General features: G+C 62.8%; 48 protein-coding genes and 1 tRNA gene (1 of these 49 running past the window's edge). 30 read left to right on the top strand and 19 right to left on the bottom strand.

Going from position 1 to position 57,671, the window contains the following annotated elements:
• Positions 1–489 carry the final stretch of an aminodeoxychorismate synthase component I gene (locus AC0L3N_RS20955; protein ID WP_473549327.1) on the top strand. It extends 657 nt beyond the left edge of the window, so only the last 489 of its 1,146 coding nucleotides appear in the window; its start codon lies beyond the left edge, outside the window; it ends in the stop codon at positions 487–489.
• Positions 438–1,100, top strand: coding sequence for an aminotransferase class IV family protein (locus AC0L3N_RS20950; RefSeq protein WP_473549326.1), 663 nt, complete (start codon positions 438–440; stop codon positions 1,098–1,100). Before AC0L3N_RS20955 ends, AC0L3N_RS20950 begins: the two co-directional genes overlap by 52 nt.
• Before the next feature lie 135 nt (positions 1,101–1,235).
• Here AC0L3N_RS20950 and aztD read toward each other — a convergent pair whose 3' ends face one another.
• Positions 1,236–2,447 (bottom strand): zinc metallochaperone AztD, encoded by a 1,212-nt coding sequence (gene aztD / locus AC0L3N_RS20945; protein WP_473549325.1) that lies wholly within the window; start codon positions 2,445–2,447, stop codon positions 1,236–1,238.
• Between the two features lie 83 nt (positions 2,448–2,530).
• Positions 2,531–3,517 carry a zinc ABC transporter substrate-binding protein AztC gene (gene aztC / locus AC0L3N_RS20940; RefSeq protein WP_473549392.1) on the bottom strand — a complete coding sequence of 329 codons (987 nt, stop codon included), beginning with the start codon at positions 3,515–3,517 and terminating at the stop codon, positions 2,531–2,533.
• 317 nt (positions 3,518–3,834) lie between these two features.
• Between aztC and AC0L3N_RS20935 the strand changes: the two genes are divergently transcribed.
• The 7 genes from AC0L3N_RS20935 (at position 3,835) to AC0L3N_RS20905 (ending at position 12,117) form a co-directional block, all read left to right on the top strand.
• Positions 3,835–4,254: a Fur family transcriptional regulator gene (locus AC0L3N_RS20935; protein WP_473549324.1), complete on the top strand. Its 420-nt coding sequence runs from the start codon at positions 3,835–3,837 to the stop codon at positions 4,252–4,254.
• A gap of 630 nt (positions 4,255–4,884) precedes the next feature.
• On the top strand, positions 4,885–6,330 hold the full coding sequence (locus tag AC0L3N_RS20930; RefSeq protein ID WP_473549323.1) for a homospermidine synthase: 1,446 nt from the start codon (positions 4,885–4,887) through the stop codon (positions 6,328–6,330).
• Between the two features lie 198 nt (positions 6,331–6,528).
• On the top strand, positions 6,529–6,900 hold the full coding sequence (gene omp10 / locus AC0L3N_RS20925; protein WP_473549391.1) for an outer membrane lipoprotein Omp10: 372 nt from the start codon (positions 6,529–6,531) through the stop codon (positions 6,898–6,900).
• 177 nt (positions 6,901–7,077) lie between these two features.
• Positions 7,078–9,120 carry a 5'-nucleotidase C-terminal domain-containing protein gene (locus tag AC0L3N_RS20920; protein WP_473549322.1) on the top strand — a complete coding sequence of 681 codons (2,043 nt, stop codon included), beginning with the start codon at positions 7,078–7,080 and terminating at the stop codon, positions 9,118–9,120.
• Positions 9,121–9,369: 249 nt separating this feature from the next.
• Positions 9,370–10,440, top strand: a complete 1,071-nt coding sequence (hemH, locus tag AC0L3N_RS20915; RefSeq protein ID WP_473549321.1) for a ferrochelatase — start codon at positions 9,370–9,372, stop codon at positions 10,438–10,440.
• Positions 10,441–10,691: 251 nt separating this feature from the next.
• Positions 10,692–11,642, top strand: a complete 951-nt coding sequence (locus tag AC0L3N_RS20910; RefSeq protein WP_123149656.1) for an SPFH domain-containing protein — start codon at positions 10,692–10,694, stop codon at positions 11,640–11,642.
• A 10-nt stretch (positions 11,643–11,652) separates the two neighbouring features.
• Positions 11,653–12,117, top strand: a complete 465-nt coding sequence (locus tag AC0L3N_RS20905) for an NfeD family protein (RefSeq protein WP_123149657.1) — start codon at positions 11,653–11,655, stop codon at positions 12,115–12,117.
• An 86-nt stretch (positions 12,118–12,203) separates the two neighbouring features.
• Here AC0L3N_RS20905 and AC0L3N_RS20900 read toward each other — a convergent pair whose 3' ends face one another.
• Positions 12,204–12,383, bottom strand: a complete 180-nt coding sequence (locus AC0L3N_RS20900; RefSeq protein ID WP_254027029.1) for a hypothetical protein — start codon at positions 12,381–12,383, stop codon at positions 12,204–12,206.
• A gap of 36 nt (positions 12,384–12,419) precedes the next feature.
• Positions 12,420–13,421 (bottom strand): KpsF/GutQ family sugar-phosphate isomerase, encoded by a 1,002-nt coding sequence (locus AC0L3N_RS20895; RefSeq protein WP_473549320.1) that lies wholly within the window; start codon positions 13,419–13,421, stop codon positions 12,420–12,422.
• Between the two features lie 152 nt (positions 13,422–13,573).
• On the opposite strand from AC0L3N_RS20895, the gene AC0L3N_RS20890 reads away from it, so the two are divergent.
• The gene (locus tag AC0L3N_RS20890; protein ID WP_473549319.1) at positions 13,574–15,310 is read left to right on the top strand and encodes an outer membrane beta-barrel protein; all 1,737 of its coding nucleotides are present in this window, start codon (positions 13,574–13,576) and stop codon (positions 15,308–15,310) included.
• Between the two features lie 160 nt (positions 15,311–15,470).
• Here AC0L3N_RS20890 and galU read toward each other — a convergent pair whose 3' ends face one another.
• Complete coding sequence (gene galU, locus AC0L3N_RS20885) at positions 15,471–16,376, bottom strand: UTP--glucose-1-phosphate uridylyltransferase GalU (RefSeq protein ID WP_287211435.1); 906 nt, start codon at positions 16,374–16,376, stop codon at positions 15,471–15,473.
• A gap of 213 nt (positions 16,377–16,589) precedes the next feature.
• Between galU and AC0L3N_RS20880 the strand changes: the two genes are divergently transcribed.
• Entirely contained in the window at positions 16,590–17,816 is a 1,227-nt protein-coding gene (locus AC0L3N_RS20880; protein ID WP_473549318.1) for a lytic murein transglycosylase, read from the top strand.
• Positions 17,817–17,941: 125 nt separating this feature from the next.
• The gene (locus AC0L3N_RS20875; RefSeq protein ID WP_473549317.1) at positions 17,942–19,180 is read left to right on the top strand and encodes an SGNH/GDSL hydrolase family protein; all 1,239 of its coding nucleotides are present in this window, start codon (positions 17,942–17,944) and stop codon (positions 19,178–19,180) included.
• 220 nt (positions 19,181–19,400) lie between these two features.
• On the opposite strand, the gene AC0L3N_RS20870 is transcribed toward AC0L3N_RS20875, so the two are convergent.
• Positions 19,401–20,855, bottom strand: a complete 1,455-nt coding sequence (locus tag AC0L3N_RS20870; protein WP_473549316.1) for a glutamate synthase subunit beta — start codon at positions 20,853–20,855, stop codon at positions 19,401–19,403.
• 144 nt (positions 20,856–20,999) lie between these two features.
• Positions 21,000–25,736 (bottom strand): glutamate synthase large subunit, encoded by a 4,737-nt coding sequence (gene gltB, locus AC0L3N_RS20865; RefSeq protein WP_473549390.1) that lies wholly within the window; start codon positions 25,734–25,736, stop codon positions 21,000–21,002.
• A gap of 471 nt (positions 25,737–26,207) precedes the next feature.
• Between gltB and AC0L3N_RS20860 the strand changes: the two genes are divergently transcribed.
• Complete coding sequence (locus AC0L3N_RS20860; protein ID WP_473549315.1) at positions 26,208–27,260, top strand: threonine aldolase family protein; 1,053 nt, start codon at positions 26,208–26,210, stop codon at positions 27,258–27,260.
• 178 nt (positions 27,261–27,438) lie between these two features.
• Here AC0L3N_RS20860 and AC0L3N_RS20855 read toward each other — a convergent pair whose 3' ends face one another.
• Entirely contained in the window at positions 27,439–27,906 is a 468-nt protein-coding gene (locus AC0L3N_RS20855; protein ID WP_473549314.1) for an Hsp20 family protein, read from the bottom strand.
• A gap of 542 nt (positions 27,907–28,448) precedes the next feature.
• Here AC0L3N_RS20855 and AC0L3N_RS20850 point away from each other — a divergent pair.
• Entirely contained in the window at positions 28,449–29,423 is a 975-nt protein-coding gene (locus AC0L3N_RS20850; protein ID WP_473549313.1) for an alpha/beta fold hydrolase, read from the top strand.
• A gap of 96 nt (positions 29,424–29,519) precedes the next feature.
• On the opposite strand, the gene AC0L3N_RS20845 is transcribed toward AC0L3N_RS20850, so the two are convergent.
• From AC0L3N_RS20845 to AC0L3N_RS20835, 3 genes are all read right to left on the bottom strand, one after another.
• Positions 29,520–29,879, bottom strand: a complete 360-nt coding sequence (locus AC0L3N_RS20845; protein WP_473549312.1) for a DUF1579 domain-containing protein — start codon at positions 29,877–29,879, stop codon at positions 29,520–29,522.
• 271 nt (positions 29,880–30,150) lie between these two features.
• Positions 30,151–30,924: a histidinol-phosphatase gene (gene hisN, locus AC0L3N_RS20840; RefSeq protein ID WP_473549311.1), complete on the bottom strand. Its 774-nt coding sequence runs from the start codon at positions 30,922–30,924 to the stop codon at positions 30,151–30,153.
• A 374-nt stretch (positions 30,925–31,298) separates the two neighbouring features.
• Positions 31,299–32,255, bottom strand: coding sequence for an N-formylglutamate amidohydrolase (locus AC0L3N_RS20835; protein WP_473549310.1), 957 nt, complete (start codon positions 32,253–32,255; stop codon positions 31,299–31,301).
• A 147-nt stretch (positions 32,256–32,402) separates the two neighbouring features.
• Between AC0L3N_RS20835 and cpdR the strand changes: the two genes are divergently transcribed.
• Together cpdR and AC0L3N_RS20825 are read left to right on the top strand one after the other, a co-directional pair.
• Positions 32,403–32,765: a cell cycle two-component system response regulator CpdR gene (gene cpdR / locus AC0L3N_RS20830; RefSeq protein WP_006199474.1), complete on the top strand. Its 363-nt coding sequence runs from the start codon at positions 32,403–32,405 to the stop codon at positions 32,763–32,765.
• Between the two features lie 115 nt (positions 32,766–32,880).
• A tRNA-Val gene (locus AC0L3N_RS20825) sits at positions 32,881–32,955 on the top strand.
• 323 nt (positions 32,956–33,278) lie between these two features.
• Here the strand turns inward: AC0L3N_RS20825 and fcl are convergent.
• Both fcl and AC0L3N_RS20815 read right to left on the bottom strand, forming a co-directional pair.
• A complete protein-coding gene (gene fcl / locus AC0L3N_RS20820) occupies positions 33,279–34,241 on the bottom strand; it encodes a GDP-L-fucose synthase (RefSeq protein WP_473549309.1) in 963 nt (320 codons plus the stop codon).
• A gap of 142 nt (positions 34,242–34,383) precedes the next feature.
• Entirely contained in the window at positions 34,384–35,538 is a 1,155-nt protein-coding gene (locus tag AC0L3N_RS20815) for a dihydrodipicolinate synthase family protein (protein WP_473549308.1), read from the bottom strand.
• A 236-nt stretch (positions 35,539–35,774) separates the two neighbouring features.
• Between AC0L3N_RS20815 and AC0L3N_RS20810 the strand changes: the two genes are divergently transcribed.
• From AC0L3N_RS20810 to AC0L3N_RS20750, 13 genes are all read left to right on the top strand, one after another.
• Positions 35,775–36,818 (top strand): LacI family DNA-binding transcriptional regulator, encoded by a 1,044-nt coding sequence (locus AC0L3N_RS20810; RefSeq protein ID WP_123149668.1) that lies wholly within the window; start codon positions 35,775–35,777, stop codon positions 36,816–36,818.
• On the top strand, positions 36,815–37,831 hold the full coding sequence (locus tag AC0L3N_RS20805; protein ID WP_123149669.1) for a Gfo/Idh/MocA family protein: 1,017 nt from the start codon (positions 36,815–36,817) through the stop codon (positions 37,829–37,831). The genes AC0L3N_RS20810 and AC0L3N_RS20805 overlap by 4 nt, the downstream gene beginning before the upstream one ends.
• Entirely contained in the window at positions 37,828–39,429 is a 1,602-nt protein-coding gene (locus AC0L3N_RS20800; protein ID WP_123149670.1) for an acyl CoA:acetate/3-ketoacid CoA transferase, read from the top strand. Before AC0L3N_RS20805 ends, AC0L3N_RS20800 begins: the two co-directional genes overlap by 4 nt.
• Positions 39,422–40,198 (top strand): enoyl-CoA hydratase/isomerase family protein, encoded by a 777-nt coding sequence (locus AC0L3N_RS20795; RefSeq protein ID WP_473549307.1) that lies wholly within the window; start codon positions 39,422–39,424, stop codon positions 40,196–40,198. Before AC0L3N_RS20800 ends, AC0L3N_RS20795 begins: the two co-directional genes overlap by 8 nt.
• Positions 40,199–40,223: 25 nt before the next feature.
• Entirely contained in the window at positions 40,224–41,735 is a 1,512-nt protein-coding gene (locus AC0L3N_RS20790; RefSeq protein WP_123149671.1) for an aldehyde dehydrogenase family protein, read from the top strand.
• Positions 41,736–41,794: 59 nt separating this feature from the next.
• Positions 41,795–43,048: an ABC transporter substrate-binding protein gene (locus AC0L3N_RS20785; protein WP_091600411.1), complete on the top strand. Its 1,254-nt coding sequence runs from the start codon at positions 41,795–41,797 to the stop codon at positions 43,046–43,048.
• A gap of 164 nt (positions 43,049–43,212) precedes the next feature.
• On the top strand, positions 43,213–44,169 hold the full coding sequence (locus AC0L3N_RS20780; RefSeq protein ID WP_123149721.1) for a carbohydrate ABC transporter permease: 957 nt from the start codon (positions 43,213–43,215) through the stop codon (positions 44,167–44,169).
• Entirely contained in the window at positions 44,166–45,104 is a 939-nt protein-coding gene (locus AC0L3N_RS20775) for a carbohydrate ABC transporter permease (RefSeq protein WP_123149672.1), read from the top strand. The genes AC0L3N_RS20780 and AC0L3N_RS20775 overlap by 4 nt, the downstream gene beginning before the upstream one ends.
• A gap of 4 nt (positions 45,105–45,108) precedes the next feature.
• Entirely contained in the window at positions 45,109–46,224 is a 1,116-nt protein-coding gene (locus AC0L3N_RS20770) for an ABC transporter ATP-binding protein (RefSeq protein ID WP_123149673.1), read from the top strand.
• 5 nt (positions 46,225–46,229) lie between these two features.
• Entirely contained in the window at positions 46,230–47,744 is a 1,515-nt protein-coding gene (locus AC0L3N_RS20765; RefSeq protein WP_473549306.1) for an FAD-dependent oxidoreductase, read from the top strand.
• Positions 47,741–48,502: a 3-ketoacyl-ACP reductase gene (locus tag AC0L3N_RS20760; RefSeq protein ID WP_473549305.1), complete on the top strand. Its 762-nt coding sequence runs from the start codon at positions 47,741–47,743 to the stop codon at positions 48,500–48,502. Before AC0L3N_RS20765 ends, AC0L3N_RS20760 begins: the two co-directional genes overlap by 4 nt.
• 12 nt (positions 48,503–48,514) lie before the next feature.
• The gene (locus tag AC0L3N_RS20755; protein WP_473549304.1) at positions 48,515–50,143 is read left to right on the top strand and encodes a GMC family oxidoreductase; all 1,629 of its coding nucleotides are present in this window, start codon (positions 48,515–48,517) and stop codon (positions 50,141–50,143) included.
• Between the two features lie 10 nt (positions 50,144–50,153).
• Entirely contained in the window at positions 50,154–50,468 is a 315-nt protein-coding gene (locus tag AC0L3N_RS20750) for a Dabb family protein (protein ID WP_473549303.1), read from the top strand.
• A 1-nt stretch (position 50,469) separates the two neighbouring features.
• Here the strand turns inward: AC0L3N_RS20750 and AC0L3N_RS20745 are convergent, their stop codons facing one another.
• The 3 genes from AC0L3N_RS20745 to AC0L3N_RS20735 all read right to left on the bottom strand — a co-directional run bounded on the left by AC0L3N_RS20745 (position 50,470) and on the right by AC0L3N_RS20735 (position 53,961).
• Entirely contained in the window at positions 50,470–51,315 is an 846-nt protein-coding gene (locus tag AC0L3N_RS20745; RefSeq protein WP_473549302.1) for an EamA family transporter, read from the bottom strand.
• A gap of 7 nt (positions 51,316–51,322) precedes the next feature.
• The gene (locus AC0L3N_RS20740) at positions 51,323–52,237 is read right to left on the bottom strand and encodes an endonuclease/exonuclease/phosphatase family protein (RefSeq protein WP_473549301.1); all 915 of its coding nucleotides are present in this window, start codon (positions 52,235–52,237) and stop codon (positions 51,323–51,325) included.
• A 173-nt stretch (positions 52,238–52,410) separates the two neighbouring features.
• Positions 52,411–53,961, bottom strand: coding sequence for a cation:proton antiporter (locus AC0L3N_RS20735; RefSeq protein ID WP_123149680.1), 1,551 nt, complete (start codon positions 53,959–53,961; stop codon positions 52,411–52,413).
• A gap of 125 nt (positions 53,962–54,086) precedes the next feature.
• On the opposite strand from AC0L3N_RS20735, the gene AC0L3N_RS20730 reads away from it, so the two are divergent.
• Positions 54,087–54,713, top strand: coding sequence for a glutathione S-transferase family protein (locus AC0L3N_RS20730; RefSeq protein ID WP_123149681.1), 627 nt, complete (start codon positions 54,087–54,089; stop codon positions 54,711–54,713).
• A 30-nt stretch (positions 54,714–54,743) separates the two neighbouring features.
• Here the strand turns inward: AC0L3N_RS20730 and AC0L3N_RS20725 are convergent, their stop codons facing one another.
• From AC0L3N_RS20725 to AC0L3N_RS20715, 3 genes are read right to left on the bottom strand one after another with little or no spacing between them, the layout of a single operon-like run.
• Positions 54,744–55,808, bottom strand: a complete 1,065-nt coding sequence (locus tag AC0L3N_RS20725) for an ABC transporter ATP-binding protein (RefSeq protein ID WP_123149682.1) — start codon at positions 55,806–55,808, stop codon at positions 54,744–54,746.
• Positions 55,809–55,836: 28 nt separating this feature from the next.
• Entirely contained in the window at positions 55,837–56,631 is a 795-nt protein-coding gene (locus AC0L3N_RS20720) for an ABC transporter permease (protein ID WP_473549300.1), read from the bottom strand.
• The gene (locus AC0L3N_RS20715; RefSeq protein WP_473549388.1) at positions 56,628–57,536 is read right to left on the bottom strand and encodes an ABC transporter permease; all 909 of its coding nucleotides are present in this window, start codon (positions 57,534–57,536) and stop codon (positions 56,628–56,630) included. Before AC0L3N_RS20715 ends, AC0L3N_RS20720 begins: the two co-directional genes overlap by 4 nt.
• Between the last annotated feature and the right edge of the window lie 135 nt (positions 57,537–57,671).

Raw genomic sequence — 57,671 nt, 5'->3', positions numbered from 1 at the left:
AATGACGAGAAGAACCAGGCTGAGAACCGGATGATCGTCGATCTCCTGCGCAACGACATCTCGCTGATCAGCGAGGTCGGCACGCTGGAGGTGCCGGAGCTTTTCCGCATCGAGAGCTACCCGACCGTCCACCAGATGGTGAGCCGTGTGCGGGCCAAGCTCTTGCCCGACCTCACCATCCGCCAGATCTTCGCTGCGCTGTTTCCATGCGGATCGATCACCGGCGCCCCAAAAATCCGCGCCATGGAAATCCTGCACGATCTGGAAGCCACACCGCGCGATGTCTATTGCGGCGCCATCGGCTGGATCGCGCCCGGCGGCAGGATGCGCTTTTCGGTTGCGATCCGCACCATATCGCTCTTTTCCAGTGGCGAAGCCGTCTACAATATCGGTGGTGGCGTCGTCTTCGATTCGACGGCCGAGGAGGAGTATCAAGAGTGCCTGCTGAAAGCGCGCTACGCGACGGGAACACCGCCGATTTCGAGCTGATCGAAACCATGCGCTGGCAGCCGGGCCAGGGCTTCCTCCGTTTCGACCGCCATTTGGCACGCCTTTATGGCTCGGCAGCCGAACTGGGTTTTGCCTGCGATCCGCAGAAGGTCGGCGAGATGCTCAAGAACGCCGTCGACCGGCCGGACATAGCCTTGCGCACACGCCTCGTCCTGTCGCGCAGCGGCAAGGTGACGGTCTCGGCGCTGCCTTATGAGCCGCATGCAGCCGACAAAGTGTGGAGGCTGCAACTGGCGCGGGTGCGGCTCGATTCAAACGACACCCTGCTGCGCCACAAGACGAGTCGCCGGGACACCTATCAGCGGGCGCGAGCCGAGTATCTGATCAGCCGGGCCGACGAGGTGCTGCTGGCCAATGAGCGTGGCGAAATCTGTGAGGGCACGATCACCAATCTCTTTGCCGATTTCGGCGACGGCGCGCTGGCAACGCCGCGGCTCGATTGCGGCCTGCTGCCGGGCGTATTGCGCGGCGAATTGCTGGACGAAGGCCGCGCCCGCGAGGCAATCTACAGCTTGGATGATCTGAAGTCGGCCAAAGCGCTGTTCGTTGGCAATTCCCTGCGCGGATTGATCCCGGCGCGGCTGGGCTGAAACGCACCGAAAAGGCACCAGGCGTCACGCCCATGGCTGTGTCTCAAGCATGGTTTTCCCCTTGCGAGCTGGAGAAGATGCGTCCGGCCCGAGAAAGAATGGGCCGGACGCGCGGCAGCCGCTTGGGAGGAGCGACTATTCGCCTTCGTGGGTCTGACCGGAGCCGCCGACGGAGACGATGTTGAAGGGTTTGCCTTCGACAGCAATGTCGCCGGTTTTCTCGAACGACGTCGCGTCAACGAGACGCAGCACGCCTTTCAAAGGATCGGTGACCACGATCCTGTCGCCGGCGACAGCGACGCGCGGCCTCGGCTCGCTCCAGTGACCGTCCATCGAATAGGGATCGGTCAGCTTGAGCGAGTTTGCGATCTCCCCCTTGACCACGTCGAGCTGGTGAAGCTGGCCGTCCTCAGTGAAAACGTAAGCGAACTTGGGACGAACAGGATCGATCGCGAAATGCACGCGGCGCGTCGGAAGGCTGATCAGCCGGAATGCGTCGCTTTCGACCGTCGGATCGATCAGCACCACCTTGTCGGCGCCGTAGTTGCCGAGGAAATATTGCAGGCCCCTGCCGCCGATCAGCGTCGTCGTTTTGCCGTCCGGAAGGCTGTCTGCATAGGGCAAATGACGGATCGCGGGGGTGCCGTCGCGATGGCCGACGACAAGCAGGCCGGTCGCGCAGGCGAAAGCCAGGATATTGCCGGAAGACGCCTCGCCGTGGAGGTCGGGGCAGGCGTGGATGCCGCCGATCGGCGCGCCGGCTTCGTCAGCGACCCTGATGCCGACCGGGAGTTCATCCGGCTTTTCCCTGTTCGGCTCCGACAGGATGACATGGGAGCCATAGGCGACTGCGACGCCGTGCTGCGGCGCGTCCGTCTTCACTTCCCTGAAATCCGATTTGCCTTCCAGGACGACCTTTTCGGAGATGATACGGGCGACACCTTCGCCGTCGAAAAAAGCGGCGAAGTCTCCGTCATGCTCGACGAAATGCGACGGCTTCTTGCCTGTGATCTCGACGCCGGCGAGTTTTGGCGCTTCAACGTCGATGTCGCCGTGTTCGCCGTGGTCGTCGAAGGAAATGCCGCTCGCGATCCCGGTAACGACGCCGGCCGCGCCCTGCACGGCGAACACAGTCCGGCCGCTTTCGCTGCGATGGAGCGACGCCGGCCCTTTAATCTGGAATGTGTCGAGCTTTCCGCCATCGACCGCATCGATTACGGTCACCTTTGGATCCGCGTGATCCGAGATGAAGAGGCGCCAGGCGGTTACCTCCTCGGCATGGCCCGCACTTGCAGATAGAGACAGAAGCAGCGCGATGGCCGTGGCTGACGCCCAATTTGTCCTCACGGTATTCTCCTTGATGTTATTACATAACTGATTGCGGTCGACGAAACGGCGGATTGCTCCGCCTTTCCGTCGTGGCGCGACGATCAGCTTCCGAGGATCGCGCCTTTGATCGCCGTGATGTTGTGCCGCATCATCTCGAGATAGGTCGCGGCCGGACCGTTCTCGTCCGACAGGGCGTCGGAGTAGAGTTCACCGCCGATTTTCAGACCCGTCTCGCTGGCGATCTGCTCGATCAGGCGGGGGTTGGTGACGTTTTCAACGAAGATTGCCGAAGCCTTGTCTTGCCTGATCTGTTTGATGAGGGCCGCGACGTCGGAGGCTGAGGCCTCAGATTCGGTGGAGACGCCCTCCGGTGCGAGGAATTTTATGCCGTATTCGTGCTCGAAATACCCATAGGCGTCGTGGGAAGTGATGATCGTGCGCTTGTCCTCGGGGATCTCAGCTACAGCAGCCTTGATCTCCTCTTCCAGTGCCTCGAGCTGCTGGCCGTATGATTCGGCATTGGCCCGATAAGTGTCACAGCCGGCCGCATCGGCGGCACAGAAGGCATCGGCGATGTTCTTCACGTAGAGTTCGGCATTGTGCACCGACTGCCATGCATGGGGATCGGACTCGCCGTGATGATGGTGCCCTTCCTCATGGCCCTCTTTCGCCTCCGCGGCGTGCCCTGCCTCGCCCTTGGCGGCTTTATCCTGATCGTGGTGACCTTCTTCCTCGGTGTTGCGCAACACCTCGCCGCCTTTGGTCAATTCCACGACCGGCGCTTTCGTCGCGCTCGCTTTGACGAGACGCTGGAGGAAGCCCTCGAACTGGAGGCCGTTGACCAGCACCACGTCGGCAGAACCGACGGTGGCCGCGTCGGCCGGCTTCGGTTCGTAGACATGGGCGTCACCATTCGGGCCGACCAGCGTGATGATGTCGACACGGTCACCGCCGACATTCTTGGCGAAATCGGCAATGACCGAGAAACTGGCGACAACCTTGAGGTTCTCGGCCGCGGCCACCGACGGGATGATTGGCAACGATGTTATGACGCCCATCACGGCGGCGAGCTTCAGCGTCCTGGACATTCGATCAACTCCTTTGTTCAAGCGGTTCTGTGGGAGATGTGCCGGACGCGTGGCGAGCAGCCGCGCGTCCCGGCAGAGATGGAAGAAACGTAGATCGTGCCCGCCGAGATGATCGCCGGGCCGGACGATCCCATCGAGGTGATGCACGGCGGGACGGCTGTTGTAGCCCAGCGTCAGGTCTTGAAAGATCACACAGGCAGCCATTCGATCCATCTCCGCGGGAGCCATCAAGGTCAGCCCAGCTGTTGACGATCCGTTATGTTATGTTATCACGTTCGTCAATCGAAAACGTTATATTATAACTAACGATCACCGTTGTGCTCAAAACTGCCTGGAACACGAGGGACAGTGGATGCTTTGGATGCAACCAGCAGTTGATACTCGACGCGTTGACGCGCTCCGAGAGGCCGATAGGGGCCTACGAACTGCTTGAACTTCTTCGCCAGGAAGGGCTCCGCTCACCGCTACAGATCTATCGCGCTCTGGATCGGCTCATCGAGGAGGGCCTGGTTCACAGAATCGAGAGCCTGAGTGCGTTTGCGCTCTGCCTCCACAGCGAATGCGGCACCCATGGGCGCGCCGCTTTTGCAATCTGCGCGAATTGCGGGCGGGCAAGTGAAGTTCATGACCCAGCATTGGAGCGGGTGCTGCGCCGGATTGCCCGACGGCAGGGCTTGCGAACCAAGTCGGCCATGGTGGAGCTTTCGGGTCTCTGCAAGGCCTGCGCGCATCGATGAGACGCCCGCCTTCCGTCTCACCGGTTTCTCGGCGCGCCCGCAAGTCGACCCTGCTCTGACGAGTTCGGCGGATATCGCACTCGACCGGCTGGTGTCGTGGGGCGCTGGCGCTATCCTAAAATCGCGGCCAGGCCTATCAGCAGGATCGCGGACATCGCGGTAAAGACGGTGACGTTGACATCCCATCGCCAGCCCGCCGGTCCGGACGGCGGTCGGAAGGACAGGTAGCGTTCGTAGAGCACGCCGCAAATAGATCGGTCGCGAGAGCATTGCGACGACGCTCGGCAAGTCGTTTTGGTTCGGGCGTCCACAGCTGCACCGAGGGCGAAAATCCGCTGAACGGGTTGGCGCCCGACCGGGCAACACTCGCCGCATCTTTTCCGCGCCATTGCTGGCGCTCGACTTCGCCCAACTCGACCACAAGGCCAACTCGATCACGGGGAATGACCGCCGACCGTCAGCGACTGGTCGTCGTTCTTAACCACATGACGAATGCGGCGTAGCTCGCGGCTTTTCGCTGGTTTATGACAATGATCTGTGGTTGTAGCGCGTGGCGGTCGGGCAAAAAAATGCTCCGCTTTGCGTCTGTTTGCCCGGCTTTTCAGCCTATCTGAGGGAGTAATCAATAAAATGGCGAATGAAAACTGGCCCGTTTACGGTGAGATCACCGGCCCTGTCGTGATGATCGGCTTCGGCTCGATCGGACGGGGAACGCTGCCGCTGATCGAGCGCCATTTCAAGTTCGACAAGTCGCGCATGACGGTCATCGACCCACGCGATACCGACCGCAAGTTGCTCGACGAGCGCGATATCACCTTCATGCAGGATGCGGTGACCAAGAAGAACTATAAGAAGCTGCTGACGCCGCTGCTGACCAAAGGTGGCGGCCAGGGCTTTTGCGTCAACCTGTCGGTCGACACCGGCTCAGTGGATTTGATGCGGCTCTGTCGCGAGCTTGGTGTGCTCTACATCGATACCGTCGTCGAGCCATGGCTCGGCTTCTATTTCGACCCCAAGGCCGACAATGCCAGCCGCAGCAACTACGCGCTGCGTGAATCCATGATCGAAGAAAAGCACGCGCATCCCGGCGGGGCGACCGCAATATCCACCTGCGGCGCCAATCCAGGCATGGTCTCGTGGTTCGTCAAACAGGCGCTGGTCAGCCTCGCCACCGATCTTGGCCTCGAGTTCTCGGAGCCAGCGCAGCACGATCGCGAAGGCTGGGCCAGGCTGATGAAGAAGGCCGGCGTCAAGGGCATTCACATCGCCGAGCGCGACACACAGCGCACCAAGAAGCCGAAGCCGATGGAGGTGTTCTGGAACACCTGGTCGGTCGAAGGCTTCATCTCGGAAGGCCTGCAGCCGGCAGAGCTCGGCTGGGGCACGCATGAGAAGTGGATGCCGAAGAACGCCAAGGAGCACAAGCATGGCTCGAAGGCCGCGATCTACCTGGAGCAGCCGGGCGCCAACACGCGTGTGCGCAGCTGGTGCCCGACGCCCGGACCGCAATACGGATTCCTGGTGACGCACAACGAGTCGATTTCGATCGCCGACTTCTTCACCCTGCGCGGCAAGAAGGGCAAGGTTCAATATCGCCCCACCTGCCACTACGCCTACCACCCCTGCAACGACGCCATACTGTCGCTGCACGAGATGTTCGGTGCCGCCGGCAAGCCGCAATCCGTGCATCACGTGCTCGATGAGAACGAACTGGTCGACGGTGTCGACGAACTCGGCGTGCTGCTCTACGGACACGACAAGAACGCCTATTGGTACGGCTCGCAACTGTCGCTGACGGAAGCACGCAAGCTGGCGCCTTATCAGAACGCGACGGGCATGCAGGTCACGTCGGCAGTGCTGGCGGGCATGGTCTGGGCGCTGGAAAATCCCGAGGCCGGCATCGTCGAGGCCGACGAGATGGACTACAAGCGCTGCCTGGAAGTGCAGTCCCCCTATCTCGGGCCGATCAAGGGCTACTACACCGATTGGACGCCGCTCGATAACCGCCCTGGTCTGTTCCCGGAAGACCTCGACAAGAACGACCCATGGCAATTCCGCAACATCCTCGTTCGATAGTGCAATATCCTCGTTCGATAGCAATGTCTCACTGCCTTGCAATCGCCTGGAAATCGGGCGATTGAAGGAAGGTGGGCCAGAGCGACGTGCGTCCATTTGGACGCACAAAGTGCGCTCCAGCGCTTGAAATGTACGCATCGTGCTTTCCGAAAAATCGGATCGATTTTCGGGCCGATGCGAGAGGAGAGGATTTTGATGATGACGATTGCGCGCAAATTGCTTTCGGCCGGCATTGTCGCGGCCTCTGCCGCCTTGGCGGCGTGCACCACCGCCGGTCCAGGCGGGCCGCCTTTGGCCACGCGGAGCCCGGTCGAAGGCTCATGGATCGACGCGCAAGGCACGGGCCTGTCGACCTTCGCCGGCGGCAGCTTCAACACCGTCGCGACCGACACCGGCCAGAAACTTGCCGACGGCAGCTACACCATGACCGGCGGCACCTCGGTCGAGATCCAGGGCACTTCGCTGATCCGCCAGACGCCGATCAGCTTCAACTGCTTGTTGATCTCCACCTCGCAGCTTAATTGCACCAGCGCGAGCGGGCAGAACTTCGTGCTGACGCGACGCACCTGAGCCCATTCTGAACTGCTTCGCAAGGACGGCGGCTTCAAGCCGCCATCTTTTTTGCGCCGGCAAAGCTGTCCCCGTTTCCGCTTGCATCACCTAAAACGCGATGTGAACATGGGCAAAAGGCTGGCTGTTATGTTCCAGTCAAGCAAGGGCGTTAAACAGGTCATCCGGGAGACGAAGATGAAGAAGATCGCCGCCATTGCCGCCCTGTCGGCGTCTACGCTTGGCCTGTCGGCCGGCGTGTCCTTTGCCGACTACACGCTGAACATCCTGCACATCAACGACTGGCACAGCCGCATCGAAAGCAACAACAAATATGAATCGACCTGCTCGGCCGAAGAGGAGACCAAGGGCGAGTGCATCGGCGGCGCGGCGCGGCTGATCACGGCGATCGCCCAGGAGCGCAAGAAACTCGAGGGCCAGAACGTGCTGCTGCTCAGCGCCGGCGACAATTTCCAGGGATCGCTTTTCTACATCACCTACAAGGGCAAGACCGAAGGCGAATTCCTCAACCAGATGAAATTCGACGCCATGGCGGTCGGCAATCACGAGTTCGACGACGGCGAGGCGGCACTGGCGCCGTTTTTGGACATGATCAAGTTTCCGGTGCTCGGCGCCAACGTGAAGGCCAACGCGCAATCCAAGCTCGGTGACCGCGTGAAACCGTCGATCGTGATCGAGGTCGGCGGCCAGAAGATCGGCGTCGTCGGCGCGGTCACCAACGACACGCCGGAACTCACTTCGCCAGGCCCTAACGTCACGATCGAGGACGACGTCAAGTCGATCACATCAGAGGTCGAGAAGCTGAAGGGAGAAGGCGTCAACAAAATCATCGCGGTCACCCATATCGGCTACAAGCGAGAGCGCGACGTCGTCGCCAAGATCCCGGGTGTCGACGTGGTGGTCGGCGGCCACAGCCATTCGCTGCTGTCCAACACCGACCCCAAGGCTGAAGGCCCCTACCCGACGATGGTCGACAATCCGGACGGCTACAAGGTGCCGGTCGTCCAGGCGGCGTCCTTTTCGAAATATCTCGGCGAGTTCAAGGTCGTGTTTGACGATAACGGCGTCGTCAAGCAAGCCAGCGGCGACCCGATCTACCTCGACAAGTCGATCACGCCGGATCCCGCCGTGCTTGCCCGCGTCAAGGAGCTTGGCGCGCCGATCGAGGCGTTGAAGAACCAGGAGGTCGCCGAAACCACAAAGGCGATCGACGGCAGCCGTGAGAACTGCCGCACCCGCGAGTGCGAGATGGGCAATCTTGTCTCCGATGCCGTCCTCGACCGTGTCAAGGACCAGGGTGTCGAGATCGTCATCACGAACGGCGGCGGTCTGCGCGCTTCGATCGACCAGGGCACCGTCACCATGGGCGAGGTGCTGAACGTGCTGCCATTCCAGAACACAGTGGCGACCTTCCAGATTTCCGGCAAGGATCTGGTTGCCGGGCTAGAGAACGGTCTCAGCCAGATCGAGGACGGCGCCGGACGCTTCCCGCAGGTTGCCGGCCTGAAGTATTCATTCGACAAATCGGCCGCCCCGAATGCCGGGCGCGTCAAGTCGGTCGAAGTCATGCAAGGCGGCGCGTGGACGCCGATCAATCCGGATAAGGATTACCTGGTCGCCACCAACAACTTTGTGCGCCAGGGCGGCGATGGCTACGACGTATTCGCCGACAAGGCCAAGAACGCCTACGATTACGGTCCGGGCCTCGAACAGGTGGTCGCCGATTATCTCGGCGCGCATCGGCCCTATGCGCCGAAGCTCGATGGCCGCATCACCGAGATCGCGGCTGCCGCCGCGGCGGAACCGGCAAAGCCGGCAGAAACGGCTCCAGCCGCAACTGCGGAGCCGGCGATGCCCGAACCGCCGGCTGGTTCGGACGATATCGCCACGACGCCGCCAGCCGTCCCGGCGGAACCCGCCCCGGCAGCGCCGGCACCTGCCGAGCCGGCTAAACCGACCGAGACGGCGCCCGCGGCACCGGCTCCTGCGGCGGAATCGGCCAAACCAGCCGAGGCTGCGCCTGCCGAGCCGGCAAAGCCGGCCGAGGCAACACCGACCGAAAGCAGCCATGTGATCGTTGCCGGCGATACCTATTGGGACCTGGCGGAGAAGGCCTATGGCGATGGCGCCAAGTGGAAAACGATCTCCGACGCCAACAAGGACTACGAGCCGCGCCGCCTTCCCGTCGGCGCAACCTTGACCATCCCGGCCGCAAACTAAATTCTTCCGTCATTGCTGGAAAACCCGTGCGGGTAACCGGGCGGGTTTTCTGCTTTCGCCCCTAATGCATGTCGCGCAAAAGTGTGCAGCGGTTTTGCGATAACGACATGCATAAAACAACAACCTAAAGCGCGTCGCGTGAGGCGGGTCAAATGCGACGCGCTTTTAGGGTAAGATAGGGTGCGGCCAGACGCTGCATTGAAAACCGGCGCAGCATCGCTAGTTTCGCGCGGTGTCCGGAGATCCCTAATGACGCTTTCCAACCCTGTCGATCCCAAGGCCGCGGCGGCGAAGGGCCTCGGCCCGCAGCCGGCAGGACAGCCGCCGGTCGGGGCGGGCAGGATCGGCGTCATGCTGGTTAATCTCGGCACGCCCGACGGCACCGAGTTTAGGCCGATGTGGCGCTACCTCAGGGAATTCCTGTCCGATCCGCGCGTCATCGAGCTCAACAAGGCGATCTGGTACCCGATCCTCTACGGGCTGGTTCTCACCACACGGCCGAAGAAGTCGGGCGCGAACTATGCCAGGATCTGGAACCGGCAGCGCGATGAATCGCCGCTGCGCACCTACACCCGCGCCCAGAGCGAAAAGCTGACCGAGGCGGTGCGCGACCTGCCCGACGTTATCGTCGACTGGGCGATGCGTTACGGCAATCCGTCGACCGAGAGCGTCGCCAAAGGGTTGGTCGCGCAAGGCTGCGACCGCATTCTGTCTTTTCCGCTCTATCCGCAATATTCCGCGACCACGACCGCGACCGCCAACGACCAGCTGTTTCGCGCGCTGATGAAGATGCGCCGCGCCCCGGCGATCCGCAGCGTGCCGCCCTACTATGCCGAACCGGTTTATGTCGAGGCGCTTGCCCGTTCAATCGAGCGCCATCTGGCGACGCTCGATTTCGAGCCGGAGGTGGTCATCGCCTCCTATCACGGCATTCCGAAACCCTATTCCGACAAGGGTGACCCCTATCAGGCCCATTGCCTGGAGACGACCCGGCTGCTGCGGGAAAAGCTCGGCTGGGATGAGAAGAGGCTGATCACCACATTCCAGTCGCGCTTCGGTGCTCAGGAATGGCTGCAGCCCTACACCGACAAGACGGTCGAGAAATTAGTCGGAGAAGGCGTGAAATCGATCGCCATCGTCAATCCGGGCTTTTCTGTCGACTGTATCGAGACGCTGGACGAGATCGGCAGAGAGGCGGCCGAGACCTTCCATCACGCAGGCGGCGAAAAGTTCGCACACATCCCGTGCCTCAACGACAGTGCCGAGGGCATGGCGGTGATCGAGGCGATGGTGCGGCGCGAACTGTCGGGCTGGATTTGAAGCGGACATAATCGAGCGCCGCTAGCCCAGCCGCCCATACGCCGACAATTCGCGATCACCCGATTGTAACATTTCTGAAACACACTTAAGTGTTTGGTGAAGTCGGTTGCGTTGAAACGTCTACCGCATCGGCGGAAAATCGGAATCGATTTTCGGAAAGCACGATGCGCAGGTATAAAAGTTAGAGCGTACTTTGTGCGTCCAGTGGACGCGCGTCGCTCTAATGTGCTCGGCATCTGAGGGAGGGCCAAATGGATTTCAGTGGTTTCGATATCGCGCTTCTTGTTCTTGTCGCTCTTGTCGTGCTCGTGCTTTTCAAAGGCATCCGGACAATCCCGCAAGGCTACAATTATACCGTCGAACGCTTTGGCCGCTATACCAAGACATTGAGCCCCGGCCTTAACCTCATCGTGCCGTTCGTCGACCGCATCGGCGCCAAGTTGAACATGATGGAGCAGGTGCTCGACGTCCCGACCCAGGAGATCATCACCCGCGACAACGCCACCGTCGCCGTCGACGGCGTCGCCTTCTACCAGGTGCTCAACGCCGCGCAGGCCGCCTACCAGGTCGCTGGGCTGGAGAACGCCATCCTCAACCTGACGATGACCAACATCCGTACCGTGATGGGCTCGATGGACCTCGACGAGCTTTTGTCGAACCGCGACGCCATCAACGAACGCCTGCTGCGCGTCGTCGACGAGGCCGCGCATCCCTGGGGCATCAAGATCACTCGTGTCGAGATCAAGGACATCAACCCGCCGGCCAATCTCGTCGAATCGATGGGTCGCCAGATGATGGCCGAACGCAACAAGCGCGCGCAGATCCTTGACGCCGAAGGCCTCAAGCAGTCGCAGATCCTGGAAGCCGAGGGCCGCAAGGAAGCCGCCTTCCGCGACGCCGAGGCGCGCGAACGCTCCGCCGAGGCCGAGGCCCGCGCCACGCAGGTGGTGTCGGAAGCGATCTCCAAGGGCGACGTGCAGGCGCTCAACTACTTCGTCGCGCTGAAATACACCGAAGCGCTGACCAGGATCGGCTCAGCCACAAACAGCAAGGTTGTGCTGATGCCGATGGAAGCTTCGTCGCTCATCGGCACGCTCGGCGGTATCGGCGAGATCGCCAAGGAAGTCTTCAGAGGCGACGGCACTGCCGGCACGCCGCGGCAAGCCGCCCGCCCGCCCGTAGTTCGCCCGAGCGAGAGCTGAGGCCGACCCCATGTTTGACCGCATCATTTCGGAACTCGGTCCCTGGAACTGGATGGTTCTCGGCTTCATTCTCCTCGTAATGGAGGTCGTCGCACCGGGCATCTTCATGCTGTGGATCGGCATCGCCGCATTGCTGATCGGTGCAGTCTCCCTGCTCATCTGGGACGCAGGTTTCTGGACCTGGCAGGTCCAGGTTCTCGCTTTCCTGGCGATGTCGCTGGTTTCAACCTATGTCGGCAAGAGACTGGCGGGCGGACGCCACGACCCGACAGACCAGCCACTGCTCAACCGCCGCGGCGAACAGATGATCGGCAGGAAGGCGACACTTGCCGAGCCGATCAAGGACGGGCGCGGCCGCATTAAGCTGGGCGACACGCTATGGCGCGTCTCAGGCCCCGATCTGCCGGCCGGCACACAGGTGCGCGTGACGGGCGCGGCCGACACCGATCTGGAACTGACGGTCGAGGCGGTTTAGGACCGATCCCACCGATCTCGGCGGGGCGACTTTTCAAACAGGCCTGAGCCTCTGTCAGAGACTGTTTCGAAATTCGCTCTGGCGAGTCATATGGTGGTGGTTTCGAGAACCGGCGCGCAGCGGACATTAGAGCGCTGCGCGTCCAATTGGACGCGCAAAGGACGCTCTAACACTTTGCATTTGCGCATGATCCTTTCCGGGAAACCGAAATCGGTTTCCGGGGTCATGCGCTGGTCCGTGAGCACCGGAAGCGCAGAAAACGCCATCAGATGGCCGCCAGAGTAGAGTTTCCAAACGGGCTCTCAGGCCGCGCCGATGCGCAGCAGATCGTGCAGATGGACAAGTCCGACCGGCCGTCCGCCCTCGACAACCATCAGGCTGGAGATGGCCGAATTGTTGATCGTCTGCAGCGCCGTCGCAACCAGCGTATCCGGTCCGGCCGTCTTCGGCTCCTTGGTCATGACCTGATCGACGCTCATCGCCAAAAGGTTGCTGCCGATGTGGCGCCTGATGTCGCCGTCGGTGATAATGCCGATCAGCGCACCATCCGCAGCGGTTATCGCCACGCAGCCGAACCCCTTGCGCGACAATTCGAGGATCGCTTCGTGCATTCCGGTGCCGGAAGGCACCAGCGGCAGCCTGTCGCCGACATGCATGATGTCGCGGATCTGCGTCAGATTGGCGCCAAGTTGCCCGCCGGGATGGAAGGTGCGGAAATGATCCGGCGTGAAGCCGCGCGCTTCGAGCAACGCGATGGCCAGCGCATCGCCGATCACCAGTTGCAGCAGCGTCGATGTCGTCGGCGCCAGGCCATGCGGGCAGGCTTCCGGCGCACGCGGCAGCAAAAGCACCACATCGGCCGCGCGCGCCAGCGCCGATCGCTCTCCGGCGGTGACCGCGATCAGCGGAATCGAGAAGCGCCTGGAATAGGCGATGATGCCCTTGAGTTCCCGGCTCTCGCCCGACCACGACATGGCGATGATGGCATCGTCCCTGGCGATCATGCCGAGGTCGCCGTGATTGGCTTCGGCAGGATGGACGAAGAAAGCCGGCGTGCCGGTCGAGGCGAGCGTCGCGGCGATCTTTGAGCCGATATGGCCGCTCTTGCCGACGCCGGTGACGATGACGCGGCCCTCGATCTGCGACACCATGTCGACGGCGCGCGCGAACGGTTCGGTCAATCCGTTTTCGAGCGCGGCCGCCAGCGCCGCGACACCGGCCTGCTCGGTCGCTACCGTTCTGAGCGCCGAGGCGATCGAAGCTTGCCCGTCGAACCGCTTCTTGTCTTGGGATCCCGCATGCATGGCTGATGCGATTAGCGCTTTGCTGCGCGCCTGTCCAACGGAATTGCCATCCAGCGGGGCTTTAAACCAACGCCGCCTCAACCCTCCATTAACCATCCCTATTTACGGTTCGGTAAGTATGGCGCGCGGGCGCCGCGCAAGCAGTGGTGGCAATGTCCGGGGCCCAGCATGAAAAGAAAGGAAGGCGAAACGGCAAGGCGGTCTACGCCTTGCTGTTGGCGACCAGCGTCTTCGCCTTGCTGCGGCCTGCGCAGCCCTATGCCCAGGTAGCCGAGCTGCGCGGCGAGGTTTCGGAATCAGCGATTCTGGACGACCAGCAGCGCGAAACCAGGCAATTGAGCATGGCCAGCGCCCAGGATCAGACGGCACGGGCCGACGCAGCCATCCAGGGCAATACACCGGCGCCGACCTATCAGCCGGCCAGCCCGGGCGCCGTGCAGGACGACGACACGGCACCCGCGACCGGCAGCATTTTTGATCCGCTGGAAGCCACCGACGATGCGTTTGCGGACACGCCCGCTCCAATCCCGCCGCGCCGGCCATCGAGCGCAACGCAACGCGCGGACGATCAAGACTTGGCCGCCGAGGCCGCCGCAGCGACTGCAGCCACGACGGATGACACGGACACCGGCGAAACTGACCAGGACGCCACCAATCCCCGTGCCGTGACCATTGATTCCGCCGACAGGCAGCAGCTCGATCCGGGCGCCGAGCGCGCCGAAGCTATCGAAGGTCAGGACGAGAGTGCCGAGGACGACCCGTTCGCCGCCACCGGCATCAAACTCGGCTCCTTCGTGATCAGGCCGACGCTCGAGCAAGGCCTGACGGCGTCGTCGAATGCCGATTCAAGCACCGAAGGCAAACCGGCCCTGCTGTCCGAAACGGCGCTGCGCTTCAATGCCATCTCCGACTGGCGGGAGAATTCGGCTGTCATCGACGGCTATGGCATCTTTCTCAAGACCATATCGGGCGACGAGGTTCAGGAGGCACGGGGCCGTGTCGACGGCACGCTCAATGTCGACCTCGACAACGATCTGCGCGCTATCGCCAGCCTTGGTTACGAGGCGGCGCCGGAATCGGCTTCGTCGCCGGTCGTCATCGAAGGCACCGTCGAGCAGCCGGTGCGCCAGAGCATTAACGGCAGCCTCGCGGTCGAGAAGGATGCCGGCAAGATGCGCTTCGCCCTGACCGGCGCAGTCGAACACGACATCTACGGCGACGCCAAGCTTTCGACGGGCGGAACGCTGTCGCAGAAAGACCGTGACTCGACGCTCTATACCGCCACCTTGCGCACCGGCTACGAGATTTCCCCCGCTATCACCCCCTTCACCGAAGTCGAAATCGGCCGCCGGGTCTATGATTTGCGCGTCGACACCAATGGTTTCGAACGATCCTCGACGGGGCTTGGGGTTCGGGCCGGCGCCGAGCTCGACCTCGGCGAGAAGCTTGCCGGCGAATTCTCGGCCGGCTGGCTGCGGGAGGCGATCGACGACGACCGGCTGCCGGCAATTTCGGGTGCCACGGTGAACGCCGACCTCAGATGGTCGCCGGAACGCGGCACCACGATCGGCCTCATCGGACAAACGACCGTCGAGGGCACGACAACCCCCGACGAAAGCGGCGACATCCTTTACTCCGGCCTCCTGACGGGCGAGCGGGAAATCCGTGCCAACCTGATCGGGAACGCAGCTCTCGGCGTGGGCTGGCGCGACTACGTCGGGTCCGACGGCCATGATCTGATACTGAGCGCCGAGGCCGGACTGACATGGTGGCTGAACCGGTATGCCGGACTGACCACCCGCGCCAGAACTGAAAAACAGACCAGCAACCTGGAGGGCCGCGACTACACCGCCCACAGCATCTTCGTCGGGGTGAAGCTGCAGCCGTAAGGCAGCCGTTAAAGGTCTGGGGTATCTCGAGTTTTCGGGTCAGGCGGTGGCGAGAACGGTGGCTTCGATCACCTGAACGCAGCCTACATCGAGGTATGCGAGGGCCGGAAGCGCAGGAAAACCGCCGTTCCCCGGCCGGCTGACTATCGATATACCTAAATTAGAACGCCGCGCCCCGTTGCTCTGACGGTTTCATCTCGTCGAGAAGCTTGCGGATAACGCCCGCCATGCGGCCGTTTATGTCGCTGCGCCACAGCGCGAAGGCGACGTTGGCCTCGACAAAGCCTTCCGGCGATCCGCAATCGAAGGTGCGCCCTTGGTAGTGGCAGCCATAGAAGGGCTGTTGCTTCTCCAGCTTCAGCATCGCATCGGTGAGCTGGATCTCGTTGCCGGCGCCCTTCTCCTGGCCCTCGAGAATCCCAAATATCTCCGGCTGCAGGATGTAGCGCCCGTTGATGTATAGGTTGGAGGGCGCCGTGCCGGCCTTCGGCTTCTCCACCATGCCGGTGATGCGGAAACCGTGATGCGTATCCTCGCCACGGCCGACTATGCCATATTTATGGGCCTCGGCGGGGTCGCATTCCTGAACCGCGACGATGTTGTTGCCGGTCTCGGCATAAAGCTCGACCATCTCCTTCATGCAGCTTTTTTCCGACTGCATGATCATGTCAGGCAAAAGCAGCGCGAAGGGCTCGTCGCCGACCAGCTCGCGGGCGCACCAGACGGCATGGCCGAGGCCAAGCGGTACCTGCTGGCGCGTGAAGCTGGTCTGTCCCGGCGAGGGTTGCAGCCGCTGCAGGCGGGCGAGCTCGTCGTCCTTGCCGCGCTGGGCGAGCGTGTCATAGAGTTCGAACTGGACGTCGAAATGGTCCTCGATGACCGCCTTGTTGCGGCCGGTCACGAAGATGAAATGCTCGATGCCGGCTTCGCGTGCCTCGTCGACCACATATTGGATGACTGGCCTGTCGACGACCGTCAGCATTTCCTTGGGTATGGCCTTGGTGGCCGGGAGAAAACGCGTGCCGAGACCGGCGACCGGGAAAACTGCCTTGCGAACTCTCTTCATGCTGTCAATTATCCGCTTCTAAGCCTGTTCGGCAATCCCGCCTCGAGACATTTTCGTGCCGGAATCTAGGATTATGGAACGGCTGGTCAGAAAAAAATTTGTAGTCCGTAAAGCACCAACCCGCCTTTTCGTTCCCAACGGCACCTATGGTAAACTAAATGCTAACCGGGTTCGGCGATGAATGATCTTCCTGTGATGAAGAAGGAGGAAAAGATGTCCGTTCGCAACGCCGCAACGCGCTTCACAAGCTTCGTTGCGGCCGCCAGCCTGTCGCTTGCCTTGCTGTTGCCCACCGGATCGGCTTTTGCCGACGCCGGTTTCCGGCAATGGGTGGCGAGTTTCCGCGCCACCGCGGTGCGGAGCGGCGTTTCCGGCGCCGTTTACGACCGCGCATTCGAGGGCATCAGCGATGCCGACCCGGTCGTGCTGGAAAAAGCGCGTTATCAACCCGAATTCACCGCCCCCGCCTGGGACTATTTCGACAACCGCGTCCACGACCAGTCGGTCGCTGTTGGCCAGCAGATGGCCAGGAAGTGGAAGCCGTGGCTGGACAGGATCGAGGCAAAATACGGCGTCGACCGTCATATCCTGCTGGCCATCTGGTCGATGGAATCGAACTACGGCGAAATCCTAAAGCGCGACGATGTCATGCGCAATGTCGTGCGTTCGCTGGCAACGCTTGGCTATGCCGATTCGAGACGATCGAAATTTGCCCGCACCCAGTTGATCGCGGCGCTGAAAATCCTGCAAAGGGGCGACATCGATAAAAGCCACCTCAGCGGCTCATGGGCCGGCGCCATGGGCCATACCCAATTCATTCCCACCAGCTATCAGGCCTATGCGGTCGATATGGACGGCGACGGCAAGCGCGACATCTGGAATTCGATTCCCGATGCATTGGCAACGGCCGCCAATCTGCTCAGGAAGAACGGCTGGCAGGCCGGCAAGACCTGGGGCTATGAAGTCAGCCTTCCCGACGGAAAGAAGTTCCCGGCCGGATCGAAGTCACTGTCGCAATGGCAAGCGCTGGGTGTCACGCGTGTCAACGGCAAGCCGTTCAAGAATAGTGCGGAGAAGGCCACGCTGAAGGTGCCAGGCGGCCGCGGCGGCCCGGCTTTCCTGATGATCAAGAATTTTTCGGTCATCAAGCGCTACAACAATGCCGACAAATACGCGGTTGCCGTTGGCCTTCTTGCCGACGGAATCGCCGGCTATGGTGGGCTTGTACAGGACTGGAAACGGCCTTTCACGAAGCTCTCCTTCGAGGAGAGGCAAGAGCTTCAGCAGCGGCTTTCCCAGTACGGCTACTATGACGGCAAGTTCGACGGCAAGATCGGCGAGGGATCGAAAGCCGCCATCATGGCCTTCCAGGCGAAGGCTGGCTTGACCCAGGACGGACATCCGAGCATGGAAGTGCTCAAATGGCTCAGGCAGAACTAGCCTCGCATAGGCAGACCTGGAGCATCGGACCCAAACCGGTTTCGGGGAAATCCGATGCTCAAAAAAGATAGAGCGGCGGCACAATTGTATTAGAGTCCGGCGCTCTTAAGGGATGGAGACGGTAATTGGTTTCGGCTGCGCGTATCCGTGTGATCCTTCGTCGCGTGCCGATCCTGATTCTGGCTATTGCCGTTCTGGCCGTCAGCACTGCCGCCGTCTTTCACACGCCGGCCGTGGCGCAGGAAGAACAAAGGCGTGGCTGGTCGCTGCGCGACTTGTTGTTTCTGCGCCGAAGCGAGCGGGTGGAACCGCCGCGACTGATTCAGCCGCGACAGATTCAGAGGATCGGGCCACGGAAGCCAAAAGCCAGAAAGGCCCGTGCGGCGCCGCGCCGGCCGGCTGAGCCGGCAGCCCCCATCGTCGAGAAGGCGCCGGATGCCCGCACCGTTCTGGTGGTCGGCGATTTCATGGCGAGCGGCCTCGCCGAAGGTCTCGACACCGCCTTTGCCGAAAACACCAAGGTCAGGATCGTCGTCCGCAGCAACGGTTCGTCGGGTTTCGTGCGTGACGATTTCTACAACTGGCCCGAACAGATCAAGGCGCTGATCGAGACCGAAAAGCCGGCGGCCGTGATCGTCATGCTGGGCTCCAACGATCGGCAGCAAATGCGCGTGAACGGTGAACGCGAACAGCCGCGGTCCGAAGCCTGGACCAAGGAATACGAACGCCGCACCGAAGCGTTCGGCAAGGCCATTGCGTCGGCCAAAGTGCCGTTTCTGTGGGTCGGCATGCCGGCCTTCAAGGCGCCGAAGATGACCTCCGACATGCTGGCTTTCAATGACATCTACCGCTCGACGGCCGAAAGTCACGGCGGCGAATTCGTCGACATCTGGGACGGTTTCGTCGACGAGGACGGCGCCTTTGTCACCAGCGGACCTGATATCAACGGCCAGCCGGCGCGCCTGCGCACCGACGACGGCATCTATGTGTCGAAAGCCGGCAAACGCAAGCTCGCCTTCTATGCCGAAAAACCCTTGATGAAGATCCTTGGAATGACCGCGCCCACGGGCACACCGGCAGCTTACGCGCCAACGGGCGCTCCCGTCGAGGCGCCGGCACCGGCACCCATGGCCGTCGATCGCACCGTGCCGATGCTGCTCAACGATCCGGCGCTCGATGGCGGTTCTGAACTTCTCGGCGCCGCATCGCCGGCGAAGGCGGACAGGCCCGGCGAAAAACTCGTCGTCGAGGGCAAGGCATCAGCTGCTTCGCCCGGCCGCGCCGACGATTTTTCCTGGCCGCCCAAGGGACAGCCTGCGGCGGCGGCCGCTGGAAGCGACACGACGACGGCAATCAATCCTTGATACAGGCTCTGAGACCGTTTCGAAACTCGCTCCGCTCCTGTGAGTCATATGAGGGTGTTTTCGAGAACCGGAGCGGAGCGTACATTTGAGTACGTGAGCACCGGCCTACGCCGGCCGTAGCTTTGACTGCCACGACCGCTCACAAGTGCTTCGGCCGGCGAAGGCCGGAAGCGCAGAAAACGCCCTCAGATGGCCGCGGGAGTAGAGTTTCCAAACGGTCTCAGCGCGGCAGCACGCTCGATCCCATCAGCGCCTCGTCGATCGAACGAGCCGCCTGCCGGCCCTCGCGGATCGCCCAGACGACCAGCGATTGACCGCGGCGCACATCGCCCGCCGCATAGAGCTTTTCGACGCTGGTCTTGTAGTCGCGGTCATTGGCCTCGACGTTGTTCGAGCGGCGGCTGTCGATAGCGATCTTCATCTGGCCAGCCAGCTCCGACACCGGTCCGACGGTAGCCGGCCCGGCAAAGCCGATGGCGATGAAGGCGAGATCCGCGCGGATGACGAATTCCGTGCCGACGATCGGCTTGCGCTTTTCATCGACCTCGCAGCATTTGACGCCGGTCAACGCGCCGTCCTCGCCGATGAATTCGAGCGTCGCCACCTGGAACTCGCGCTCGGCGCCTTCGGCCTGCGAGGACGAGGTGCGCATCTTCGTCGCCCAGTAAGGCCAGACCGAGAGCTTGTCTTCCCTTTCCGGCGGCTGCGGCCGGATGTCGAGCTGGGTGACGCGCACGGCGCCCTGACGGAAGGCGGTGCCGACGCAGTCGGAGGCGGTGTCGCCGCCGCCGACGACGACGACATGCTGGCCGCCGGCGACGATCGGCGGCGAGGGCCACGCCACCGACTGGATCGGCTCACCGCCGATGCGCTTGTTCTGCTGCACCAGATAGGGCATCGCGTCATGCACGCCGTCGAGATCGTCACCGGGAATGTTGGCCGGGCGCGGCGTTTCCGAACCGCCGCAATAGAGCACAGCATCGTATTCGGCGAGCAGCTGCGCCACCGATCTGTCGACGCCGACATTGACGCCGCAATGGAAGCTCACGCCCTCGCCTTGCATCTGCTCGATGCGCCGGTCGATATAGTGCTTCTCGATCTTGAAGTCGGGGATGCCGTAGCGCATCAGCCCGCCCGGCCGGCTCTCGCGCTCAAAGACGTGGACGTCGTGGCCGGCGCGGCCAAGCTGCTGGGCGGCGGCCATGCCGGCCGGCCCCGAGCCAATGACGGCGACGCGCTTGCCGGTCTTCTTTTCCGGCGGGTAGGGCCGGATATGACCGGTTTCATAGGCCTTGTCGGCTATCGCCTGCTCGATCGTCTTGATGGCGACCGGAATGTCCTCGAGGTTCAGCGTGCAGGCTTCCTCGCAAGGTGCCGGACAGATGCGGCCGGTGAATTCCGGGAAATTGTTGGTCGAGTGCAGGTTGCGGATCGCATTGTCCCAGTCGCCATTGTAGACGAGGTCGTTCCAGTCCGGGATCTGGTTGTGGACCGGGCAGCCGGTCGGCCCGTGGCAGTACGGAATGCCGCAATCCATACAGCGCGCGGCCTGTTTCTCGACCTCCTTATCCGACATCGGCAGCGTGAACTCGCGAAAATGCCGGATGCGGTCGGAAGCCGGCTGATACTTGTGCACCTGCCGGTCGATCTCGAGAAACCCTGTTACCTTGCCCATAGTCCAGTCCCTGCTGTCCAGATGGCGCGCTCGACGACGCACCCGTTAACCTCATAAGGCAGCCATGGCAACCTTCAGTCCGAGGCCAGGATTGTTGATTAAGGCGTCGCCCGGGAAGCCTGGCTTCCCGGCAACTCCCAAAGCCTATTCCGCCGCCACGCCCATGCGCATGCGTTCCATTTCGATCAGCGCGCGGCGGTATTCGACCGGCATGATCTTCCGGAATTTCGGCCGGAAAGTCGCCCAGTTGTCGAGGATCTCGCGGCCTCGCACCGAACCCGTGTAATGGACGTGGTTCGAGATCAGCTGATAGAGCCGCTCCTCGTCATGGCTGGTCATGTCGCCGGACACGTCGACGCGGCCTTTGTGGTCGAGATCGCCGCCATGATGGAGCAGTTTCTCCATCAGGTCGTCTTCTTCGGGAACGGGTTCAAGTTCGACCATCGCCATGTTGCAGCGCTCGGCGAAATCACCTTCCTCGTCGAGCACATAGGCGACACCGCCCGACATGCCGGCGGCGAAGTTGCGGCCGGTCTGGCCGATGACGACGACAATGCCGCCGGTCATGTACTCGCAGCCATGGTCGCCAACGCCTTCGACGACGGCGGCCACGCCTGAATTGCGAACCGCAAAACGCTCACCTGCAACGCCGCAGAAATAGGCCTCGCCTTCGGTTGCGCCGTAGAGCACGGTGTTGCCGACGATGATCGACTCCGCTGCAACGATCTTCGTGTTCTCCGGCGGGCGGATGACGATGCGTCCACCCGACAGGCCCTTGCCGACATAGTCATTGGCCGCACCGACCAGCTCGAACGAAACCCCCCGCGCCAGGAAGGCGCCAAAGGACTGGCCGGCGGTGCCGGTGAGCTTCACCGAGATCGTGTCCTCACGCAGGCCCTTGTGCTTGAAGCGCTTTGCCACTTCGCCGGACAGCATGGCGCCGGTGGAACGGTCGACATTGCGGATCGGCAGCTCGATGCTGACCGGCTGCCTGGCTTCTAGTGCCGGCTTGGCGAGCTCGATCAGCCTGCGGTCGAGCACGTCGTCGATCGGATGCTTCTGCCGCTCGGTCCAGTGCACCGCCTCGTGTGGGGCATCCGGCTTGAAGAACATCTTGCTGAAATCGAGCCCGCGCGCCTTCCAGTGCTGGATCAGCGCCCGCTTCTCCAAGAGTTCGGTGTCGCCGATGATCTGGTCGAGATGGGTGTAGCCCATCTCGGCGAGCAGCGCCCGCACCTCTTCCGCCACATAGAAGAAGAAGTTGATGACGTGTTCCGGCGTGCCCTTGAAACGCTTGCGCAACACCGGATCCTGCGTCGCGACGCCGACCGGGCAGGTGTTGAGATGGCACTTGCGCATCATGATGCAGCCGGCCGCGATCAGTGGCGCGGTCGAGAAGCCGAATTCGTCGGCGCCAAGCAATGCACCGATGACGACGTCTCGACCGGTGCGCAGGCCGCCATCGACCTGCAGCGCGACGCGCGACCTGAGGCCGTTGAGCACCAGCGTCTGGTGCGTCTCGGCAAGGCCCATTTCCCACGGGCTGCCAGCGTGCTTGAGCGAGGTCAGCGGCGATGCGCCGGTGCCGCCGTCATAGCCGGAAATGGTGATGTGATCGGCGCGCGCCTTGGCGACACCGGCCGCAACCGTGCCGACACCGACTTCGGACACCAGCTTGACCGACACATCCGCCGCCGGATTAACGTTCTTAAGGTCGTAGATGAGCTGCGCCAGATCCTCGATCGAATAGATGTCGTGGTGCGGCGGCGGCGAGATCAGGCCGACGCCGGGCGTCGAATGCCTGACCTTGGCAATGGTGGCATCGACCTTGTGGCCGGGCAGCTGACCGCCCTCGCCGGGCTTTGCGCCTTGCGCGACCTTGATCTGCATCACATCGGAATTCACCAGATATTCCGCCGTCACGCCGAACCGCCCGGAAGCGACCTGCTTGATCGCCGACCGCTCGGGGTTCTTGCCGCCGCCCGGCAGCGGCAGGTAGCGGTCGGCCTCTTCGCCGCCCTCGCCGGTGTTCGACTTGCCGCCGATCGTGTTCATGGCGCGCGCCAGCGTGGTGTGCGCTTCCCTGGAAATCGAGCCGAAGGACATCGCACCGGTCGAGAACCGCTTGACGATATCGGCCGCCGACATAACCTCGTCGAGCGCGACCTTCTTGCGGCCGGTTTCTTCGGCGAACCTGATCTTGAACAGGCCGCGAATGCTCTGCGCCCGCGCCGCCTCGCTATCGATCTGAGCGGAATAGTCCTTGAACGTCTCCCACGACCCTTGGCGCACGGCATGCTGTAGGGTGGCCACGGCATCCGGTGACCAGATATGCGCTTCGCCGCGCATGCGGAACATGTATTCGCCGCCGACCTCGAGGCTGTTGCGCAGCACCGGGTCGTTGCCGAAGCCGTCGGCGTGGCGGCTGACCGTCTCGGCCGCGATCTCCTCCAGCCCGACGCCTTCGATCAGCGTCGCGGTGCCGGTGAAATACTTCTGCACGAAATCGGTCTTCAGCCCGATCGCGTCGAAGATCTGCGCGCCGCAATAGGACTGGTAGGTCGAGATGCCCATCTTCGACATCACCTTGAGAATGCCCTTGCCGATCGACTTGATGTAGCGGGAGACGACCTCATAGGCGTCGACCTCGGCCGGCAGCTCGCCGCGCTTGTGCATGTCGAGCAGCGTGTCGAAGGCCAGGTAAGGATTGATCGCCTCGGCGCCGTAGCCGGCAAGGCAGCAGAAATGATGCACCTCACGCGGCTCGCCGGACTCGACGACGAGCCCCACCGACGTGCGCAATCCCTTGCGGATCAGATGATGGTGGACCGCCGCCGTCGCCAGAAGTGCCGGAATGGCGATGCGGTCCGGCCCGAGCTGACGATCGGACAGGATGATGATGTTGTAGCCGCCGGCGACCGCCGCTTCAGCGCGCTCGCACAGCCGGTCGATGGCGCCCTGCATGCCGGCCGCACCTTCGTTCGAAGCATAGGTGATGTCGATCGTCTTGGTGTCGAAACGGTCCTCGGTATGACCGATGGAGCGGATCTTCTCCAGATCGCCATTGGTCAGGATCGGCTGGCGCACTTCGAGCCGCTTGCGACGCGAATTGCCGACGAGGTCGAAGATGTTGGGCCTCGGCCCGATGAAGGACACCAGGCTCATCACCAGTTCCTCGCGGATCGGGTCGATCGGCGGATTGGTGACCTGGGCGAAGTTCTGCTTGAAATAGGTGTAGAGCAGCTTCGATCTGTCCGACATCGCCGAAATCGGCGTGTCGGTGCCCATCGAGCCGACCGCTTCCTGGCCGGTGGTTGCCATCGGCGACATCAACAGCTTGGTGTCTTCCTGGGTGTAGCCGAACGCCTGCTGGCGATCGAGCAGGCTGACGTCCCTGCGCAGCGCGCGCGGCTCGACCGGCTTCAGGTCTTCAAGGATGAGTTGGGTGTTGGCGAGCCAGCTCTTGTAGGGATGCCTGGTCGCGATCTCCGACTTGATCTCCTCATCGGAAACGATGCGGCCCTTCTCCAGGTCGATCAACAGCATGCGGCCGGGCTGCAGCCGCCACTTCTTGACGATCCTTTCCTCCGGCACCGGCAGCACGCCGGCTTCCGAAGCCATGATGACGCGATCGTCGTCGGTGACGATGTAGCGCGCCGGGCGCAGCCCGTTGCGGTCGAGCGTTGCGCCGATCTGGCGGCCGTCGGTAAAAGCTACTGCGGCCGGTCCGTCCCACGGCTCCATCAGGGCGGCGTGGTATTCGTAAAAGGCCTTGCGATCCTGATCCATCAACTTGTTGCCGGCCCAGGCTTCCGGGATCAGCATCATCATCGCATGGGCGAGCGAGTAGCCGCCCTGCGTCAGGAATTCGAGCGCATTGTCGAAACAGGCGGTGTCCGACTGCCCCTCATAGGAGATCGGCCACAGCTTGGAGATGTCGTTGCCGAACAGTTCGGAATCGACCGAGGCCTGCCGCGCCGCCATCCAGTTGACGTTGCCGCGCAGCGTGTTGATCTCGCCATTGTGGGCGACCATGCGATAGGGATGCGCCAGCTTCCACGACGGGAAGGTGTTGGTCGAGAAACGCTGGTGGACGAGGATCAGCGCCGTCTCGAAACGCGGATCGGTCAGATCCTTGTAATAGGCGCCGACCTGATAGGCCAGGAACATGCCCTTGTAGACGATGGTCCGCGATGACATCGACACGACGTAGAAGCCATTATCGACGCCCTTGGTCTCTTCATGGATACGACCGGAAATGACCTTGCGCAGGATGTAGAGCCGCCGCTCGTAATCATCGTCGCTCTCGATCTCGGCGCCACGACCCAAAAACACCTGCCGCTGGACCGGTTCGGAAGCAGCGATATCAGGCGCCTTTGACAGCAATGAATTGTCGACCGGCACATCGCGAAAGCCGAGCAGCGGCTGGTCTTCAAGCTGCGCCACCTCGGCGATGATGCCTTCGATATGCGCCTGAAGCTGAGGATCGCGCGGCATGAACACATGGCCGACGGCGTAATGGCCGGGCTTGGGCAGTTCGACGCCCTGGCTGGCCATCTCCTCGCGGAAGAAGCGGTCGGGAAGCTGCACCAGCACGCCGGCGCCGTCGCCCATCAGCGGATCGGCGCCAACGGCGCCGCGATGCGTCAGGTTTTCGAGCACCGCAAGGCCGTCCTTGACGATCTGATGCGACTTCACGCCCTTCATGTTGACGATGAAGCCGACGCCGCAGGCATCGTGCTCGTTGCGGGGGTCGTAAAGGCCTTGGGCTGCGAAGCCGGTATGGGTGCGCCCAATCTTGGTCAGCGACGGATTTTTGACAGCTGGCGCTTTCGTCTGCGCGGCCGGGCCGTTCGTCGCAGATGGCGTCATTTCCGTCATCATCCTGTCCTCCATTCCCAGCCCTAAGGGCGCTGGTTTCCGTTGGGAAGCGCATGAGCTTCCCTCTCATCCTTACGGCACGTCTTGCGAAATCCTTGCCAAACCAGGCGGCCTGGTTCGCATCCGGCAATCGTACAGGCCAGAGCCGGGCTGTCTACCTGTCGCTCGCGGCAACGGCCGGAGAGACCCAATGATACGCCAATCCAGCCTGTTTTTGTGCGACAAAATAAGACAGCACTACTGTCCTAAATTTTTATGACAGAAATTGCGGATGCGCACAAGACCGATTCACAACAATCTTAGGCATTTAGAGACAGAAAATTACGCGCGACCGTACCAAAACGCAAGCTTCGGTCGTCCGCCTGTGTCCCGGCCTCTCGCTGGCTTTACCGCTTTTCCGCCGCTTGGCACTTGCGAGCGGCATGCGAAAGCGGCCAAGGTTGCATCGATTTTCCCAGCACAGGCAAACGCATGAATTTCGCTTCCGACAATTGGGCAGGCGCCCATCCCGACATCTCAGCCAATTTATCCCGGCATGCCGCAGGTGCTGCCACTGCTTACGGCGACAGCGACCTGGACCGCGCCATCTATCGGCGCTTCAGCGAAATTTTCGAACGCGAGGTTGCAGTGTTCTTCGTCGCAACCGGTACGGCGGCCAACGCCCTCTCCATGAGCGCGTGCAACCGAATTGGCGGCGTCGCCTTCTGCCATTCCGAAGCGCATATGACCGTCGATGAATTCGGCGCGGCGGGCTTCTACACCGGAGGGGCGCGCATGTCGCCGGTGCCGGGTCCATTGGGGCGCATCAATCCGCAGGCGCTCGACCGGGCCATCATGCGCTATTCCCAAGACCTGGCTCCCGCCGGCCAACCGATGGCGGTCACGATCACGCAGGCGACGGAAGTTGGCACCGTCTACACCGTCGCCGAGATCACAGCCATCTCCGAAGTGAGCCACCGTCATGGGTTGCCTCTGCATATGGACGGCGCGCGCTTCGCCAACGCGATTGCCGCGATAGACACCACTGTGGCGGAAATGACCTGGAAGAGCGGCATCGACATCGTCTCCTTTGGCGGCACCAAGAACGGCTGCTGGATGGCCGACGCAGTCGTGGTTCTTAATCCAGACCTGGGGCATGATTTGCGCCTGTTGCGCCAGCGCGCCGCCCAGAACTTTTCCAAGTCGCGCTTCATCTCGGCCCAGTTCGAAGCCTATTTCGCCAACAATCTGTGGCTGGAAACCGCGCGACACGCCAACGCCATGTCGGCTCGGCTGGCGGCAGCAATTGAGGATTCTGCTTCGGCCCGGCTCGCCTGGCTTCCCCAGGCCAATGAAGTCTTCGCAATCCTCAGCCGCAACAATGCCGAACGGTTGCAGGCCGGCGGCGCCAAATTCTACGATTGGGGGGTGCCGCATGGCCTTGACGGCCATATCGGCGAGGACGAGGCGCTATACCGTTTCGTCACCAGCTTTGCGACCACGACCGAAGAGGTCGACCGCTTTGGCCAGCTAATTGCTGGATAGCGGCACCTTATCCACCAAAAAAGGGCGGCGCCGGGCGCCGCCCTTCGTGCCTTAATGCATGTCGCGCAAAAGTGCGCAGCGGTTTTGCGATAACGACATGCATAAAAACAAGAACTTAAAGCGCGTCGCATGATTCCGCTCAGCCGCGACGCGCTTTAAGTCGTCCTTGTGACGCAGCTTACGCGGCGGTATTGGCCTCGATCTGCTTGGCCTTCGCCGAAGACGCGGTGATCGCGATCTTGCGGGGCTTCAGCTCCTCGGGAATATTGCGCTTGAGGTCGACGAAGAGCAGGCCGTTCTTCAGCGAGGCGCCGACGACTTCAACATGGTCGGCAAGCTGGAAGCGGCGCTCGAAGGCGCGTGACGCGATACCGCGATAGAGCAGTTCGGAGCCTTCGCCATTACCCTCTTCCTTGCGCTCACCCTTGACGGTCAGCACGTTGCGGTGAGCTTCGATCGAGAGCTCGTCGTCCGAGAAGCCGGCGACCGCCATCGAGATGCGATAGGAATCCTCGCCGGTGCGCTCGATGTTGTAGGGCGGATAGGTCTGCGCGCCTTCGGGCTGCGCAAGCGAATCGAGCATTGTGAACAGCCGGTCGAAACCGACGGTCGAACGATAGAGCGGGGAAAAATCAACGTGACGCATAGTGTGTTCTCCTGTTGAGCAACAAAGTTTGCGTATGGCCGGTGCGAAACCCGTGACGGCGTTCCGAATAGGCCAGCGGCCCCGACATTGGCGGCCGCAACAGACATTTGGGGAACACCTGAAAGCATTTCAAGATTTCTCGATGAACGGCAGATGAACCGCGGCTTCGGCGGGCGTTCAGCTAAGCGGAGCTAGACTGCTTCCAGGATCAAGGAACAGGCGGCGGTTACGGCGTCGCGCGTCCTCTCGGACACGCAAAGGACGCTGTAACACTTTGATTGCGCATGATTCACAGCGAAAATCGGGTCCGATTTTCGGGGTCACGCGCGAGATGCCGCAACGGGGCCGACCGGGTGTAACGTCCCTTCCTCCCGGATCGACGGGGGGCCGGAAGCATGCCGCAAGCTGCTTTCGGCCTCACTCGCCGGCTGCCTCGTTCAGCCTTTCCAACGCGTCCGGAATTCCTTTGCTTTTGCTGCATGGGCGTCTATGCCTACCAAAGCTTGCGCCATGCAGGCAGCGACACACAAACGCAGCGCCAAATGACGGACCTCCTCAACAAAGTTCCCCTCTTCCGCGAAATTCCGGGCAATCCGCTACCGGAAAATGCGGCCGGTGGTTTCTTTACGACGCGCGATGGCAAGAAGATCCGCTACGGCCTCTTTCCCGCCGTTGCCCGCCCGATGAAGGGCACCGTGGTCGTCTTGACCGGCCGCAACGAGTGCATCGAAAAATATTTCGAGACCATCCGCAACCTTGCCGATCGCGGCTTCGGCGTCGCCACCCTCGACTGGCGCGGCCAGGGCGGTTCCGACCGGCTGATCAGCGACCGCGAGCGCGGCTATGTCCGGAGCTTCTTCGACTATACCGGCGACCTGGAACAGTTCTTCGAGGAGATCGTGCTGCCCGACTGCCGGGGGCCATATTACATATTGGCCCATTCGGCTGGGGCGGTGATTACGCTGCTTGCCGCACCGTCGATGGTGAACCGCGTACGGCGCATGGTGCTGATCGCGCCATTCCTGGCCGTCCCCGACCTGCCGGTCTCGACAACCACCGTTCGCCGCCTGTGCTCGCTGTTCTGTCTGCTGGGCCTTGGCAAGCTTTATGCCGCCTGGGGTCCGCGGCCCAGAAGAATCATTCCGTTTGGCGCCAACATGGTGACATCAGATCCAGAGCGGTACCGACGCAACACGCTGATCTACGAAACCTACCCGCAACTGGCGCTCGGCGGCCCGACGATACGCTGGCTGAAAGCGGCGGCGCAGGCCTCCGAGGCCATCAGCGATCCCGACTTCATGGCCAGGATCCAGGTACCCTTGCTGGTGATCGCCGCCGGTGCCGACCAGGTCGTCTCGACCAAGGCGGTGGAAACCTACACCAGACGTCTGCGCCTCGGTTCGCTGCTGGTGATCGATGGTGCACGCCATGAAATATTGCAGGAAGCCGACTTCTATCGCGAGCAGTTCTTTGCCGCCTTCGATGCCTTCATCCCGGGAAGCGACGACACCGCCTGATTGAGTGCCGCACTCCCTCCGGACGCTCCAAGAGCGCTCCAAGTCATTGAAGTCCATGCCTCGGCTTGAAAATGCCTGCCAACCTCGATCGTCGGCCTATCCCTGCCGGGCGAAATCCATGATCCAGTTGGTCTCCCAGGTCTTGCCGCCATCCGGTGAAAAAGCCTGCTCCCAGCGCGCCGATTTTTCAGTGATCCGCGACCAGAGGAAGCGAACCTGGATATTGCGTCCGTCGAAGACGTCGTCGCACAGGAACGTGCCGACGCCTGCTTCGAAGGTGCCGCGCATCGGAACATCGATGGTTGCCGGGTTGCGGCCGTCGATCCACCAGATCGACCATTGTCTCGTCGCCGGATCGAACGTCCGCAGCGTGGCGGCGCGATAGGCCTCGCCGGGCAATTCAATCACATTGTCGTCGACATTGCCGAGGCCGCCAAGGATCGGCGCACGTCGCATGTCCCGCCAAACACGTCCCAGTTCGTGTCGCCTTGCAGCCGCTTCTGCAACCTTCGATGGCTGACGTTCCAGCGTCCGAAGAAGAGATCGAAATCGGCCCGGCTGTCTGCTGGAGCATTTTCGGAACGGCTGGCTGTTGACTGCGTCGACATGAATACCTCCCCGTGGCATGATCTCCATAGCAGAGAGCTGCTGACATCTTCCTGTCAGGAGCGTGGGCTACATCGCCGGTGGGCACCTTGGTCCCGCAATCGCCAGCTGCCCAGCCGGTTCAGCCACGCAGCGCCGCCATCGCGGCGGCATGAAGCTCCGGCGTTGCCGCAGCCAGGATGTCGCCGCCCCTTTCCGCCGGTCCGCCTTCGAAGGTGGTGACGACGCCGCCGGCCTTCTCGATGATCGGGATCAGCGCGACGATATCGTAGGGCTTTAAACCGGGGTCGGCGACGATGTCGACGCTTCCCGCCGCGACCATGGCGAAGGCATAGCAGTCGGTGCCGTAGCGGGCGAGCTGGACCTGCTGCTCGAACAGGTCGTAGCGCAGGCGCGCGTCTCCCCTGAACAGTGCCGGCGTGGTGGTGAACAGCGTCGCCTCGGCGAGGCTTGCCGTCTTGCGTGTCGTCAGCCTTCGCGGTCCGCCCGGGCCTTCATAATGGGCACCGGACGCGTTGGCATAGAAAAGCTCGCCGGTGAAGGGCTGCGACATCATGCCGGCAACGGCATCGCCGTCGACTGTCAGCCCGACCAATGTTCCCCACACCGGCAGGCCGGAAATGAAGGCGCGCGTGCCGTCGATCGGATCGATCACCCAGACGTGCCTGCTGGAAATGTTCTCGCTGCCATGCTCCTCGCCAAGGATGCCGTGATCGGGATATTCCGCTGATATAAGCGCCCGGATGACCCGCTCGGCCTCGCGGTCGGCCTCGGTGACCGGGTCGAAGCTGCCTTGCTCCTTGTTGGCGACCGCGCCCTGGCTGCGGAAGCGCGGCAAGGTTTCGGCCGCGGCGGCATGCGCAATGCGCCGCATGAAATCGATGCTGATATCCAACTGAGTCTCCCCGCGTTGCAGCCTGCTGGAACCGTCGTTTGCCTGTGGTTTTCCGCCAAAGCAAGGGCGTGCGGAACTTTTGCGCATCGTCAACTGTTGCTCGAATGCAACGCTGGCGCCCTCGAATTCAGTTTCCACATCACCGTGAATTAAAAACTCCGGTCGACGGCTTGACATTTGTGCATCGCACAATAGATTTGTTCTCGGACAGGCTTTCCTGTCCATGCCCTCCTTGGGCGTTTCCTCCCTAGACTTCGACCGTGTCGTGCAAACGATGCGGTCTTTTTTTCGGCGTGGCATCCAGCGGATTGCGCTTCCCCGACCCGCACGTCGACGCCTTTATCTGGCGCAAGGTCTCGTTTCGATTTTCGGCATCATTCGGCGGCAAGCGGCAGATCGATAAAATGGTGGTCGGGCATCGCCATCAGATCGGCCGAGAATTGTGCCAGATCGTCGGCGAGTGCATCGAAGCCGGCGGATTTCTGGAACGTCCGCTCGTTCATGTAAAGCCCGCGATTGACCTCGATCTGCAGTGCATGGAGATGGCGCACGGGGCGGCCATAGTGCTCGGTGATGAAGCCTCCGGCGTAAGGCTTGTTATAGGCGACGGTGTAGCCCATGCCGATCAGCAGGCCGATCGCCGTCTCGGTCAACGCTGCCGAGGCGGAGATGCCGAAACGGTCGCCGACGATGAAGTCGGGCCTGACACCGCTGTCGCCGACCCTGATGCTCGCCGGCATCGAGTGGCAATCGATCAGCACGGCAAAGCCGAACCGCGCATGGGTCCTGGTCAAAAGCCGTTTCAGCGTCTCGTGATAAGGCTTGTAGACAGCCTCGATACGCGCGACGGCTTCCGCCAGTGGCAAGCGGCCGGCATAGATTTCGAGCCCCTCTCCCACCAGCTTGGGCACGGTGCCAAGCCCGCCGGCCACGCGTGCCGAGCGGATGTTGCAGAAGGACGGCACGGGTTCGGCGAACATCCGCGGATCGAGTTCCCACGGCTCCCGGTTGACGTCGAGATAGGCGCGCGGGAAGTTTGCCGCCAGCATCGGCGCGCCGAGCGCGACGGCGCCGCCGAACAATTCGTCGACGTAGCAATCCTCGGAGCGGCGGATGGCGTTTCGATCCAGCCTTGCCATCGCCAGGAACCGGTCCGGATAGTGACGGCCGCTATGCGGCGAGTTGAAGAGGAAGGGGACGCGCTGTTCGGCGCCCGACCGGATTTCGAAGGGAGGAACGACCGAAAAATCCTCGGCTGCCGTTTTCAATTTGAACGAATCCGGAAACACCAATGCATCATGGTTGGAAAGGTGCCACCTCGCCGGCCGCATGTCCAGCGTTTCGGGGTCCGGGCCGCTTTGTTAAAGGCCGATCGGGCCTTTATCGTTCACTTGATGTTTACCCTCACCTCCTCATATACAGGATGGTTAACGGGCTGCCCCACGGCAGACTCGGACGGGTGATTCGGACGGGAAAAGATGGCACGCATTCTACTGGCGGAAGACGACGATGACATGCGCCGGTTCCTCGTCAAGGCGCTGGAGCGTGCCGGCTACCAAGTCAGCGACTTCGACAATGGCGCCAGCGCCTATGAGCGGCTGCGCGAAGAGCCTTTCTCGCTGCTCTTGACCGATATCGTCATGCCGGAGATGGACGGCATAGAACTCGCCCGCCGCGCCACCGAGATCGATCCCGACCTCAAGGTCATGTTCATCACCGGCTTCGCCGCGGTTGCGCTCAATCCGGATTCCAAGGCGCCGAAAGACGCCAAGGTGCTGTCGAAGCCGTTCCATCTGCGCGACCTCGTCAACGAGGTCGAAAAGATGCTGCAGGCAGCCTGATCCGATTCCGGCACGGCTTCAGCGCGCCTTCGACGGCGTGGCAAGGCGAACCTTTCTTTCCCTTTTCCTGCTATTGACGCGCCGTAGCAAAAATGGTGTATGCGCGGCTTCGGATGGGCGTGTAGCTCAGCGGGAGAGCACTGCATTGACATTGCAGGGGTCACAGGTTCAATCCCTGTCACGCCCACCATCCAGACAATCCGCCGTATCCCGCAGATATCCTCGCTCAAGGGCGCTTCCGGGCTGGACCGCGTGAATGCCGCATTTTCGAGAATGCCAAAATCGGACGCCTTGATTTTCTCGCCCAGCCAATGCTTCTCAATAAAGTCGGCAGAGAATATCTTTTCGACTACATCGACGACATGAATCATGAAATTTGGGTGAGGGCATCGCTCCTCTAGGTCAATCCGAAACGGTATCCAAGCGTGTCGGCGAGCGACTTTGCATTGGCCATGGCCAAGAGACGGCCGCCCAAGCCGTCATGTCTGGTGCGGCAATCAGCGTCGTTGAGGATCAGGCCGCGCCGAGGCGGAGGTCACCTGTCTCGATATGCTGGAGAAACCAGGCATAGGTCTGTTCCAATCCGCTCTGAAGCGAGTACCGCGGGCGCCAGCCCGTGGCAAACAGGCGCGACACGTCCATCAGCTTGCGCGGCGTGCCGTCCGGCTTCGTCGCATCGAATGTGAGCACCGCGTCGGCGCCGACGACGGAGAGCATGGTGCGGGCCAGCTCGGCAATGGTGATGTCTTCGCCCGAGCCGACATTGACGTGGCTGTCGCCGGCATAGTTTTTCAGTAGCCAGACCAGAGCGTCGGCGGCGTCGTCGACATGCAGGAACTCGCGCATCGGCGTGCCCGATCCCCAGACCTCCAGGGTTTTGTCGCCGGCCCGCTTGGCCTTGTGCGCCTTGCGCATAAGGGCTGGTACGACATGGCTGGTGGAGAGGTCGAAATTGTCGCCGGGGCCATAGAGGTTGGTCGGCATCGCCGAGATGTACTCGACACCGTATTGGCGCCGATAGGCCTGGCACAGTTTCAGCCCAGCGATCTTGGCGATCGCGTACCATTCGTTGGTCGGTTCGAGCGGACCGGTCAGCAAGGCGTCCTCGGAGATCGGCTGTGCCGCAAACTTCGGATAGATGCAGGACGAACCGAGAAACAGCAATTTCTGCACCTCGTTGCGAAAAGCGCTCTCGATGACATTGGTCTGCATGATGAGATTGTCCTGCAGAAAATCGACCGGCAACCTGTTGTTTGCCAGGATACCGCCGACCTTGGCCGCCGCCATCACCACCGCATCCGGCCTGTGGTCTGCCATCCAGCGCCGCACGTCGGCCTGGTCCATCAGGTCGAGTTCATCGCGGGATGCGGTCAGGACCTCGCAGTCCTCGTCCGCCAGCCTGCGCAATATGGCCGATCCGACCATGCCGCGATGCCCGGCCACGAAAACGCGCTTGCCCTGAAGGTCGAAATCCATTGGCGTATCCCTATGCAGAACGGTCGCTATGACCACTGGCGTCGCCGCGCCAGATGGTCCTGCGTCGGACGCATAGCGCATACAGATTTGCCCGGACAAGGCAAATCGGAGATTTCGGGCGAGCTCTTCTTGTGGTTGGCGCTCAAACGCCCGCCACGGCGCACAGGTTCTTCATTCTTGCGACGGCAAGCTCCGGGTCGGCCAGCAATCCGGCCTGGTCGGCAAGACGGAACACATCCGCATAGTGGCTAATGCCACGCGCCGACTGCATGCCGCCGACCATCGATAAATGGTCCTGGTGGCCGTTCAGCCACGCCATAAAGACGATACCGGCCTTGTAGTACTCGGTCGGCGCCTCGAAGATCTTTCGCGACAAAGGCACTGTCGGCGCCATCAGCGCGTCATAGCCGGCGCGGTCGCCGTCGGCCAGCCTCGCCAGCGCGGCATTGGCGACCGGCGCAATGGCGTCGAAAATCCCGAGCAGCGCATGCGAATGTCTTTCGCCGTCGCCGGCGATCAGCTCGGGGTAGTTAAAGTCGTCGCCGGTGAACATGACGACCCCTTCCGGCAGCCGGTTGCGCAGGGCAACTTCTTTGCCGGCATCGAGCAGCGATATCTTGATCCCCTCGACCTTGCCGGCGTGGCGTTCGATGATGGCGACGACCGTGTCGAGCGCGGTGTCGAAATCATGGCTGCCCCAATAACCCTTCAGCGCCGGATCGAACATGTCGCCCAGCCAGTGCAGGATGACCTTGCCGGATGCCTGGGACAGGATGCGATCATAGACGCTTATATAGTCGTCGGGACCCTTGGCGACAGCCGCCAGCGCGCGGCTGGCCATCATGATCGCCGTGCCGCCCAGGCCTTCGATGAAATCGAACTGCTCTTCATAGGCCGCGATGACATCGTCGAGTGTCCTGACGGCGCCTGGCGCCAGATGGTCTGTTCCGGCACCTGAGGCGAGCTCGGCGCCCCCGACGGTTCGCGCCTCGGCGATCGAGCGGCGGATCAATTCCCTGGCGTTTGTCCAGTCGAAACCCATGCCACGCTGTGCAGTATCCATCGCCTCGGCGATGCGGAAGCCGAGCCGCCACAGATGATGGCGAAACGCCATCGTGCGCTCCCAGTCGACCGCTGGATGAGCCCATGGATCGGTCATCTCAAGGGGATCGGCAACGACATGGGCGGCGGCATAGGCAATGCGCGAAAACCGCGCGCCGATCACCGGCTGTGCCGGCTGGCCGACAAGGCGGTAGCGAGTGCTGCGACCGCCCTCCCCGGGCAAGGCAATGTCCATCGATCTCTCCCTTGGTCGCGCCTATAAATGGAACGTTCCAATAAATCAAGAACCTTTTGATTCTCAATCCATGCCCCGAAATGCTGCCTCGCAGCGACAAAGCCCTTTGAGTGCACCGCCTTCAGCCGCGGGGTACTCGTTTTCTGGATTCGAGAAAAATCCTGATTGACTCAAATGCAGCACGGAATTAGAACGTTCCAATAAATTCGACCAGAAAATACCGGAGGACGATCGGGATGGCCAGCAGGCCCAAGGCGACGATACTCGACATTGCCCGTGAGGCGGGCGTGTCCAAGTCGACGGTGTCGCTCGTGCTGCAGGGCAGCGGTCTGATCCGGCCTGAGACCGCGCTGAAGGTTCGCAAGGCGATCGAGGATGTCGGCTATGTCTACAACCGCGGCGCCGCCAATCTGCGCAAGGCCCACTCCAACGTCATCGGCATGGTCATCAACGACCTTACCAACCCGTTTTTCGCCGAAATGGCGGTCGGCATGGAGCGTGTCTTCCAGTCGGCGGGCATCGTGCCGTTCATCGCCAACACGGCGGAGAACCCGGTGCGCCAGGAAGAGGTGCTGAAATCGCTGATGGAGCAAGGTGTCGCCGGGCTGATCGTGTCGCCGGCGCGCGGCACGACGCCCGGTGCTTTCCGCCGCATCGAGACGGCGGGGCTTCCGATCGTCTTCACCATGCGCCGCCTTCCTGAAAGCCGCATCCCGGTGATCGCGCCTGACAATCATCGCGGCGCCTGGCTCGCCACCGCCCATCTGATCGGCAAAGGGCATCGCCGGCTGGCCTTCTTCGGCGGCTCATCGGATCTGGTGGTCTATCACGAGCGGCTGGGCGGTTTTCGCGAGGCCTGCGAGGGGCTCGGCATCGCCAAACGCGATATACTCGTCGTCGAAGGCGAAACCAGCCGCAAGGGCGGCATTGCCTGCCTGGAGACGGCCCTCGCCATGGCCGAGCCGCCGACCGCGGCGCTGTGCTTCAACGATGCGGTCGCCTTCGGCGTCATGCTGGCGCTGCGCAAGCGCGGCCTCGAGCCCGGCGCGGATTTCGCCGTCGTCGGCTTCGACGACGTGATCGAAGCCCAGCACTACATGCCGGCGCTGACCAGCGTCGCGGTGGATTCGGCAGGCCTGGGCGAGCGCGCCGCCCATGTCATGCTGAAGATGATCCAGTCGCGCACCACGCGCGCCGAGGATCATATCGGCGCCGTCAACCTCGTCGTCAGGGACAGTTGCGGTCCTGATCGCCGTGCTGGAATGGGAGACGCGGCATGACCGTCAAATGGGGACTGATCGGCGCAAGCACGATCGCCAGGCAATTCATGATCAACGCCATCCGCGCGCAACCGAACAGCGAGATCACGGCGGTGATGAGTTCCAGCCCGGAGCGCGCCGCTGCCTATGCCAGGGAGAACGGCATTCCGTTTGCCGTCTCGACGCTCGATGAATTGCTCGGCTCTGACATCGACGCCGTCTACATCTCGACCACCAACGAACTGCATCTCGAACAGGCACTAGCCGCCATCAGGGCGGGAAAACATGTGTTGTGCGAAAAGCCGCTCGCGCTGACCGGCGCCGATGCGCGCAAGATGGTCGCCGCCGCCAAGGCGGCCGGCATCGTGCTCGGCACCAACCATCATTTGCGCAATGCCGGCTCGCACCGGGCGATGCGCGAAGCCATCGCCGCCGGCCGCATCGGCAAGCCGATCGCTGCGCGCGTCTTTCACTCCGTCTATCTACCTGAGAATTTGCAGGGTTGGCGCATCACCAGGCCGGAAGCCGGCGGCGGCGTCGTGCTCGACATCACCGTGCACGATGCCGACACGCTGCGTTTCGTGCTCGACGACGATCCGCTCGAGGTTTCAGCGTTCACCCAGGCCGCAGGCATGGCCGCCGGCGGCCTGGAGGACGGCGCCATGTGCATCTGGCGCTTCAAATCGGGCATCATCGCCCAGTCGCATGAGGGCTTCACCACCAAGTTCGCCGGCACCGGCTTCGAGGTGCATGGCAGCGAAGGCTCGCTGATCGCGAAAGATGTGATGACGCAGAAGCCGATCGGCTCTGTGCTGCTGCGCACGGCAAAAGGCGAGGAGGAATTGAGCTTCGACCGCGAAGATCTATATGTCAGGTCTTTGCGCCAGCTCCATGCGGCGATCCGTGGCGAAGGCCAGCCGTCGGCCACTGGCGAGGACGGCGTCTGGTCGCTGGCCGCGGCCGAGGCGGCGTTGCAGTCAGCCAAGTCCGGCAAATCAGCCGCGATCGATCCGAAACTCGGGGGCGCAGGGTGAGCAAACTCGTTTCCGTAGCGCAAGCCGCCAGCCTGATCAGGGACGGCATGGTCGTTTCCGTGTCGTCGTCGAGCGGCCTCGGCTGCCCGGATGCGGTGCTCGCCTCCATCGGTGAGCGCTTCGAAGCGGAAGGCCATCCCAAGGACATCACGACGCTGCATCCAATCGCCGCCGGCGACATGTACGGCATTAGGGGTATCGACCATCTGGCCAAGCCCGGCCTGTTGAAGCGCACGCTGTGCGGCTCCTATCCCTCGGGCCCGTCATCGTCGGAGCCGCCGCAGATCTGGAAGATGATCGGCGACAATTCGGTCGCCGCCTACAACGTGCCGTCTGGCATCCTGTTCGACATGCACCGCGAAGCCGCTGCCAAGCGCCCCGGCGTGCTGACCAAGGTCGGCCTCGATACCTTCGCCGACCCGCGTCATCAGGGCTGCGCCATGAATGCGGCGGCCAGCGAGCCGATCGTTTCGGTGCAGCAGTTCGACGGCGAGGAATGGCTCTATTTCCGCTCGATCGTGCCTGACGTCTCAGTCATCCGGGCGACGACGGCCGATGAGCGCGGCAACCTCACCTATGAGCACGAGGGCGCCTATCTCGGCGGGCTGGAACAGGCGCTCGCCGCCCGCAACAACGGTGGCATCGTCATCGCGCAGGTCAAGCGCGTCGTCGAGAACGGCACGCTGAAGCCGCATGACGTGCGCGTGCCCGGTGTGCTGGTCGACCATATCGTGGTGGCGCCCGACCAGTTGCAAACGACGCTGACGCCCTACGATCCGGCGATCTCGGGCGAGATCTTCCGGCCGCTGTCGACCTTCCGCAACGCCGAGATGAGCGTCCAGAAGGTGATCGCGCGGCGCGTCGCGATGGAGCTTGCCGACGGCATGGCCGTCAATATCGGCTTCGGCATCTCGGCCAACGTGCCGCGCATCCTTATCGAGGAAGGCCAGCACGGCAAGGTCACCTGGGTAATCGAACAGGGCGCGGTCGGCGGCGTGCCGCTGCTCGATTTCAAGTTCGGCTGCTCGTCGAACGCCGACGCGTTCATGCCTTCGCCACACCAGTTCATCTACTTCCAGGGCGGCGGCTTCGACGCCTCGCTGCTGTCCTTCCTGCAGATCGATCGCAATGGCTCGGTCAACGTGTCGAAGCTTTCGGCCAGGCCGCATGTCACCGCCGGCGCCGGCGGTTTTGTCGACATCACCGCGCGGGCGAAGAAGATCGTGTTTTCCGGCTTTTTCAATGCCGGGGCCAAGCTGTCGCTGGCCGATGGCGGCATCAGTATCGACGGGGAAGGCAAGGTCAAGAAAGTGGTCGGCGAGGTCGAGCACATCTCCTTCTCGGGCAAGCGCGCGGTCGCGCAAGGACAGGACATCACCTATGTCACCGAACGCTGCGTGATGAAGCTGACGCCGGATGGGCTGATGGTGACTGAGCTGGCACCCGGTATCGATCTTCAGCGCGACGTGCTGGCGCAGGCCGAGATTCCGCTCGCCGTCGCCAACGACCTGAAAGTCACGCCGGACGCGCTCTACCGTGACCGGCCGATCGGACTGTCGCTCAATGGCGGCGCCTCGCTTGGAGGCGCGCATGGCTGAGCGTCTCGTCACCTTTGAAACCGACGGCGACCTCGGCATCGTCACGCTGCGCCGGCCGGAGAAATTCAACGCGCTCGACATCCCGATGCTGCGCGCGCTGGAAGCCGCGCTCGACGCGGCGGAAGCTGCGGACAGCGTTCGTGTCGTGCTGCTGCTCGGCGAAGGCAAGGGCTTTTGCTCGGGTGGTGATGTCGAAGCCTGGTCGCAAATGAGTGCCGCCGATTTCCAGGTGCAATGGGTTCGCTACGGCCACCGCGTCTTCGACCGTCTGGCGCGGCTACGGCAACCGACCGTCGCCGTGCTGTCCGGCCATGTGCTGGGCGGCGGGCTGGAACTGGCGGTCGCCTGCGACTTCCGGGTCGCCGAGGCGCAGGTGAAATTAGGCTTCCCGGAAACCTCGATCGGCGTGGTGCCCGGCTGGTCCGGCACGCAGCGCGCGGTGCGCCGCTTCGGCGCGCAGACGGTGCGGCGTATGGCAATCGGCGGCGAGACGTTCGTGGCGGCCGAAGCACTCGCTCTGGGCATCGTCGACCGGGTGGTCGACACGGGCAAGGCGTTCATCGAGGCCAAGGCCTGGGCCGGCAAGATCTCCGAGCGCGGCCCGCTGGCAACGCAGGCCGCCAAGCTGATGATCGCGGTCGCCGAGGGCGAGGAAAGTGCTGCCGCGACAGAGGCGCTGGCCAGTGGCTTCATCGCGCTGACCGGCGATCTCAAGGCTGGTGTCGACGCTTTCAAGGCCAAGCAGAAACCAGCGTTTTCAAGATCATAGAATGCGAGCGGAACCTGGAAATCACATGAACTTGCCCCTCACCATCGCCATGCCCGCCGAGGCAGCCGCGACGCCGAAGACCTACCGGCTGCTGATCGACGGCAAGTTCGTCGATGCCCGCGACGGCCGCACGCTGGAGCGCAACAGTCCCGGCCACGGCTTCACCGTTTCGCGCTATGCGCAAGCCGGCGAAGCGGACGTCGAGGCGGCGGTGACCGCCGCGCACAAGGCTTTCGTGACCGGCCCCTGGCCGCACATGAAGGCCGGCGAGCGCGCAGCGATCCTGCTCAAGGCGGCGGACCTGATCGAGGCGCGGCTCGAGGAGATCGCCCGGCTCGACGTGCTGGAATCCGGCAAGCCGATCGCCCAGGCGCGCGGCGAGATCGGCGGCGCCGTCGACATCTGGCGCTATGCCGCGGCGCTTGCCCGCACGCTCCATGGCGAAACCTACGCCAACCTCGGCGACGCCATGCTGGGCGTCGTGCTGCGTGAACCGATCGGCGTCGTCTCGATCATCACGCCGTGGAATTTTCCCTTCCTCATCGTCAGCCAGAAACTACCGTTCGCGCTCGCCGCCGGCTGCACGGCGGTGGTCAAGCCGAGCGAGATGACCTCGGCCTCCACCTTCGTGCTCGGCGACATCCTGATGCAGGCCGGCTTGCCGGATGGCGTTGTCAACATCCTCGCTGGTCTGGGCGCCGATGTCGGCGCCGCGATGGTCAGCCATCCGCTGGTCGAGATGGTGTCGTTCACCGGCTCCACCCGGGTCGGCAAGATGACCATGGCGTCGGCTGCGAACTCTCTGAAGAAAGTCTCGATGGAGCTCGGCGGCAAGAACGGCCAGATCGTCTTTCCAGACGCCGACCTCGATGCCGCCGCCGACGCGGCGGTGTTCGGCGGCTTTTTCAACGCTGGCGAATGCTGCAACGCCGGCAGCCGGCTAATCGTCCACGAGGCGATAGCCGACGACTTCCTCGGCGCAGTGAAGGCGCTCACCGCAAGGGTCACCGTCGGCGATCCGCTCGATATCAGCACCAAGGTCGGCGCGATGATCTCTTCCGAGCACCTTTCCAAGGTGACCGGCTACGTGGCGGCGGCGGCAAACGACGGCAGCAGCATCTATAGCGGCGGCAAGCAAATCGCCTCCAGTGCCGGTCAATATCTCGATCCGACCATCCTTCGCGGCGTCACCGAAGACATGGCCATTGCGCGTGAAGAAGTGTTTGGACCGGTGCTGTCGGTGCTGACGTTTGGATCGATTGAAGAGGCGTTGCGCATCGCCAACAACACGCCTTATGGTCTATCGGCGGGCGTGTGGAGCGCCAGCATCGACACCTGCATGTCGGTGGCGCGGAATGCGCGTTCGGGAACCGTTTGGGTGAACACGTTCATGGAAGGTTATCCCGAGCTGCCTTTCGGAGGCTACAAGCAGTCCGGTCTGGGACGCGAACTCGGCAAGCGCGCCGTTGAGGACTATACCGAAGAAAAGACAATCCAGTTTCATCGCGGCCAGCGCACCGGATGGTGGGTCGGCTGAGTTGGGAAGAACCCGGCGGACAATCGCCGGTCGTGTAGCTGCAACAAGGGAGGAAGTACATGTTGCGCAAATTGCTTATCGGAACGGCTCTCGGCTCGGGTCTTGCGTTCGCGGCCCATGCCCAGGACGTCAAGGAAGTCGAGATGCTGCATTGGTGGACGTCTGGCGGCGAAGCGGCTGCCTTGAACGTGCTCAAGGAGGATCTGGCCAAGCAAGGCTTTGCCTGGAAGGACGTGCCCGTGGCCGGCGGCGGCGGCGACGCCGCCATGACCGCGCTGAAGGCGATGGTCGCGGCCGGCAACTACCCGACCGCCTCCCAGATGCTCGGCTATACCGTGCTCGATTATGCCGCGGCCGGCGTGATGGGCGACCTGACCGAGACGGCGGTAAAGGAAGGCTGGGACAAATCCGTTCCGGCCGCCCTGCAGAAATTCTCGGTCTATGACGGCAAGTGGGTCGCGGCTCCGGTCAACGTCCACTCCGTCAACTGGCTGTGGATCAACAAGGCGGTGATGGACAAGATCGGCGGCACCGAGCCCAAGACCTTCGACGAATTCATCGCGCTGCTCGACAAGGCCAAGGCGGCGGGCGTCATCCCGCTCGCGCTCGGCGGCCAGAACTGGCAGGAAGCCACCATGTTCGATTCGGTCGTGCTGTCGACCGGCGGACCTGAGTTCTACAAGAAGGCCTTCAACGACCTCGACGAGGAGCAGCTGAAGTCCGACACGATGAAGAAGTCGTTCGACAACCTTGCCAAGCTCGTCACCTATGTCGACCCGAACTTCTCCGGCCGCGACTGGAACCTTGCCACCGCCATGGTCATCAAGGGCGATGCGCTGGTGCAGGTCATGGGCGACTGGGCCAAGGGCGAATTCAACGCCGCCAAGAAGACCCCGGGCACCGACTTCCTGTGCTACCGCTTCCCGGGCACCGACGGCAGCGTGGTCTACAACTCCGACATGTTCGGCATGTTCGACGTTCCGGAGGACCGCAAGGCCGCCCAGGCCGCCTTGGCCACCGCCACTTTGTCGAAGAGCTTCCAGTCGGCTTTCAACGTCGTCAAGGGCTCGGTCCCGGCCCGCACCGACGTGCCCGACACCGACTTCGACGCTTGCGGCAAGAAGGGCATGGCCGACCTGAAGGCCGCCAACGAAGGCGGCACGCTGTTCGGTTCGCTGGCGCAAGGCTATGGCGCGCCGCCGGCTGTCGCCAATGCCTATAAGGACGTCGTCTCGAAGTTCGTCCACGGCCAGATCAAGACCTCGGACGAGGCCGTGACCCAGCTGGTTAACGCAATCGAAGACGCCAAATAAGAACCGGCATGAAAGGACCTTCCCCGCTCCGGTGGGGAAGGTTCCACCAAGCCAGGATGGTCGGCCTCTGGTCGGAATGGCGCCGGCGATCAACCAACACGCCCCGTCTCGACGGGGCTATCCTTCCCCGCCTGGCGGTGAAGGGACCCGAGAGGGAGGAGCCCATGACTACGGTCGCGACCCAGATCAAGCTGACGCCGGAGCATAATGCCCGCCCCGGTGTCTCCATGCGTTCGCGCCTGCAGGACGCGCTGCCGAAGATCGTACTGGCGCCAAGCTTTGCGATCACAATCGTCTTCGTCTACGGCTTCATCCTGTGGACGGTCTATCTGTCGTTCACCAATTCCAAGACCTTCCCGTCCTATGCGCTCACCGGGCCGCGGGCCTATCAGCGGCTGTGGCGCTGGACCTTCGAAAGCGACCCACCATCGAGCTGGTACACCTCGATTATCAATATGGGCATTTTCGGCTTTCTCTACATCTTCATCTGCCTGGCGCTCGGCCTTTTCCTGGCCATCCTGCTCGACCAGAAGATCCGCGGCGAAGGCATGTTGCGGCCGATCTACCTCTACCCGATGGCGCTATCCTTCATCGTCACCGGCGTCGCCTGGAAATGGTTCCTCGATCCCGGCCTCGGCCTTGAGCAGACGCTGCACCAGTGGGGCTGGACGAGCTTCCATTTCGACTGGATCAAGAACAAGGATTTCGTCATCTACACCGTGGTGATCGCCGGCGTCTGGCAGGCCTCGGGCTTCGTCATGGCGATGTTCCTCGCCGGCCTTCGCGGCATCGACGGGGAGATCATGAAGGCGGCGCAGATCGACGGCGCAACCACGTTCCAGCTCTATCGCCGCATCGTCATCCCGCTGCTGCGGCCGGTGTTCCTCTCGGCCTTCATCGTGCTCGCGCACCTCGCCATCAAGTCCTACGATCTGGTCGTAGCACTGACCAGCGGCGGGCCGGGCGGCTCAGCCTGGCTGCCGTCGAACTTCATGTATGAGTACACCTTCAAGCGCAACGAAATGGCCGTCGGCTCGGCCAGCGCCGTGATCATGCTGATGACCATCACCGCGATCATCGTGCCCTATCTCTATTCCGAGCTCAGGGAGCGACCGCGATGAGCGTCATTGCCTCGCCCGCTCGCACTGGCGGCATCAGCGCCAGGACCGTCAACCGCATCGTCATCTACGGCCTGCTGGCGCTGTTCGCGCTGTTCTACCTGATGCCGCTGTTCGTCATGCTGGTGACTTCGTTCAAGACGATGGACGAGATCCAGAACGGCAACATGCTGGCGCTGCCGCAGGCGCCGACCTTCGAGCCGTGGCTGAAGGCGTGGGGCGAGACCTGCGTCGGCCTGACCTGCGCCGGCATCAAGGGCTATTTCTGGAATTCCATCAAGATGGTGGTTCCGGCAGTGCTGATCTCGACGCTGCTCGGCGCGCTCAACGGCTATGTCCTGACCAAATGGCGCTTCCGCGGCCACACGCTGGTCTTCGGGCTGATGCTGTTTGCCTGCTTCATTCCGTTCCAGTCGGTGCTGTTGCCGATGGCAACGATCCTCGGCAGCCTCGGCCGCTTCGGCGTGACGCTGCGAAACGCCACGGGATTTTCATTCGGCTTGGGCAATCCGACAGTCAACTTGGTCTTTGTCCACGTCGTCTATGGGCTCGGCTTCACCACTTTGTTCTTCCGCAATTATTACGAGGCGTTCCCGACCGAACTGGTCAAGGCGGCACAGGTCGACGGAGCCAGCTTCTTCCAGATCTTCCGGCGCATCATGCTGCCGAATTCGATGCCGATCTTCGTCGTCACCGTCATCTACCAGTTCACCAACATCTGGAACGACTTCCTGTTCGCCTCGGCCTATGCCGGCACCGGTGACGCGATGCCGATGACCGTGGCGCTGAACAACGTCGTCAATACCTCGACCGGTGTCGTCGAATACAACGTCAACATGGCGGCAGCGATGATCGCCGCACTGCCGACCCTTCTCGTCTATGTGGTCGCTGGCCGCTATTTTGTGCGCGGCCTGATGGCCGGCGCCGTCAAAGGATAATCGAATGGCTTTTCTCGAAATTAATGGGCTGAGGAAGCGGTTCGGATCGGTCGAGATCCTGAAGGGCATCGACGTCGATCTCGAAAAGGGCGGCTTCCTGGTGCTGGTCGGCCCGTCCGGCTGCGGCAAGTCGACCTTGCTCAACACCATCGCCGGCCTCGAAACCATCACCGAAGGCGAAATCCGTGTCGATGGACGGACGATCAACGATCTCCACCCCTCGAAACGCGACATCGCCATGGTGTTCCAGAGCTACGCGCTCTATCCGAACATGACCGTCGCGGGGAACATTGCCTTCGGCATGGAGATGCGCGGCGTGCCGGCAGCGGAGCGCCAGAAGGCGATCGACAAGGTGGCGAAGGTGCTGCAGATCGGCCACCTCCTGCAGCGCAAGCCGAGCCAGCTCTCCGGCGGCCAGCGCCAGCGCGTCGCCATGGGCCGCGCGCTGGTGCGCGACCCCAAGCTCTTTCTCTTCGACGAGCCGCTCTCCAATCTCGACGCCAAGCTGCGCGTCGACATGCGCATCGAGATCAAGCGGCTGCACGCGACCACCGGCACGACAATCGTCTACGTCACCCACGACCAGATCGAAGCGATGACGCTGGCCACCAAGATCGCGGTGATGCGCGATGGCGAGGTGCAGCAGTTCGGCACGCCGGCCGAAATCTATAACAACCCGACCAACCTGTTTGTTGCCGACTTCATGGGCTCGCCGGCGATGAATCTGATTCCGGCGACGATCGGCGGCAATGGCAATGCGCTTTCCGTGGTGCTGCAGCGCGAGGCGCGCGAGCCGATCTCGCTGCCGCTGGCCGATGCGCCGACGGGTCTGTCGGCATTCCACAGCAAGCCGATCATTTTTGGCGTCCGCCCCGAGGCCCTGACCGATCCTGAAGGAGCCGAACGCAACGCATCGAACATCGCCACCGCCGACTGTCACATCGAAGTCGTGGAACCGGCCGGCTCCGATACCTTCGCCGTCACCAATCTTGGCGGCAAGGCGGTGGTGGCGCGGCTGCGCGCCGACGCAAATATCCAGCCGGGCACGGTCACGCCGCTCGCCTTCAACCTGACCAAGGCGGTGTTCTTCGATCCGGCGACCGAGAACCGCATCCTCTGACAGCCATGACAAACCCGGACATCGTCATCATCGGCTCCGGCATCGGCGGCGCCACGATCGCTTCCGGCCTTGCCGGCAGTGGTGCCTCGATCCTGATGCTGGAGCGCGGCGAACCACTGCCGGCGACGCCGCATACGCGCGACACGCGCGCCATCTTCGTCGACGGCCACTATCGGCCGAAGGAGATGTGGCGCGAGGCCGGGGGTGCTGCGTTCAATCCCGGCAACTACTACTATGTCGGCGGCAATTCGAAATTCTATGGCGCGGTGCTGATCCGCTACCGCAGGGAAGACTTTTCGGCCATGGAGCACTATGGCGGCGTCTCGCCGGCCTGGCCGTTCTCCTATGAGGAATTCGAGCCTTGGTATTCCAAGGCCGAGCAGCTTTTTCGCGTGCGCGGCGCACTCGGCGAAGACCCGACCGAGCCGTTCCACTCGATCCCCTATGCCTTCGGGCCGGTGCCCGACGAGCCGCCCATCGCCCGCGCCCGCGCCGAACTCAAAGGCCTCGGCCTGCACCCGGCATCGCTGCCGCTCGGCGTCGACATCGATGCCTGGCTGAAGGACGGCAAGACAGGCTGGGACGCGTTTCCCAACACCGGGACCGGCAAGGTCGACGCCCAAACGGGGCCGCTCGCGGCGGCACTGGCCGACCGGAACATCAAGCTCGAGACCGGTGCCCATGTCGAATATCTCGAAGCGTCATCGGATGCCAGAACGATCGCCGGCGTTCATTATCGCCAGAATGGCACGCTGAAGAAAGTGACGCCGAAGCTGGTCATCCTCTCGGCCGGCGCGGTCAATTCGGCGGTCATCCTGCTGCGCTCGCCCTCCCCCAGCAGCAAGGGAGGCGGCAACGGACTCGCCAACCGTTCCGACCAGGTCGGCCGCAACTTCATGAACCACAATTCGAGCGCCATGCTGGCGATCGACCCGCGCCGCAGGAACACATCCGTCTACCAGAAAACGCTGATGCTCAATGACTATTATCTGTCCGATGGCAAGGGCGGCAAGCCGCTCGGCAACGTCCAGCTTCTCGGTAAGATCGACGGTTATATCCTGAGGGCCAACGTCAAGCTTGCACCCAAATTCGCGCTGGATTTCCTGGCCGGCCACGCCGTCGACTGGTACCTGATGTGCGAGGACCTGCCCGATCGCGAAAGCCGCTTCATGGTCGACGGCAAGGACATCGTCATGCAGTGGCGGCGCTCCAATATGCAGTCGCTCGACGGGCTGACCAAGGTGATGCGCGAGAATTTCCGCGCCTGCGGCTATCCGATCGTCCTGTCGCGGCCTTTCGACAAGCGCACGCCATCGCACCAGTGCGGCACGGTCAAGATGGGCGACGATCCGGCAACCTCGCCGCTCGACCCGTTCTGCCGGTCGTTCGACCACCACAACCTGTTTGTCGTCGACGCTAGCTTCCTGCCGAACTCGGCCGCGGTCAATCCGGCACTGTCGATCGCAGCACAAGCGCTGCGCGTCGCCGACCACATCCGCAAGACGGAGCTTGTCGCATGAGCCGCCCGGCAGCCATCGTTACCGGCGGCGCGCGCGGCATCGGCCTTGCCTGCGCCGAAGCGCTGGCCGATGCGGGCTTCGATATCCTTGTCGTGGACCTTGCCGAAAAAGCCGGCGACGGGCTTGCCGCTGACATCACCGCCCGCGGCGCGAAATTCGCCTATCATTGCGGCGACATCGCCGATCTCGACCGCCATGCAGCACTGGTCGATGCCGCGATAAGCGCCTTCGGCCGCATCGACTGCCTGGTCAACAATGCCGGCGTCGGCGCCGTCATACGCGGCGACCTGCTGGAATTGAAACCGGAGAACTTCGACCGGATCCTGGGCATCAACCTGCGCGGCACCGTCTTCCTCAGCCAGGCCGTTGCCAAGGCGATGGTCGGCCAACCGGCCGATCGTGCAAAATCGATCATCACCATCACCTCGGTCAGCGCCGAAATGGCCTCGCCGGAACGTGCCGACTATTGCATCTCCAAGGCCGGGCTTTCGATGTGGGTAAAGACCCTGGGGTTGCGGCTCGCCGCCGAAAATATCGGCGTGTTCGAGGTGCGGCCGGGCATCATCCGCACCGACATGACATCAGGCGTCACCGCCAAATACGACGCGCTGATCGACGGCGGTCTGGTGCCGGCGAAGCGCTGGGGCGAAGCCGCCGATGTCGGGGCCGCGGTGGCGGCACTCGCCGGCGGCAAGCTCGGTTTTTCGACCGGCTCGATCATCAATGTCGACGGTGCGCTGTCGGTGCCGAGGCTGTGAACAGGTGACGCCATGACCGACTACATCATCGTCGGCGCCGGCCCGGCCGGCTGCGTCCTGGCCAACCGGCTGAGCGAAGATCCGTCGCATCAGGTGCTGCTGCTCGAGGCCGGCGGCAAGGACTGGCACCCGCTGATCCACATGCCGGCCGGTTTCGCCAAGATGACCAAGGGCATCGCCGCCTGGGGCTGGTCGACCGTGCCGCAAAAGCACATGAAGGACCGCGTCTTCCGGTACACACAGGCCAAGGTGATCGGCGGCGGCTCCTCCATCAACGCCCAGATCTATACACGCGGCAACGCCCGCGATTACGACGCCTGGGAGAAGGAAGAGGGCCTTGCCGGCTGGGGCTATCGCGACGTGCTGCCCTATTTCAAGCGGGCCGAGAACAACCAGCGCTACGCCAACGATTTTCACGGCGACCAGGGTCCGCTCGGCGTGTCGAACCCGATTGCGCCGCTGCCGATCTGCGAGGCTTATTTCCGCGCCGGACAGGAGATGGGCATTCCCTTCAATCCGGACTTCAACGGGATAGCCCAAGAAGGCGTCGGTTATTACCAATTGACGCAAAAGGACGCGAGACGCTCCTCCGCCTCGGTCGCCTATCTCAGGCCGATCCGCGAGCGCAAGAACCTGACTGTCAGGACCGGCGTGCTGGTGACGCGCATCGTCGTCGAGAGCGGCCGCGCCGTCGGTGTCGAGATCGTCGACAGGCCGGGCGGCCAGCCGACGACCCTGCGTGCCGAGCGCGAAGTGATCGTCTCGTCCGGCGCCATCGGCTCGCCGAAGCTGCTGATGCAATCGGGCATCGGCCCGGCCGACCACCTGAAGTCGGTCGGCGTGACGCCGGTCCACGACCTGCCCGGCGTCGGCTCCAACCTGCAGGATCATCTCGACCTGTTCGTCATTGCCGAATGCACCGGCGACCACAGCTACGACAATTACGCCAAGCTGCACCGGACGGTGTGGGCCGGCTTGCAGTACCTGCTGCTGAAAAAAGGTCCCGTTGCCTCCAGCCTGTTCGAAACCGGCGGCTTCTGGTACGCCGATCCGACCGCTGCCTCGCCCGATATCCAGCTCCATCTCGGCCTCGGCTCCGGCATCGAGGCCGGTGTCGAAAAACTGAAAAATCCGGGCGTGACGCTGAACTCGGCGTTCCTGCGCCCACATTCGCGCGGCACGGTGCGGCTGAACAGCGCCGACCCCGCCGACCACCCGCTGATCGATCCGAACTACTGGTCAGACCCCTACGATCGCGACATGTCGATCAAGGGGCTCAGGCTGGCGCGCGAGATCATGCGGCAGAAGGCGCTTGCTGTCTACGTGCTGCGCGAAGTGCTGCCGGGACCTGCACTCACCAGCGACGACGAGCTGTTCGACTATGCCTGCCGCAGTTCCAAGACCGACCACCACCCTGTCGGCACCTGCCGCATGGGTCATGATGCGATGAGCGTGGTGACGCCGGATCTCAGGCTGCGCGGGATCGAGGGTCTTCGCGTCTGCGACGCCTCGGTGATGCCGCGCATCCCCTCCTCCAACACCAATGCGCCGACCATCATGGTCGGCGAAAAAGGCGCCGATCTGATCCTTGGCCGCGAACCACTGCCGCCGGCCGTGTTTTCCACCAACCAAGCGGCATGAGATCCCAAGAATGGTCAGACACTGTGTTTTTGTCAGATTCCGCAACGACGTCGACGCCACCGAGCGCGCGGCGATCCATGCCGATCTTGAGGCGCTGCGGCGGGTGATCGACGGTATGGGCAAGGTCGAATTCAGCGCCAACACCAGCCCAGAGCCGTTCGCGCGCGGCTTCACGCACGGCTTCACCGTCGACTTCAGCGACGCTGCAGCACGCGACGCCTATCTGGTGCATGACGATCACAGCCGAGCCGGCGCCTGGCTGGTCGCGGCGCTTGAGGGCGGAACCGACGGGCTGATGGTGTTCGACCTCGACATAGGCGCTTAGCCTATCCAAGCCTCAGCGCGACGACGCCGGCAACAATGCTGAGCACGGCGGCACCGCGCCATCCTGTCATCTTCTCGCCGAGCGCAAACACCGAGATCATCAGGGCGAACAGGATCGAGGTTTCGCGCAGCGCCGCGACCGAGGCGATCGGCGCCTTGGTCATCGCCCACATCACGATCCAGTAGGCGGCGCCGCTGAGCACGCCGGTGTACACGCCCGCCTTCCAGTCGTGCGCCAGCAGCGGCAGCGCTTTTGGTCCGCGAAAGATCAGGCACAGCACCAACGCCCATGCCGCATCACAGACGAACAACCATGCGGCATAGCTGGACGCCGTCGCGGCCAGCCGCGCGCCGCTGCCGTCGGAAAGCGTATAGCCGGCGATGAAGATCGAGGTGCCAAGCGCAAAGCCGACCGCGCGCAGGTTCAGCCTCTCCAGATGTGCGCCGCCGCGAAACGACAGCACCAGCGTGCCCGCCGACAGCAGGACGATGCCGAGAATAGCGAGTGGCGCCGGTACCTCGGCGACGACCACGATGCCGCCAAGTGCAGCCAGCAGCGGCGCCGTGCCGCGCGCCAGTGGATAGGTCTGGGCGAAATCGCCGGCCTTGTAGGCGCCGATCAGGAACGTCCTGTAGCCCATGTGGAAGATCACCGAGGCGATGATATAAGGCCACACTTCCGCTTTCGGCACACCGACGAAAGGCAGCGCCAGAAGCGCCACGGCGCCCATGCCGAGCGTCATCAGCGTGATCGACAGGAAGCGGTCGAGATGCACCTTGACCAGCGCGTTCCAGATCGCGTGCATGGCGGCGGCAGCAAGCACCGCGAAGAAGACGGACAAGGTCATCGGCGGCTCATCCGCCTCCGGCCCCCGTCGCGAACGGCGTTTCCAGGTCGATGTCGACCCGCAGCGGAAAATGATCCGAAGCGACTTCGCCGATATCGGCGCTGACCGAGCGCACCCGTCCCGCCAACATCCCGCCGACGAAGCAATGGTCGAGCCGGCGCTTTGTCAGCCTGCCGTCGATGGTTTTCACATGGGTGTGGAAATCCGACGTTGGTTCGCCGGCGACGGCGGCGGCATCGACGAAACCGTCGAGATAGGCCGCACCGCGATGATAGGGCATGCTGCCGACGATGCGCCGGTACTCGGCGCTGCCTGGCTCCATGTTGAAATCGCCCATCCAGATCGCCGCCAGCGGGTTTTCCGGCTCCGGCTGGCCATTGCTCCAGTTGCGCACGGGCTCATCGTCGGCGCCGCTCCACGGGCCGCCGTCGGACGGCGCTCGGCGATGCTCGGCGAGCAGATAGTCGATCTGCTCCAGCCGCTCTTCGGCGGCGATATGCGCGAGATGCAGCGACAGCACCCGCACCGGACCGGCAGGCGTGCGGATCATGCATTCCAGCGCTGCGTTGCGGGTGTTGAGCGGACGCACGGTGCGGCGCAGCGGCAGCGTGTGCAGGCGCGACCAGACGATCGGCAGCTTGGACAGGACCATGGTGCCGAATTGCCGCCGCCGGTTGACGATGCGGCCGTCACGCCGCTCGCTGGCGTCCATGTCGAAGGCCGGCCCATAAACCCAATAGTATTCGGGCAGCAGTCGCGAAAGAAGTTCCGGCTGGTCGTCATCGCTGCTGCGCAGCCAGTGCCGCTCCACCTCCTGCAAGGCGATGATGTCGGCGCCGGCCACGACGCGTGCCGCGCGCGCGAGATCGTAGCGGCCGTCGCTGCCGAAGCCGTACTGGATGTTGTAGCTGACCAGCTTCATCGCTTACCCGGCTCAATTTCGATGTGGCAGTAGCGGTCCGGCGGCAGCCTGGCAATGGACCGCTACGGTGGTGGGTATGGGCCAAGCACGGATAGTCAGCAATCAGCTTCCCTCCCCGGCCAGGGTGTGTTCAGATTCAGGTCAGGCCGACATCACCTGAATATCAGCACACCCTAGGTCGTCAGCGGCTGGAACCGCCCGGCCGGCGACGCCGCCAGTTCCGACCAGTCGATCTCTTCCTCCAGGCGATGATAGGCTTCGTCACCGATCGTCCCGTTCCGGCGCAGTTCCTCCAGTGCATCGCGCTGGCTGTTGATGGCATAGAGGCGCAGCCGGTCATACTCCGTCGCCGCCTGCGCGTTCCCAGGGTTTTCGGCGATCGTGCGCTGGGCCGTATATTGCTCGCGCACGGCGGCAGCGGCATTCGATGTCTTGCCGCTCAGCACGTTGAGCGCGGCCTGCATGATGGCGACACGCGCCTGCGCCACTTCGCGATCGACTGTCGTGTCTGGATCGAAGTTGAGCAGGCGCAGCAGCGGCTTCAGCGTCATGCCTTGCAGCACCAGCGTGCCGAGCACGACGGCGAAGGCGGCAAGCACGATCGGATCGCGGCCGGGGAAGTCGGCCGGCAGTGCAATGGCCACCACCAGCGTCACCAGCCCCCGCATGCCGCACCAACCGACGAGCACGGCGCCGCGAAACGTCGGCATATCTTGCCTTTTGTCTTCGCCGTCGAAGCGGGCAAACCATCTTATGATCGCAACGTAACTCGTTACCCAGACGAGGCGCGCGACGATGACGACTACGAGTACCGTTGCGGCGAAGAGAAATGCATCGCCTTGCCCTTCGCCGGAGAGCCGGCCGACGATCGATCGGGCCTGCAGGCCCATCAGCACGAAAGCCAGCACGTTGAGCACGAACACCGCCGACTCCCAGACTGAATAGGTGCTAACGCGCCTTCTGGCCGACATGCGGCGCGGCGCCCTGCGCGCGATGGTGATGGCGTAGACGACGATGGTGATAATGGCTGAAAGGCCGAGCTTGTCGGCAATGATCCAGACGGCAAAGGTTCCGGCAAACTGCACCACCGTGCTGCTTGCCGCATCCTCGATGCGCGAGAGCGTCAGCAGCGAGAAGCGGCCGAACAGATAGCCGGCGACAACGCTGCCAACCGTTGACAGCAGGATTACAGGTACAGCGTCCTTGAGCATGACCGAGCCGATGGCAGCCGAAACCGCGATTCGGTAGATCAACAGCGCAGTGGCATCGTTGAGCAAACTCTCGCCCTGCAGGATGGCGGTGAGGCGGTGCGGCACCTTGAACTGCCCGAGCACGGCGCTTGCCGCCACCGCGTCCGGCGGTGCGACGATGGCGCCGAGCGCGATCGCCGCCGCGATCGGCAGACCGGCCATCTTCCAGCCCACGACTGCAACGACCCCAGTGGTGAAGACAACGGCGCCAAGCGCCAGCAGCGCCAGCGACAGCCGGTAGCGCTTCAGGTCGCGCAACGAGGTGTCATAGGCGGCATCGAGAAGCACCGGCGCGATGAATAGGGCAAGAGCCAGTTCCGGGTCGATCTCGATGGTCGGTGCACCGGGCACGAAGGCAATCCCAACCCCGGCCAGAGCCAGCAGGGACGGATAAGGAACCTCCAGCCGTCGCGACAGCGCCGTCAACGCAACGGCGATGAGCAGGAGAACAAGGGTAAGCTCGAAAAGGGCCATGTTTCATCGTAGCGACGAAACGCGATTGTTGGCAGTGGCAAAGAATCAGGATGCTGTTGATTGTCCAGCACAGCCGGGCTGGCTGACCGTATGCCTTCAGGCGCCGCCGGCGTATAACAGCAATCATGATCCTTATTGGCCAGTATGACTCGCCTTTTGTTCGCCGCGTCGGCATCGCACTGACGTTCTACGGCCTCCCCTTCGAGCATCGGCCATGGTCGGCCTTCGGCGATGCCGACAAGATTCGTTCCTACAACCCGCTGACGAGGGTGCCGACACTGGTGCTGGACAACGGCGAGGTGCTGACGGAAAGCCACCAGATGCTCGATTATCTGGACAACCTGGTTGCGGTCGAACGAAGGATGTTTCCGACAGGCGAACCCGCCCGCCATCAGGCGCTGGGGATTGCGGCCCTGGCCACCGGGCTCGGCGACAAGAGCGTCAGCCTGTTTTACGAAAAGCGCTTGCACGAGAAGGTCTCCGACCTTTGGGTCGGCCGCTGCCGGACGCAGATAGAGAGCGTCCTGGCTGCATTGGAAGCGGACCGCGCCGCGAGGTCTGGGGTCTATTGGTTCGGCGATAGCATCGGTCATGCCGATGTCGTGGTTGCCGCCGTGCTGCGTTTCCTTGGTGAAGCGCATCCGGGCATGGTTCCGCTGGTCGGCCTTCCGGCGTTAGAGGCTCATGCCGCTCGGATGGAGGCCCTGCCCGTCTTTCAGGCGATCTCGCAGCCTTTTATCCCGCCGGCCTGAACGCTTCGGCCCTGTCGGTTTCTCTCCGGGTCAGTGCAGCACCAGCATGTCGCCCGACGAGAACGAAATCTCGGCCTTTTCGCCGACGGCGGGCGGCGGGGTGGCCGGGCTGTTGAACGTGTCGAGCGACACCGTGCTGCCGCCGATGCCGACGCGAACCCGGATGACCGAGCCGAGGAAATGCACTTCGGTGATCTCGCCCGAAAGGCTGGAGTCTCGGCCAGGATGGCGGCCGAGCGAAATCGCCTCGGGCCGCAGTGCCAGCGACAGCGTGTCGCCGGACTTGGAGCCGTTGAGCTTTCCCTGCAGCGAGATCTCTTGCGCGTTGACGCGTACCTTGCCCGACGCCGCGTCGGTGACGGTACCTTCGAGCACGTTCAGTGTGCCGACGAAATTGGCGACGAACTTGGTTGCCGGCCGGTTGTAGATCTCGAACGGCGTGCCGACCTGCTCGGCCTTGCCGCCATACATGACGGCGATGCGGTCGGAGATCGACAGCGCCTCTTCCTGGTCGTGGGTGACGAAGACGGTGGTGATGCCGAGCTTCTTCTGGATCGAGCGGATTTCCTCGCGCAGCGACACGCGCACCTTGGCGTCGAGCGCCGACAGCGGTTCGTCGAGCAGCAGGAGCTTCGGTTTCGGCGCAATCGCCCGCGCCAGCGCGATACGCTGCTGTTGACCGCCGGAGAGCTGATAGGGATAGCGGTCGCCCATCTGCGGCAGCTTGATGAGGTCGAGCATCTCGGCAACGCGGCTGTCGGCATCGGCCTTAGGCATGCCCGCGACCTTCAGCCCGAAGCCGATGTTCTGCGCTACGGTCAGGTTGGGAAACAGCGCATAGGCTTGGAACACCATGCCGACATTGCGCTGGTTGGGCTTGAGCCGGGTGATGTCCTTGCCGGCCACGACGATCTTGCCGGCGCTCGGTTCCTCGAAGCCGGCGACCATGCGCAGCACCGTCGTCTTGCCGCAGCCCGACGGCCCGAGGAACGAGACAAATTCGCCCGGCTCGACGTCGAGATTGAAGTCCTGGACGACGGTGGTGGCGCCGAAGGCTTTTCGAACCTGCTGGATGGAGAGGAATGGCTCGGCCATGGCTTTTCTTTCGGTCAGTACTTTTCGATCAGTTTGGCCGGTTCGCCGATCGCGGCGCAAAACGCGACAGGATCTGGATCAGCGACATGCAGCCCCAGGTGATGGCGAACGAAATGAGCGCCAGTGCCGACGGCTCATAGGCACTGTTGGCGCCGATATTCTGCAGGTAAGGGCCGAAGGCCGGGCGGTTCAACAGCGACGCCATGGTGAACTCGCCGATGACGATGGCAAAACTCAGGAAAGCGCCGGACAAGACGGCGATCAGCACGTTTGGCAGGATGATGCGGGCGATGATGGTGGTCCAGCCGGCGCCGAGGATTTGTGCGGCTTCGGTGAGCGTTCTGACGTCGATGGTCCTGAGACCGGTATCGACCGCCCGGTACATATAGGGCAGCGCCAGCACTGCATAGCCGATGACCAGCAGAGCATCGGTGCCGCGCGCTGTCGCCAGAAAAGGCAGCGTTGAATTCGAACCGAACATTCTAATGTAGCCGAAGACGATGACGATAGCGGGGATAACCAGCGGCAGCAGCGTGATGAACTCTACGACCGGCCGCAGATGCGGTAGCCGCAGCCGTATCCAGTAAGCCGTCGGCACGACCAGGAGCACGCCCAAAAGGATGGTGAATACCGCCACAACGACGGAATAGGTAAATGTCGCCTGGAAATTCGGATCTTCGAAGACCGAGCGGTAGGCGTCAAAGGAATATTCCCCTCGCCGCTTACGCAAGGAGAATTCAAAGGTCGCCACAAGCGGCAGGACGAAATAAGTGGTTCCCACGCCAAAAACGAGCCAGGCCCAAAAGCGGTTGCCTTGCTTCATTTCAGCCACCGTTCGGCTCGCCGTTGGAACAAGATATAGAAGAGGTTGGCCAGGCCGGTGATGACGATCATGCCGAATGCAAGTGCGTAGCCTAGATTCGGATTGTAAAGCACGTCGCCGCGAATCTGCGCGAACAGCTGAATTGGCACGATGTTGAGTGACGGCCCCGTCAGTGCATAGGCCGTTGCGACCGCCCCGAACGCGTTGGCAAAGAGGAGGACCGTCGTACCGAGAAAGCTCGGCCATAACACCGGGATGACCACCATGCGCCAATATTGCCAATTGGTTGCCCCGAGCGTGGCGGCAGCTTCGCCCCATTCCTTCTTCAACCCATCGACCGCCGGCGTGATGATGACGATCATCAATGGAATCTGGAAATAGAGGTAGGTGAGGATCAGGCCCCAAAATGAAAAGATACTGAAGCCGAGCGAATAGATGTTAATGCCGAAAATGTCTCGCAACAGGATCGTCGCCACTCCGAGCCGACCTAGAGTCGCGATGAACGAGAAGGCCAGCGGTACGCCGGCGAAATTCGAGGCGACGCCCGAGAAGGTCAATGTTGCCGAGCGTAACCACGGCGGCAAGCCGCCGCGCACCACTGCCACGGCCATTGCCAGGCCGATCAAGGCGCCAAGGACCGCAGAGACAAAGCTGATCTGAATGGATACCCAATAGGCCGCGGCGAGCTTGGGTTGCGACAATGCTATGATGTTGTCGAACGTATAGTCGCCGGCTGCATTTTTGAACGCGCCCGCGATCAGCCCTACCGTGGGCAAGATCAGAAAGACCAGCGCGAAAACGAAGAACGGAGTTACGCCTAACCAATGCAGTGGCAGCCGAAGGCCGCTGATCTCCGGCGCGCCAGGACTGACGCGGGCTGTCTGGGATATTGTGGAGTCTGCCATGGAATTCCCAAAGCTGGCATAGGGCGGGGGGGGGGGGGGGGGCCCCCCCCCCCGGGGGGGGTTTTTAAAAAAACGGCCCCCCCGCGGGCCCCAAGTTTGGGGGTTTTTTTTTTTGGGGGGGGGGGGGGGGGCAAA

This window comes from Mesorhizobium sp. WSM4807 (assembly GCF_055811615.1).
Note: the sequence above shows the minus strand (reverse complement) of the source record. Positions and strands in the feature narration are given on the sequence as shown.

Coding starts and splice junctions, on each gene's coding strand:
- AC0L3N_RS20895 (WP_473549320.1), bottom strand. CDS start 13,421: ATGCATGCGGGATCCCAAGACAAGAAGCGGTTCGACGGGCAAGCTTCG.
- AC0L3N_RS20845 (WP_473549312.1), bottom strand. CDS start 29,879: ATGCGACGTGCGCCGATCCTTGGCGGCCTCGGCAATGTCGACGACAAT.
- AC0L3N_RS20740 (WP_473549301.1), bottom strand. CDS start 52,237: ATGAAGCTGGTCAGCTACAACATCCAGTACGGCTTCGGCAGCGACGGC.
- galU (WP_287211435.1), bottom strand. CDS start 16,376: ATGAAGAGAGTTCGCAAGGCAGTTTTCCCGGTCGCCGGTCTCGGCACG.
- AC0L3N_RS20780 (WP_123149721.1), top strand. CDS start 43,213: ATGACTACGGTCGCGACCCAGATCAAGCTGACGCCGGAGCATAATGCC.
- AC0L3N_RS20910 (WP_123149656.1), top strand. CDS start 10,692: ATGGATTTCAGTGGTTTCGATATCGCGCTTCTTGTTCTTGTCGCTCTT.
- hemH (WP_473549321.1), top strand. CDS start 9,370: ATGACGCTTTCCAACCCTGTCGATCCCAAGGCCGCGGCGGCGAAGGGC.
- cpdR (WP_006199474.1), top strand. CDS start 32,403: ATGGCACGCATTCTACTGGCGGAAGACGACGATGACATGCGCCGGTTC.
- AC0L3N_RS20775 (WP_123149672.1), top strand. CDS start 44,166: ATGAGCGTCATTGCCTCGCCCGCTCGCACTGGCGGCATCAGCGCCAGG.
- AC0L3N_RS20815 (WP_473549308.1), bottom strand. CDS start 35,538: ATGGACATTGCCTTGCCCGGGGAGGGCGGTCGCAGCACTCGCTACCGC.
- AC0L3N_RS20750 (WP_473549303.1), top strand. CDS start 50,154: ATGGTCAGACACTGTGTTTTTGTCAGATTCCGCAACGACGTCGACGCC.
- AC0L3N_RS20810 (WP_123149668.1), top strand. CDS start 35,775: ATGGCCAGCAGGCCCAAGGCGACGATACTCGACATTGCCCGTGAGGCG.
- AC0L3N_RS20730 (WP_123149681.1), top strand. CDS start 54,087: ATGATCCTTATTGGCCAGTATGACTCGCCTTTTGTTCGCCGCGTCGGC.
- AC0L3N_RS20805 (WP_123149669.1), top strand. CDS start 36,815: ATGACCGTCAAATGGGGACTGATCGGCGCAAGCACGATCGCCAGGCAA.
- aztC (WP_473549392.1), bottom strand. CDS start 3,517: ATGTCCAGGACGCTGAAGCTCGCCGCCGTGATGGGCGTCATAACATCG.
- AC0L3N_RS20920 (WP_473549322.1), top strand. CDS start 7,078: ATGAAGAAGATCGCCGCCATTGCCGCCCTGTCGGCGTCTACGCTTGGC.
- AC0L3N_RS20930 (WP_473549323.1), top strand. CDS start 4,885: ATGGCGAATGAAAACTGGCCCGTTTACGGTGAGATCACCGGCCCTGTC.
- AC0L3N_RS20745 (WP_473549302.1), bottom strand. CDS start 51,315: ATGACCTTGTCCGTCTTCTTCGCGGTGCTTGCTGCCGCCGCCATGCAC.
- AC0L3N_RS20725 (WP_123149682.1), bottom strand. CDS start 55,808: ATGGCCGAGCCATTCCTCTCCATCCAGCAGGTTCGAAAAGCCTTCGGC.
- AC0L3N_RS20720 (WP_473549300.1), bottom strand. CDS start 56,631: ATGAAGCAAGGCAACCGCTTTTGGGCCTGGCTCGTTTTTGGCGTGGGA.
- AC0L3N_RS20715 (WP_473549388.1), bottom strand. CDS start 57,536: ATGGCAGACTCCACAATATCCCAGACAGCCCGCGTCAGTCCTGGCGCG.
- AC0L3N_RS20890 (WP_473549319.1), top strand. CDS start 13,574: ATGTCCGGGGCCCAGCATGAAAAGAAAGGAAGGCGAAACGGCAAGGCG.
- AC0L3N_RS20760 (WP_473549305.1), top strand. CDS start 47,741: ATGAGCCGCCCGGCAGCCATCGTTACCGGCGGCGCGCGCGGCATCGGC.
- AC0L3N_RS20770 (WP_123149673.1), top strand. CDS start 45,109: ATGGCTTTTCTCGAAATTAATGGGCTGAGGAAGCGGTTCGGATCGGTC.
- omp10 (WP_473549391.1), top strand. CDS start 6,529: ATGACGATTGCGCGCAAATTGCTTTCGGCCGGCATTGTCGCGGCCTCT.
- fcl (WP_473549309.1), bottom strand. CDS start 34,241: ATGGATTTCGACCTTCAGGGCAAGCGCGTTTTCGTGGCCGGGCATCGC.
- AC0L3N_RS20860 (WP_473549315.1), top strand. CDS start 26,208: ATGAATTTCGCTTCCGACAATTGGGCAGGCGCCCATCCCGACATCTCA.
- AC0L3N_RS20900 (WP_254027029.1), bottom strand. CDS start 12,383: ATGGCGTTTTCTGCGCTTCCGGTGCTCACGGACCAGCGCATGACCCCG.
- gltB (WP_473549390.1), bottom strand. CDS start 25,736: ATGACGGAAATGACGCCATCTGCGACGAACGGCCCGGCCGCGCAGACG.
- AC0L3N_RS20855 (WP_473549314.1), bottom strand. CDS start 27,906: ATGCGTCACGTTGATTTTTCCCCGCTCTATCGTTCGACCGTCGGTTTC.
- AC0L3N_RS20835 (WP_473549310.1), bottom strand. CDS start 32,255: ATGCGGCCGGCGAGGTGGCACCTTTCCAACCATGATGCATTGGTGTTT.
- AC0L3N_RS20905 (WP_123149657.1), top strand. CDS start 11,653: ATGTTTGACCGCATCATTTCGGAACTCGGTCCCTGGAACTGGATGGTT.
- AC0L3N_RS20870 (WP_473549316.1), bottom strand. CDS start 20,855: ATGGGCAAGGTAACAGGGTTTCTCGAGATCGACCGGCAGGTGCACAAG.
- AC0L3N_RS20755 (WP_473549304.1), top strand. CDS start 48,515: ATGACCGACTACATCATCGTCGGCGCCGGCCCGGCCGGCTGCGTCCTG.
- AC0L3N_RS20735 (WP_123149680.1), bottom strand. CDS start 53,961: ATGGCCCTTTTCGAGCTTACCCTTGTTCTCCTGCTCATCGCCGTTGCG.
- AC0L3N_RS20765 (WP_473549306.1), top strand. CDS start 46,230: ATGACAAACCCGGACATCGTCATCATCGGCTCCGGCATCGGCGGCGCC.
- AC0L3N_RS20880 (WP_473549318.1), top strand. CDS start 16,590: ATGTCCGTTCGCAACGCCGCAACGCGCTTCACAAGCTTCGTTGCGGCC.
- AC0L3N_RS20790 (WP_123149671.1), top strand. CDS start 40,224: ATGAACTTGCCCCTCACCATCGCCATGCCCGCCGAGGCAGCCGCGACG.
- AC0L3N_RS20785 (WP_091600411.1), top strand. CDS start 41,795: ATGTTGCGCAAATTGCTTATCGGAACGGCTCTCGGCTCGGGTCTTGCG.
- AC0L3N_RS20795 (WP_473549307.1), top strand. CDS start 39,422: ATGGCTGAGCGTCTCGTCACCTTTGAAACCGACGGCGACCTCGGCATC.
- AC0L3N_RS20850 (WP_473549313.1), top strand. CDS start 28,449: ATGACGGACCTCCTCAACAAAGTTCCCCTCTTCCGCGAAATTCCGGGC.